Origin of the sequence: Salmonella sp. NW884 (genome assembly GCF_051700745.1) — a bacterium.
In the GTDB taxonomy this organism is placed as follows: domain Bacteria; phylum Pseudomonadota; class Gammaproteobacteria; order Enterobacterales; family Enterobacteriaceae; genus Salmonella; species Salmonella enterica.
On the sequence record NZ_JAMMDE010000010.1, the window covers coordinates 1 to 57,671 of the forward strand.

The 57,671-nt window shown below is 52.9% G+C and carries 52 protein-coding genes, 3 tRNA genes and 2 pseudogenes (1 of these 57 running past the window's edge); 37 read left to right on the plus strand and 20 right to left on the minus strand.

From position 1 onward, the window contains the following. Position 1: 1 nt before the first annotated feature. A tRNA-Val gene (locus NA197_RS18595) sits at positions 2-77 on the minus strand. 258 nt (positions 78-335) lie between these two features. On the opposite strand from NA197_RS18595, the gene gltX reads away from it, so the two are divergent. Beyond that, the gene (gene gltX / locus NA197_RS18600) at positions 336-1,751 is read left to right on the plus strand and encodes a glutamate--tRNA ligase (protein ID WP_000695623.1); all 1,416 of its coding nucleotides are present in this window, start codon (positions 336-338) and stop codon (positions 1,749-1,751) included. A 53-nt stretch (positions 1,752-1,804) separates the two neighbouring features. On the opposite strand, the gene NA197_RS18605 is transcribed toward gltX, so the two are convergent. Then, positions 1,805-2,197, minus strand: coding sequence for a MerR family transcriptional regulator (locus tag NA197_RS18605; RefSeq protein ID WP_000826515.1), 393 nt, complete (start codon positions 2,195-2,197; stop codon positions 1,805-1,807). A gap of 1 nt (position 2,198) precedes the next feature. Then, positions 2,199-2,561: a MerR family transcriptional regulator gene (locus NA197_RS18610; protein ID WP_000472034.1), complete on the minus strand. Its 363-nt coding sequence runs from the start codon at positions 2,559-2,561 to the stop codon at positions 2,199-2,201. A 221-nt stretch (positions 2,562-2,782) separates the two neighbouring features. On the opposite strand from NA197_RS18610, the gene NA197_RS18615 reads away from it, so the two are divergent. After that, a tRNA-Ala gene (locus NA197_RS18615) sits at positions 2,783-2,858 on the plus strand. 190 nt (positions 2,859-3,048) lie between these two features. Further along, a complete protein-coding gene (locus NA197_RS18620; protein ID WP_064043585.1) occupies positions 3,049-5,238 on the plus strand; it encodes an EAL domain-containing protein in 2,190 nt (729 codons plus the stop codon). 52 nt (positions 5,239-5,290) lie between these two features. Here NA197_RS18620 and nupC read toward each other — a convergent pair whose 3' ends face one another. Then, complete coding sequence (gene nupC, locus NA197_RS18625) at positions 5,291-6,493, minus strand: nucleoside permease NupC (RefSeq protein WP_000376343.1); 1,203 nt, start codon at positions 6,491-6,493, stop codon at positions 5,291-5,293. A gap of 305 nt (positions 6,494-6,798) precedes the next feature. On the opposite strand from nupC, the gene NA197_RS18630 reads away from it, so the two are divergent. Both NA197_RS18630 and NA197_RS18635 read left to right on the plus strand, forming a co-directional pair. Beyond that, positions 6,799-6,843 (plus strand): hypothetical protein, encoded by a 45-nt coding sequence (locus NA197_RS18630; protein WP_418338175.1) that lies wholly within the window; start codon positions 6,799-6,801, stop codon positions 6,841-6,843. Then, positions 6,836-8,077 carry an Nramp family divalent metal transporter gene (locus NA197_RS18635; protein ID WP_000131735.1) on the plus strand — a complete coding sequence of 414 codons (1,242 nt, stop codon included), beginning with the start codon at positions 6,836-6,838 and terminating at the stop codon, positions 8,075-8,077. Before NA197_RS18630 ends, NA197_RS18635 begins: the two co-directional genes overlap by 8 nt. Positions 8,078-8,137: 60 nt before the next feature. On the opposite strand, the gene ypeC is transcribed toward NA197_RS18635, so the two are convergent. Both ypeC and mgrA read right to left on the minus strand, forming a co-directional pair. Beyond that, complete coding sequence (gene ypeC / locus NA197_RS18640; protein ID WP_000490091.1) at positions 8,138-8,464, minus strand: DUF2502 domain-containing protein YpeC; 327 nt, start codon at positions 8,462-8,464, stop codon at positions 8,138-8,140. A 113-nt stretch (positions 8,465-8,577) separates the two neighbouring features. Continuing rightward, complete coding sequence (mgrA, locus tag NA197_RS18645; RefSeq protein ID WP_064043587.1) at positions 8,578-9,576, minus strand: L-glyceraldehyde 3-phosphate reductase; 999 nt, start codon at positions 9,574-9,576, stop codon at positions 8,578-8,580. Positions 9,577-9,755: 179 nt separating this feature from the next. Between mgrA and NA197_RS18650 the strand changes: the two genes are divergently transcribed. Continuing rightward, complete coding sequence (locus NA197_RS18650; RefSeq protein ID WP_064043588.1) at positions 9,756-11,408, plus strand: alpha-keto acid decarboxylase family protein; 1,653 nt, start codon at positions 9,756-9,758, stop codon at positions 11,406-11,408. A gap of 19 nt (positions 11,409-11,427) precedes the next feature. Here the strand turns inward: NA197_RS18650 and NA197_RS18655 are convergent, their stop codons facing one another. Then, positions 11,428-12,663 carry an ion channel protein gene (locus NA197_RS18655; RefSeq protein ID WP_000468922.1) on the minus strand — a complete coding sequence of 412 codons (1,236 nt, stop codon included), beginning with the start codon at positions 12,661-12,663 and terminating at the stop codon, positions 11,428-11,430. A 203-nt stretch (positions 12,664-12,866) separates the two neighbouring features. Here NA197_RS18655 and glk point away from each other — a divergent pair, with 203 nt between their 5' ends. Together glk and alaC are read left to right on the plus strand one after the other, a co-directional pair. Then, positions 12,867-13,832, plus strand: coding sequence for a glucokinase (glk, locus tag NA197_RS18660; protein ID WP_000170380.1), 966 nt, complete (start codon positions 12,867-12,869; stop codon positions 13,830-13,832). A 718-nt stretch (positions 13,833-14,550) separates the two neighbouring features. After that, positions 14,551-15,789, plus strand: coding sequence for an alanine transaminase (gene alaC / locus NA197_RS18665; protein ID WP_000763118.1), 1,239 nt, complete (start codon positions 14,551-14,553; stop codon positions 15,787-15,789). A gap of 49 nt (positions 15,790-15,838) precedes the next feature. On the opposite strand, the gene ypdK is transcribed toward alaC, so the two are convergent. Continuing rightward, complete coding sequence (gene ypdK, locus NA197_RS18670) at positions 15,839-15,910, minus strand: membrane protein YpdK (RefSeq protein ID WP_010723117.1); 72 nt, start codon at positions 15,908-15,910, stop codon at positions 15,839-15,841. 402 nt (positions 15,911-16,312) lie between these two features. Next, positions 16,313-17,233: a kdo(2)-lipid IV(A) palmitoleoyltransferase gene (lpxP, locus tag NA197_RS18675; protein ID WP_000484431.1), complete on the minus strand. Its 921-nt coding sequence runs from the start codon at positions 17,231-17,233 to the stop codon at positions 16,313-16,315. 521 nt (positions 17,234-17,754) lie between these two features. Here lpxP and NA197_RS18680 point away from each other — a divergent pair. Continuing rightward, positions 17,755-17,997 carry a YfdY family protein gene (locus tag NA197_RS18680; protein WP_000639889.1) on the plus strand — a complete coding sequence of 81 codons (243 nt, stop codon included), beginning with the start codon at positions 17,755-17,757 and terminating at the stop codon, positions 17,995-17,997. 275 nt (positions 17,998-18,272) lie between these two features. Here the strand turns inward: NA197_RS18680 and pgtP are convergent, their stop codons facing one another. After that, on the minus strand, positions 18,273-19,664 hold the full coding sequence (gene pgtP / locus NA197_RS18685) for a phosphoglycerate transporter PgtP (protein ID WP_000955735.1): 1,392 nt from the start codon (positions 19,662-19,664) through the stop codon (positions 18,273-18,275). 435 nt (positions 19,665-20,099) lie between these two features. Here pgtP and pgtC point away from each other — a divergent pair, with 435 nt between their 5' ends. The 4 genes from pgtC (at position 20,100) to pgtE (ending at position 25,739) form a co-directional block, all read left to right on the plus strand. Then, positions 20,100-21,293 (plus strand): phosphoglycerate transport regulator PgtC, encoded by a 1,194-nt coding sequence (gene pgtC / locus NA197_RS18690; RefSeq protein ID WP_074181637.1) that lies wholly within the window; start codon positions 20,100-20,102, stop codon positions 21,291-21,293. Then, positions 21,290-23,296, plus strand: coding sequence for a two-component system sensor histidine kinase PgtB (gene pgtB, locus NA197_RS18695; RefSeq protein ID WP_023233532.1), 2,007 nt, complete (start codon positions 21,290-21,292; stop codon positions 23,294-23,296). Before pgtC ends, pgtB begins: the two co-directional genes overlap by 4 nt. Next, on the plus strand, positions 23,286-24,533 hold the full coding sequence (gene pgtA, locus NA197_RS18700) for a two-component system response regulator PgtA (RefSeq protein ID WP_000930842.1): 1,248 nt from the start codon (positions 23,286-23,288) through the stop codon (positions 24,531-24,533). The genes pgtB and pgtA overlap by 11 nt, the downstream gene beginning before the upstream one ends. Before the next feature lie 267 nt (positions 24,534-24,800). Continuing rightward, entirely contained in the window at positions 24,801-25,739 is a 939-nt protein-coding gene (gene pgtE, locus NA197_RS18705) for an omptin family outer membrane protease PgtE (RefSeq protein ID WP_000716011.1), read from the plus strand. Between the two features lie 156 nt (positions 25,740-25,895). On the opposite strand, the gene NA197_RS18710 is transcribed toward pgtE, so the two are convergent. Both NA197_RS18710 and NA197_RS18715 read right to left on the minus strand, forming a co-directional pair. After that, a tRNA-Arg gene (locus NA197_RS18710) sits at positions 25,896-25,970 on the minus strand. A 75-nt stretch (positions 25,971-26,045) separates the two neighbouring features. Next, entirely contained in the window at positions 26,046-26,987 is a 942-nt protein-coding gene (locus NA197_RS18715; RefSeq protein ID WP_064043513.1) for a formate/nitrite transporter family protein, read from the minus strand. A gap of 288 nt (positions 26,988-27,275) precedes the next feature. On the opposite strand from NA197_RS18715, the gene mlaA reads away from it, so the two are divergent. Next, positions 27,276-28,031, plus strand: coding sequence for a phospholipid-binding lipoprotein MlaA (mlaA, locus tag NA197_RS18720; RefSeq protein ID WP_000776787.1), 756 nt, complete (start codon positions 27,276-27,278; stop codon positions 28,029-28,031). 60 nt (positions 28,032-28,091) lie between these two features. Here mlaA and fadL read toward each other — a convergent pair whose 3' ends face one another. Then, entirely contained in the window at positions 28,092-29,399 is a 1,308-nt protein-coding gene (fadL, locus tag NA197_RS18725) for a long-chain fatty acid transporter FadL (protein WP_001518618.1), read from the minus strand. A 370-nt stretch (positions 29,400-29,769) separates the two neighbouring features. Between fadL and NA197_RS18730 the strand changes: the two genes are divergently transcribed. The 4 genes from NA197_RS18730 to sixA all read left to right on the plus strand — a co-directional run bounded on the left by NA197_RS18730 (position 29,770) and on the right by sixA (position 34,383). Continuing rightward, entirely contained in the window at positions 29,770-30,054 is a 285-nt protein-coding gene (locus tag NA197_RS18730; protein WP_000030904.1) for a YfcZ/YiiS family protein, read from the plus strand. A gap of 177 nt (positions 30,055-30,231) precedes the next feature. Then, positions 30,232-31,542 (plus strand): acetyl-CoA C-acyltransferase FadI, encoded by a 1,311-nt coding sequence (gene fadI / locus NA197_RS18735; RefSeq protein WP_001248121.1) that lies wholly within the window; start codon positions 30,232-30,234, stop codon positions 31,540-31,542. Then, positions 31,542-33,689: a fatty acid oxidation complex subunit alpha FadJ gene (gene fadJ / locus NA197_RS18740; protein WP_064043512.1), complete on the plus strand. Its 2,148-nt coding sequence runs from the start codon at positions 31,542-31,544 to the stop codon at positions 33,687-33,689. The genes fadI and fadJ overlap by 1 nt, the downstream gene beginning before the upstream one ends. A gap of 208 nt (positions 33,690-33,897) precedes the next feature. After that, the gene (sixA, locus tag NA197_RS18745) at positions 33,898-34,383 is read left to right on the plus strand and encodes a phosphohistidine phosphatase SixA (RefSeq protein ID WP_023226604.1); all 486 of its coding nucleotides are present in this window, start codon (positions 33,898-33,900) and stop codon (positions 34,381-34,383) included. A gap of 99 nt (positions 34,384-34,482) precedes the next feature. Here the strand turns inward: sixA and smrB are convergent, their stop codons facing one another. Beyond that, complete coding sequence (gene smrB / locus NA197_RS18750; RefSeq protein WP_000730794.1) at positions 34,483-35,034, minus strand: endonuclease SmrB; 552 nt, start codon at positions 35,032-35,034, stop codon at positions 34,483-34,485. A 165-nt stretch (positions 35,035-35,199) separates the two neighbouring features. Between smrB and prmB the strand changes: the two genes are divergently transcribed. The 6 genes from prmB to NA197_RS18780 are packed head-to-tail and all read left to right on the plus strand — an operon-like array spanning position 35,200 to position 39,746. Beyond that, positions 35,200-36,132 (plus strand): 50S ribosomal protein L3 N(5)-glutamine methyltransferase, encoded by a 933-nt coding sequence (gene prmB, locus NA197_RS18755; RefSeq protein ID WP_001542329.1) that lies wholly within the window; start codon positions 35,200-35,202, stop codon positions 36,130-36,132. Between the two features lie 35 nt (positions 36,133-36,167). After that, positions 36,168-37,253, plus strand: a complete 1,086-nt coding sequence (gene aroC, locus NA197_RS18760; protein WP_064042912.1) for a chorismate synthase — start codon at positions 36,168-36,170, stop codon at positions 37,251-37,253. Positions 37,254-37,256: 3 nt separating this feature from the next. Continuing rightward, positions 37,257-38,081 (plus strand): penicillin-insensitive murein endopeptidase, encoded by an 825-nt coding sequence (gene mepA, locus NA197_RS18765; RefSeq protein ID WP_064042911.1) that lies wholly within the window; start codon positions 37,257-37,259, stop codon positions 38,079-38,081. Next, positions 38,081-38,890 (plus strand): sulfite exporter TauE/SafE family protein, encoded by an 810-nt coding sequence (locus NA197_RS18770; RefSeq protein WP_000368599.1) that lies wholly within the window; start codon positions 38,081-38,083, stop codon positions 38,888-38,890. Before mepA ends, NA197_RS18770 begins: the two co-directional genes overlap by 1 nt. After that, positions 38,890-39,438 (plus strand): elongation factor P hydroxylase, encoded by a 549-nt coding sequence (locus NA197_RS18775; RefSeq protein WP_001066345.1) that lies wholly within the window; start codon positions 38,890-38,892, stop codon positions 39,436-39,438. The genes NA197_RS18770 and NA197_RS18775 overlap by 1 nt, the downstream gene beginning before the upstream one ends. A gap of 32 nt (positions 39,439-39,470) precedes the next feature. Beyond that, positions 39,471-39,746 (plus strand): YfcL family protein, encoded by a 276-nt coding sequence (locus tag NA197_RS18780; RefSeq protein WP_000559749.1) that lies wholly within the window; start codon positions 39,471-39,473, stop codon positions 39,744-39,746. A gap of 51 nt (positions 39,747-39,797) precedes the next feature. Here the strand turns inward: NA197_RS18780 and mnmC are convergent, their stop codons facing one another. Beyond that, on the minus strand, positions 39,798-41,798 hold the full coding sequence (gene mnmC, locus NA197_RS18785; RefSeq protein ID WP_064042910.1) for a bifunctional tRNA (5-methylaminomethyl-2-thiouridine)(34)-methyltransferase MnmD/FAD-dependent 5-carboxymethylaminomethyl-2-thiouridine(34) oxidoreductase MnmC: 2,001 nt from the start codon (positions 41,796-41,798) through the stop codon (positions 39,798-39,800). 159 nt (positions 41,799-41,957) lie between these two features. Between mnmC and fabB the strand changes: the two genes are divergently transcribed. Further along, positions 41,958-43,172: a beta-ketoacyl-ACP synthase I gene (fabB, locus tag NA197_RS18790; RefSeq protein WP_000817159.1), complete on the plus strand. Its 1,215-nt coding sequence runs from the start codon at positions 41,958-41,960 to the stop codon at positions 43,170-43,172. Positions 43,173-43,269: 97 nt separating this feature from the next. After that, the gene (locus NA197_RS18795) at positions 43,270-43,926 is read left to right on the plus strand and encodes a CPBP family intramembrane glutamic endopeptidase (protein ID WP_001142914.1); all 657 of its coding nucleotides are present in this window, start codon (positions 43,270-43,272) and stop codon (positions 43,924-43,926) included. Between the two features lie 66 nt (positions 43,927-43,992). Here NA197_RS18795 and NA197_RS18800 read toward each other — a convergent pair whose 3' ends face one another. From NA197_RS18800 to NA197_RS18810, 3 genes and pseudogenes are all read right to left on the minus strand, one after another. After that, the gene (locus NA197_RS18800; protein WP_064042909.1) at positions 43,993-44,511 is read right to left on the minus strand and encodes a YbjP/YqhG family protein; all 519 of its coding nucleotides are present in this window, start codon (positions 44,509-44,511) and stop codon (positions 43,993-43,995) included. After that, a pseudogene (locus tag NA197_RS18805) lies at positions 44,511-44,828 on the minus strand (hypothetical protein); the annotation flags it as partial. The gene NA197_RS18800 and the pseudogene NA197_RS18805, both read right to left, overlap by 1 nt. Further along, a pseudogene (locus NA197_RS18810) lies at positions 44,774-44,905 on the minus strand (helix-turn-helix domain-containing protein); the annotation flags it as partial. The pseudogenes NA197_RS18805 and NA197_RS18810, both read right to left, overlap by 55 nt. A 172-nt stretch (positions 44,906-45,077) precedes the next feature. Between NA197_RS18810 and NA197_RS18815 the strand changes: the two are divergent. Then, positions 45,078-45,452, plus strand: coding sequence for a hypothetical protein (locus NA197_RS18815; RefSeq protein WP_001051266.1), 375 nt, complete (start codon positions 45,078-45,080; stop codon positions 45,450-45,452). 179 nt (positions 45,453-45,631) lie between these two features. Further along, a complete protein-coding gene (locus NA197_RS18820; protein WP_000127726.1) occupies positions 45,632-46,810 on the plus strand; it encodes an MFS transporter in 1,179 nt (392 codons plus the stop codon). On the opposite strand, the gene flk is transcribed toward NA197_RS18820, so the two are convergent. After that, positions 46,807-47,808, minus strand: coding sequence for a flagella biosynthesis regulator Flk (flk, locus tag NA197_RS18825; protein ID WP_000553395.1), 1,002 nt, complete (start codon positions 47,806-47,808; stop codon positions 46,807-46,809). The two genes, NA197_RS18820 and flk, sit on opposite strands and share 4 nt — an antisense overlap. 103 nt (positions 47,809-47,911) lie before the next feature. Between flk and pdxB the strand changes: the two genes are divergently transcribed. The 9 genes from pdxB (at position 47,912) to purF (ending at position 57,068) form a co-directional block, all read left to right on the plus strand. Next, positions 47,912-49,048 (plus strand): 4-phosphoerythronate dehydrogenase PdxB, encoded by a 1,137-nt coding sequence (gene pdxB / locus NA197_RS18830; RefSeq protein WP_000699176.1) that lies wholly within the window; start codon positions 47,912-47,914, stop codon positions 49,046-49,048. A gap of 67 nt (positions 49,049-49,115) precedes the next feature. Then, positions 49,116-50,129, plus strand: a complete 1,014-nt coding sequence (locus NA197_RS18835; RefSeq protein WP_001289141.1) for an aspartate-semialdehyde dehydrogenase — start codon at positions 49,116-49,118, stop codon at positions 50,127-50,129. Beyond that, on the plus strand, positions 50,129-50,941 hold the full coding sequence (gene truA / locus NA197_RS18840) for a tRNA pseudouridine(38-40) synthase TruA (RefSeq protein ID WP_000016631.1): 813 nt from the start codon (positions 50,129-50,131) through the stop codon (positions 50,939-50,941). Before NA197_RS18835 ends, truA begins: the two co-directional genes overlap by 1 nt. A gap of 48 nt (positions 50,942-50,989) precedes the next feature. Then, positions 50,990-51,649 (plus strand): DedA family protein, encoded by a 660-nt coding sequence (locus NA197_RS18845; protein ID WP_000364318.1) that lies wholly within the window; start codon positions 50,990-50,992, stop codon positions 51,647-51,649. Between the two features lie 149 nt (positions 51,650-51,798). Continuing rightward, positions 51,799-52,716 (plus strand): acetyl-CoA carboxylase, carboxyltransferase subunit beta, encoded by a 918-nt coding sequence (gene accD, locus NA197_RS18850; RefSeq protein WP_064042908.1) that lies wholly within the window; start codon positions 51,799-51,801, stop codon positions 52,714-52,716. Positions 52,717-52,780: 64 nt separating this feature from the next. Next, positions 52,781-54,049, plus strand: a complete 1,269-nt coding sequence (folC, locus tag NA197_RS18855; protein ID WP_064042907.1) for a bifunctional tetrahydrofolate synthase/dihydrofolate synthase — start codon at positions 52,781-52,783, stop codon at positions 54,047-54,049. Then, entirely contained in the window at positions 54,039-54,713 is a 675-nt protein-coding gene (dedD, locus tag NA197_RS18860) for a cell division protein DedD (protein ID WP_000157031.1), read from the plus strand. Before folC ends, dedD begins: the two co-directional genes overlap by 11 nt. 311 nt (positions 54,714-55,024) lie before the next feature. Further along, positions 55,025-55,513 (plus strand): colicin V production protein, encoded by a 489-nt coding sequence (gene cvpA, locus NA197_RS18865; RefSeq protein ID WP_000262102.1) that lies wholly within the window; start codon positions 55,025-55,027, stop codon positions 55,511-55,513. 37 nt (positions 55,514-55,550) lie between these two features. Next, positions 55,551-57,068, plus strand: a complete 1,518-nt coding sequence (purF, locus tag NA197_RS18870) for an amidophosphoribosyltransferase (RefSeq protein WP_000334205.1) — start codon at positions 55,551-55,553, stop codon at positions 57,066-57,068. A gap of 35 nt (positions 57,069-57,103) precedes the next feature. Here the strand turns inward: purF and NA197_RS18875 are convergent, their stop codons facing one another. Further along, positions 57,104-57,671, minus strand: partial view of a sigma-54 interaction domain-containing protein gene (locus tag NA197_RS18875; RefSeq protein ID WP_000168929.1) — the end only. The gene runs 860 nt beyond the window's last position; the window shows 568 of its 1,428 coding nt (coding positions 861-1,428); its start codon lies off the right edge, out of view; its stop codon occupies positions 57,104-57,106.

Here is a 57,671-nt window from a genome sequence, read left to right on the forward strand (position 1 = left end):
GTGGTGGGTGATGACGGGATCGAACCGCCGACCCCCTCCTTGTAAGGGAGGTGCTCTCCCAGCTGAGCTAATCACCCCCGCTGTGTGGAGTCGCATTATAGGGAGAGTTGAAAATGAGTCAACGCATTTTCTAAAGTTTTTGTTTGTTCGTCGTAAAATTAAACAAAACGATCGTGAATTACCCCGCACTGCATGATTTCTATACGGAAATAGCAAAGCGCAGCGTTCTGACCGGATCAACATTGAGGAATCAAGCCACAGTGATAGAATACAAGGCTATTCATCTTTCCAGGATTTGCCGGTTGTCGGCATCTTTATAAACGTAAGGCCATTTCATGAAAATCAAAACTCGCTTCGCGCCTAGCCCGACAGGTTATCTGCACGTCGGCGGCGCGCGTACTGCTCTTTATTCCTGGCTTTTCGCACGTCACCACGGCGGTGAATTCGTGCTGCGTATTGAAGACACCGATCTTGAGCGTTCCACGCCGGAAGCCATTGAAGCCATCATGGATGGTATGAACTGGCTGAACCTGGAATGGGACGAAGGCCCATATTTCCAGACCAAACGTTTTGATCGCTATAACGCGGTGATTGACGAGATGCTGGAGGCGGGAACAGCCTATAAATGCTACTGCTCTAAAGAGCGTCTGGAGCAACTGCGTGAAGATCAGATGGCGAAAGGCGAGAAGCCGCGTTATGACGGGCGTTGCCGTCACAGTCACGAACATCATGCCGACGATGAGCCATGCGTGGTGCGCTTTGCCAACCCGCAGGACGGTTCCGTTATTTTTGATGATCAGATCCGTGGCCCGATCGAATTCAGCAATCAGGAGCTGGACGATCTGATCATTCGTCGTACCGACGGTTCCCCAACCTACAACTTCTGTGTGGTGGTGGACGACTGGGATATGGAAATTACCCATGTGATTCGTGGCGAAGACCATATCAACAATACTCCGCGCCAGATTAACATTCTGAAAGCGTTAAACGCGCCGGTGCCGATGTACGCGCATGTGTCGATGATTAACGGCGACGACGGTAAAAAGCTGTCTAAACGCCACGGTGCGGTGAGCGTGATGCAGTATCGCGATGACGGTTATCTGCCGGAAGCGTTGCTGAACTATCTGGTGCGTCTGGGCTGGTCCAGCGGCGATCAGGAAATCTTCACCCGTGAAGAGATGATTAAACTGTTCTCCCTCGGTGCGGTGAGCAAGTCTGCGAGCGCGTTCAACACCGATAAACTGCTGTGGCTGAACCACCACTATATCAATACGCTGGCGCCGGAATATGTGGCGACGCATTTGCAGTGGCATATCGAGCAGGAAAATATCGACACCCGTAACGGCCCGCAGCTTGCTGAACTGGTGAAGTTGCTGGGTGAGCGCTGCAAAACTCTGAAAGAGATGGCGCAGAGCTGCCGCTACTTCTATGAAGACTTCAGTGAGTTTGACGCCGATGCGGCGAAAAAACACCTCCGCCCGGTGGCGCGTCAGCCGCTGGAAGTGGTGCGCGACAAGCTGTCGGCGATTACGGACTGGTCAGCAGAAAACGTCCACCACGCGATTCAGGCAACGGCGGATGAGCTGGAAGTGGGGATGGGTAAAGTAGGGATGCCGCTGCGTGTGGCTGTGACCGGTGCCGGGCAGTCGCCTGCGCTGGATGTCACCGTACATGCGATTGGTAAAACCCGCAGCATTGAGCGTATCAACAAAGCGCTGGGCTTTATCGCCGAGCGTGAAAGTCAGCAGTAACGCCAGCTGAAACAGAATAAACGGCAGGGCAGACGCCTGCCGTTTATTCTTTGTTAGTCCGCCTCATTGATACCTAAACGCGTCAGAAATCCGCGAATACCTTCCCGCGATAAAAACAGCGCCAGTTTTTCCTGTTCCTGAGCAGACATATTTTCAACGGCATCAATAATTTGTCGATAAGCGTGACTGTGCGTCGCGTTCGCATATTCTGCGAAAGCCTCTTCCGCCTGATAAAACGCAGGCAGTTTGCGAAAAGCCGGAATATTGAGAATAAACTCCCGCACGCTGGCATCAATATGGATGAGTCTTGCGCGTCCGCCTTTGACGCCGGGAAATTTTTCGGTTTTCCAGTGTTGTTCTCTGATCCAGCGATTGACGGTTTGTCTGGCCACGCCGAGGCATTCAGCCAGCTCTTCAGTGGTCATTTTACTGCGTAATCTTTTCATATTATTTGCTATCGCGTATCCCTAAGCGTTGTAACAAACCGGTAATCCCTTCACGCACGAGGAGAGAGGTAAACTGTTTCTGCTCGGATGAGGTCATCTCTTTGGCGAGCGTCATGAGCAGCGCTTCAAGCGATGCGTTGCTGGCAGGCGTGAATGTGTCTGCGTGATGGTCAACTGAACGTTCAGCGCTGCGGATATATTCACGAACCTGTTCGTTTACATGAACCAGACGGGCTTTACCGCCCTGGACGCCAGGTTTGGGCGATGTTGCCCAGCCTTCTTTCCGTACCCATTTATTGATGGTTTGTCGGCTGTAACCGGTGAGATTAGCGAGTTCTTCTGGCGTCATCCGTTCCTTGAACATAACGATTCCCTGAATAGTCGTGGGGTTAATTAGTGGTTCATTTTATAGCACCATTTTAGTCGAAACCGTGACGTGTTTAACTACTGAATGCGAGTTGTGCCGCAATGTCCTTTATTTGAATGCTTTTTCAGCGATTGAATTCGGCAAGTTCATTTTGCCGTTGACACATGCCGAGGGAATTCATATGATGCCGCCCGTCAACTCGACAAGCTTTACGTTATGGGGCTATAGCTCAGCTGGGAGAGCGCTTGCATGGCATGCAAGAGGTCAGCGGTTCGATCCCGCTTAGCTCCACCAACATTCAAACCCTCGCTGGAAAGCGGGGGTTTTTGCTTTTTGTCACAAAATTCATGGCGTCTGATCTGCTCTTCAGGTGCGTTTGTTTGCCTCTGCTTTTGCGGTCAATATGAGCTTTTGTTAGATTGCTTCATAATGCGAATATACTTATTATTCATGCGCCTTATATAATGATGTGAGCATTAAAGCAATGCCGGATAAGTGTAACGTATTAAAAAATATAAAAATATTCTTACTGGCCTTCTGCCTGACCGTTCCGGCTATTCTGCTATCTCGTCTCATTTCTCCCCGCGCCACAATTGATTCCAGCTATATCTTTCTGGCCTGGCTACCGCTCTGCGTCATGTTTGCCGTGCTGTTCTTATTTGGCCGCCGTGGCGTCGCGCCGATGGTAGGCGGAATGATGTTGACTAATGAATGGAATTTTCATTTACCTCTGCCACAGGCGATGGTGCTGCTATTTTGCCAGACGTTTCCCGTGTTGCTGGTTTGCGCTATCGTACGCTGGCAGCTGGGCGCGCGCTGGCGCTACGGAATACCCAACCAAGGCATCTGGCTACGCGTTTTCTGGTTAGGGTTAATGACGCCGTTTGGCATAAAAATCAGTATGCATCTGGCGGGGCACTACCTGGCTTTCCCGGTGACTATCTCTACCTTCTTTGGCACTGGTACCGCTATTTTCTCGATTGTCGATTTATTGAGTCTGATTTCTGCCGCGCTTATTTTTACCCTCTTTTTCTATTATCCGCTGCGGATGATAGTCAGCCCGCACTATATGCGTATTTTCTGGCGGAGGGATGTCGCTCCTTATCTCGCCAAAGAAAAACGCCTGTTTACGCTTCTCTGGTTTGCCACTCTGGCGACGCTATTAGCGGTGCTGTGTACGCCTTTCGAGACAAAGTATATTGCTGGCTATCTGGTGCCAGTTCTGTTCATTGGATTTACCATCGGCGTGGGGAAAATCAGCTATCCGCTGTTGAATTTTAGTTGGGCTCTCACTGCGCTATTCCTGCTTAGCTATAACCGCAATTTTCTGCAGGGCGTGGGTTCAGAATATTCGCTGGCATTTATCCTTTCAGTTCTCATTTCTTTTAGTATTTGTTTGTTGTACATGGCGCGGATTAATCAGCGTAGCGAATGGTTGAATCGACAGTGGCACTCGCAGGCATTGACCGATCCGTTGACGCAACTGCCTAACCTGCGCGCGCTGGAGCAGTTTCTTTTACAGGATGCCGGGCAAAGCGTGTGTTATCTACGCATGGAAAACCTGGAATTTCTGAGCCGTCATTACGGTATGCAGATGCGCGTGCATTGCGAACGCGAGGTGTTTCGCGTGTTGCAGCCGCTGCTGCTGGAAAAGGAGAAAATTTTCCATCTGCCGGGCAGTGAATTATTGCTGGTACTGACGGGACCGGAGACGGAAGCCCGCCTGCAATATATGCTCAATGTGCTTAATAACCGCAAAATTTACTGGAACAATACCGGTTTGGACATGGAATACGGCGCATCGTGGGGAACATTCGATGGTCGCCAGGAAACCTTGCAACCGCTGTTGGGGCAATTAAGCTGGCTGGCGGAGCAATCCTGCTCGCATCGTCGGGTGCTTGCACTGACCCAGAGTATTGAAGCCGCTTCCGGGCAGACGACGGAACGGGTGCTGCGGTTGCAGAAAATCCGTCAGGCGCTGGAGCGCGGCGCGCTGGTTTTGTATGCGCAACCCATTCGCGACGCGCAGGGAAAAGGGTATGACGAGATTCTGACGCGGCTTCGGTGCGACGACGGTATCATGATGCCCAATCAGTTCATTCCGCTTATCGCCCAGTTTAACCTGAGCGTACGGTTTGATATGCAGGTGATGGAAGCGCTGCTGCAATGGCTGTCCGCGCATCCTTCAGCGGAGCAGGGGGCGCGTTTCTCGGTTAATTTGATGCCGCTGACGCTGCTGCAAAAAGAGACGGCGTCGCGCATTATGCAGCTTTTTAAACGCTATGGCGTCCCGCCTGCTTCGGTCATCATCGAAATTACTGAAGAACAGGCCTTCTCTCATTCCGAAATCAGTATGCACAATATCAACCAGCTGCGTAAGTTTGGCCTAAAAATCGCCATTGATGATTTCGGTACCGGTTATGCAAACTATGAACGGCTAAAACGCCTCAAGGCGGACATCATTAAAATCGACGGTTGTTTCGTAAAAGATATTCTGACGGACTCCCTGGATGCGATGATCGTGAAATCCATCACTGATTTAGCGAAAGCGAAATCGTTGAGCGTCGTGGCTGAGTTTGTTGAAACGCCTGCGCAGCGCGATCTGCTATTGCAGCTTGGCGTACACAGTTTGCAGGGATATCTGATTGGCCGCCCGCGCCCGTTAGGCAAATAAGCGGCATAAAAAAACCGGGGATAGCTCCCCGGTTTCTGCATTAAACCCAGACTTACAGTACCAGCGCCGCGATAGAGGCGGACAGTACGCTCACCAGCGTAGAACCGTAAACCAGTTTCAGACCAAAACGGGAAACCACGTTGCCTTGCTCTTCGTTCAGGCCTTTAATCGCGCCCGCAATAATACCGATGGAAGAGAAGTTCGCGAAGGACACCAGGAAGACGGAGATAATGCCTTCAGCGCGTGGAGAGAGGGTAGAGGCGATTTTCTGCAGATCCATCATCGCCACGAATTCGTTGGAAACCAGTTTGGTCGCCATGATACTTCCTACCTGCAGCGCTTCACTGGACGGTACGCCCATTACCCATGCGACCGGGTAGAAGATGTAACCCAGAATGCCCTGGAAGGAGATGCTGTAGCCGAACCAACCGGTAACCGTTGCGAACAGCGCGTTCAGCGCCGCGATCAGCGCGATGAAACCGATCAGCATCGCCGCGACGATAATCGCCACTTTAAAACCTGCCAGAATGTACTCGCCCAGCATTTCGAAGAAACTTTGGCCTTCATGCAGGTTCGACATCTGAATATTTTCTTCGCTGGCATCAACGGTATAGGGGTTGATCAGCGATAGAACGATAAAGGTGCTGAACATGTTCAGAACTAGCGCTGCGACCACATATTTAGGGTCCAGCATGGTCATATACGCGCCCACAATAGACATGGAAACGGTCGACATCGCCGTTGCAGCCATGGTGTACATGCGGTTACGGGACATTTTGCCGAGGATATCTTTATAAGCGATAAAGTTCTCAGACTGGCCGAGGATCAGCGAGCTGACGGCGTTAAAAGATTCCAGTTTGCCCATGCCGTTTACTTTGGACAGCAGGAAACCAATAGCGCGGATGACCACTGGCAGAACACGGATATGCTGGAGAATACCGATCAACGCGGAAATAAAGACAATCGGGCACAATACTTTCAGGAAGAAGAACGCCAAACCTTGATCGTTCATACTGCCGAAGACGAAGTTTGTCCCTTCGTTGGCAAATCCGAGCAGTTTTTCAAACATCTCGGAGAAACCTTTTACGAAGCCAAGGCCAACATCAGAGTTCAGGAAGAACCAGGCCAGTAGCACTTCGATAACAAGTAACTGAATGACATAACGAATGCGAATTTTTTTACGGTCACTGCTAACCAGCAGTGCGAGTACCGCAACAACGGCAAGCGCCAGGACAAAATGAAGGACGCGGTCCATATTTGCTCCAAATATGAGGCAGGTTTAATTTTCGTGCACATTCTATGCAACAGCCGTAAAGAAAACGAGATCCAACACACACTATAATAAGGACCTGTGACGAGATTCAAAATTAGTGATCTGTAATACACTTTTACTGTACTGAATATGAAAATGAAAAGTTATATCAGTGTGCTAATCTTGTAATGTTAAGCCAAACTGTTCTGATACAGGTCGTCATCGTATCGGTCTATCGTTTCACACTATCAAAGTAATCACCCGTACCCATTGAAATGCACTTGATAATCATTATCAATAAACATAGCATGAAACATAGCAAAGGCTATGTTTTTGAGGCAAAAGATGACTGACAATCGCGTAGAGAATAGCAGCGGACGGGCGGCGCGCAAGCTAAGGCTCGCATTAATGGGACCTGCGTTCATTGCCGCGATTGGTTATATCGATCCTGGTAACTTCGCGACCAATATTCAGGCCGGCGCCAGCTTTGGCTACCAGCTACTCTGGGTGGTGGTCTGGGCGAACCTGATGGCGATGCTGATTCAAATCCTCTCGGCAAAACTCGGAATCGCCACGGGCAAGAACCTGGCGGAGCAAATTCGCGACCATTATCCGCGCCCGGTAGTCTGGTTTTACTGGGTACAGGCGGAAATCATCGCGATGGCCACCGATTTAGCTGAATTTATCGGCGCGGCAATAGGTTTTAAGCTGATCCTGGGCGTCTCTTTATTACAGGGCGCGGTATTGACCGGTATCGCGACGTTTCTGATTTTAATGTTACAGCGCCGCGGTCAAAAACCGCTTGAAAAAGTCATCGGCGGTTTACTGCTTTTTGTCGCCGCTGCTTACATTGTGGAGCTGTTTTTCTCTCAGCCTGATATGGCGCAGCTCGGAAAAGGAATGGTTATCCCGGCGCTACCGAACCCGGAAGCCGTATTCTTAGCCGCCGGCGTGCTTGGCGCGACGATTATGCCGCACGTGATTTATCTGCACTCGTCATTAACACAGCATCTGCACGGCGGAACGCGGCAACAACGGTACTCAGCAACGAAATGGGATGTCGCTATTGCTATGACGATTGCCGGTTTTGTCAATCTGGCAATGATGGCGACCGCCGCTGCGGCGTTTCATTTTAGCGGCCATACCGGCATAGCCGATCTCGATCAGGCATACCTGACGCTGGAACCGTTACTAAGCCATGCGGCGGCAACGGTGTTTGGTCTTAGTCTGGTAGCGGCAGGGCTTTCCTCCACTGTGGTAGGGACTCTGGCGGGGCAGGTGGTGATGCAAGGGTTTGTCCGTTTTCACATTCCGCTGTGGGTACGGCGCACCATTACCATGCTGCCCTCATTTATTGTGATTTTGATGGGGCTTGACCCTACCCGAATTCTGGTGATGAGCCAGGTGCTGCTGAGTTTTGGTATTGCGCTGGCGCTGGTGCCGCTTCTGATTTTCACCAGTAACGCTACGCTAATGGGCGAGCTGGTGAACACCCGGCGGGTAAAACAGGTTGGCTGGATAATTGTCGTGCTGGTCGTCGCCCTGAATATCTGGTTGCTGGTTGGAACGGTGATGGGGTTGTCATAAAGACAGAAAGATAGCAGGCCCGATGCGTGGGCGTCATCGGGCTGTTATTCAGCAGGAGGCTTAGTGATGATGTTTGTGACCCCGGCCTCGCCCGCGATGATCGTCGCGATCGCGCCAGCCTTCCCGATAACCGCGTTCATACGCTTTACGCTTATCCCAGCCGCGATGATAGCCGTTGTCATGGCGCCACCAGCGATTTTTACGCCATTCATAATGGTTGTGCCAGTAATCCCGGTCGCGCCAGCGACCACCGTCCCAGTAGTTACCGTAATCATCGCGATCGCCAATCTGTAATTTTATTGAGGGCAACAGGGTGATTTCGCCCGCATTCGCGGCAAGCGGTGTAAAAGCCAGCAAGGCTGCCGCCAGAATCAGTGACCTGAACATACTTTCTCTCCTTCACGATCGAGCCGTCGCCGGCCTGTTAATGCAATATTACAAAGCAGTAAAGATTTGTTTCATCGCCTTAACTCTTAAATCATGAAGGAGAGCATTTTTTGCTAAAACTGGCCCTCCAGAATAGCGTCAATTTCTGCACATTCCGCCGCTGAAAAACGGCGATTGGCCAGCATTCCCACGGCGTCTTCGATTTGCGACGGTTTGCTGGCGCCAATCAGTACCGAGGTAACGTTATCGTTACGCAGCACCCAGGCGAGCGCCATCTGAGACAATTTTTGACCCCGTCGCGCAGCCAGTTCATTCAACCGGCGAACTTTTTCCAGTTTGTCGGCGGTAATCTGTTCTGGTTTAAGGAAACGGCTTCCGCTCGCCGCGCGGGAATCTTCCGGAATACCATTCAAATAACGGTCAGTGAGCTGCCCGCCCGCCAGCGGCGAGAAGGCAATACTACCGACGCCTTTTTCCTGCAACAGCGCCAGCAGCCCGTCCTCTACCCAACGCTCAAAAAGCGAATATTTAGGCTGATGAATCAGGCAAGGCGTGCCGAGATCCTCCAGAATATCGATAGCCTGTCTGGCCAGATCGGCAGGATAGTTAGAGATCCCCACGTACAACGCTTTGCCCTGGCGCACAAGGTGATCTAACGCTTTCATCGTCTCTTTAAGCGGCGTTTCGGGATCGGGACGATGGTGATAAAAGATATCGACATACTCCAGCCCCATACGTTTCAGGCTTTGATCGAGGCTGGCGATAAGGTATTTCCGTGAACCCCAGTCGCCATAAGGGCCATCCCACATGGTGTAGCCCGCTTTGGTGGAGATGATCAATTCATCACGCCACGGTAAAAAATCTTCCTGCAGAATGCGGCCAAAATTGCATTCTGCGGAGCCCGGCGGCGGCCCATAATTATTGGCGAGATCAAAGTGGGTAATGCCCAGATCGAACGCGCGTTGCAGCAGCGCCCGGCTATTTTCTACCTGTGTCGCATCGCCGAAGTTGTGCCATAACCCCAGCGAAATGGCGGGAAGTTTGACGCCGCTGCGCCCGCAGCGACGATACTCCATTGTGTGATAACGATTCTCATCGGGCTGATAAATCATGACCTTTCCCCCTGTGGCGTGAATAAATAGTGTATACGGTTACACTCGCCAGGCGGTATCCGGCTTTTACTGTTTGCCGCTGTAAACATTGTTTTCCAGGCTTTCATCCCCGCCGTGCTGGACAGCCATCGGCATTCCTTAATACTCAACATAATGTCAACGTCAGAAGGAAAGCTGTCATGCAAAACCCCTATACCGTGGCCGACTATTTGCTGGACAGACTGGCAGGATGCGGCATTGGCCATCTTTTTGGCGTACCGGGCGATTATAACTTGCAGTTTCTTGACCATGTGATTGACCACCCGACCTTGCGTTGGGTGGGATGCGCCAATGAGCTGAACGCCGCTTATGCCGCGGACGGTTATGCGCGCATGTCGGGCGCTGGAGCGCTACTCACCACCTTTGGCGTGGGAGAACTTAGCGCTATTAACGGTATCGCGGGCAGTTACGCGGAATATGTCCCGGTCTTGCATATCGTCGGCGCGCCCTGTAGCGCTGCGCAGCAGCGTGGCGAATTGATGCACCATACCCTCGGTGACGGCGATTTTCGTCATTTTTATCGCATGAGTCAGGCGATATCTGCCGCCAGCGCAATATTGGATGAGCAGAATGCCTGTTTCGAGATTGACCGCGTATTGGGTGAAATGCTTGCCGCACGCAGGCCTGGATACATCATGTTGCCCGCCGACGTGGCGAAAAAAACGGCCATCCCGCCTACGGAGGCGCTGACGTTGCCCGTGCATGAAGCGCAAAGCGGCGTGGAGACGGCTTTTCGTTACCACGCCCGTCAGTGCCTGATGAACAGTCGGCGTATTGCGCTATTGGCCGACTTTCTTGCCGGGCGTTTTGGTTTACGGCCACTGTTGCAGCGTTGGATGGCGGAAACGCCCATTGCTCATGCGACACTACTGATGGGGAAGGGGCTTTTTGATGAACAGCACCCGAACTTCGTTGGCACCTATAGCGCAGGCGCCAGCAGCAAAGAAGTACGTCAGGCCATAGAGGACGCCGATAGGGTTATCTGCGTCGGCACCCGTTTTGTCGATACCCTTACGGCCGGATTTACCCAACAATTGCCGGCGGAACGTACGCTGGAGATTCAGCCTTACGCGTCGCGCATCGGCGAAACCTGGTTCAACCTCCCGATGGCGCAGGCGGTGTCTACGCTGCGCGAACTGTGCCTTGAATGCGCTTTTGCGCCGCCGCCGACGCGTTCCGCCGGACAGCCAGTGCGGATTGATAAGGGAGAACTGACCCAGGAAAGCTTCTGGCAAACTTTACAGCAGTATCTCAAACCCGGCGATATTGTCCTTGTCGACCAGGGGACCGCCGCCTTTGGCGCTGCCGCGCTGTCGCTTCCTGACGGCGCGGAAGTTGTGGTTCAGCCGCTGTGGGGGTCTATCGGCTATTCCTTGCCCGCCGCGTTTGGCGCGCAAACTGCCTGCCCCGATCGGCGGGTGATTCTGATTATCGGCGATGGCGCGGCGCAGCTCACGATTCAGGAGATGGGCTCGATGTTACGCGACGGGCAGGCGCCGGTCATCCTGCTGCTCAACAATGACGGCTATACCGTAGAGCGCGCCATTCACGGCGCGGCCCAGCGGTATAACGACATCGCGAGCTGGAACTGGACGCAGATACCACCGGCGCTAAACGCGGCGCAACAAGCGGAGTGCTGGCGGGTGACGCAGGCTATCCAACTGGCGGAGGTCCTCGAACGGCTGGCGCGCCCACAACGTCTGTCATTTATTGAAGTGATGTTGCCAAAAGCCGATCTGCCGGAATTACTGCGTACCGTGACCCGGGCGCTGGAAGCCCGCAACGGGGGATAATGGCCCCCGCTGCGCCGGATTAGGGTTCGTGACGGTTGGCGGCCAGCAACGGTTTTCCCGCCAGCAATAGCCAGGCGGGGAGCATCACAATGCAGAGCAGCGGCAGCAGATTGGTATCCGGTACGACGACTGCCGCCATAAACAGACTGAGCCAGCCGTCGCGCGTCACTACCAGCACTAAGCCAAGAATCGCGCAGGAGACGGTAATCGCCGCGGGTACGGCCTCAACATGGGCATGGAGCATGAGCCCCAGCGCCGCGCCGATAAACACAGCCGGAAAAATGCGCCCGCCGCGAAAGCCGCTCGCCGCCGCGATGACCAGCGCGGCGAGTTTGACGACGGTTAAGGTAAAATAATCTCCCGCGCCCAACGTTTGGCTAAACGCCATTTGTTGCATTTCGTCAAGGCCTTTAAACAGGGTAAGCGGCCCGCCAATGACGCCCAGAATACCCAGTATAAAACCGCCAATGCCGAGAATCAGGACCGGATTTTTCAGTCGGTGCAGCAACTCATGCAGACGCGGAAGGCACCAGACGGCGACCATCCCGGCGGCAATAGCGATCGCCGCGACGATCGCTCCGCTGGCAATGTCCACCAGCCGCATCTGCGTGTAATGGGCGATGGGTAACGAAAAATGCGGATGAAAGAACAGGCTGGTGGTGAGTGACCCCGCCGCTGCCGCCATTAACGGCGCAAACAGGCGATCCCACATGGGAATATCGTTAGAGCCGCTAAGCGTTTGCGAAAAAATCAGCGCCGCAGCGACGGGCGTGCCGAACAGCGCGCCGATGGTGCCCGCTGAGGCCAGAATCGTCCAGTCTAACGCCGTGATACGCGGAAACAGGCGGGAGCCGAAAGCCGCCGCCAGCGCGATATTTATTGTCATTATCGGATGCTCTGGCCCCAAACTTACCCCACCAGCAAGGCCGATGATTAAGGCGAGAAGCAGCCCGGGCAGCGCAGATGGCGAGACCGGCATACTGATTAACGGTTCGATGGCCGGATCGGGGCCAGCGTGTCCGGGACTGTAACGGATAATCAAACCCACCACGATCCCGGTTAGCGTGAGCATGCCCACTATCCAGAACGGCGAATCATAAGCGATGCCGATGCTGGTGGGCAGTCGTTGCCAAAGAAATTGCTGAAAAACCGACGCGACTTTCATCGCAGCGATTAAAACCAGGCTTGACGCTACGCCAATAATCAGCGCGGGGAGCGACAGCAGCAGCATCGTTCGGGCACGCGGGTGGAACATAATCTCTTCCTTACACGGGGTCGTATACCTATTTTGCACAGCCTGCCCGACGGCATTGCTGCAATTGGTGCTGAAACAAGAAAGTAATTCTGTGATGAAGATCTATATTTATAGGCAGTCAGCCTGATGGCCGTTGTTGTTATGCCCCCATGAATTTACAGTGTGACAAAGACTTATTTTGACTTTAGCGGAGCAGTAGAAGAATGACAAAGTATGCTTTAGTAGGAGATGTAGGTGGCACGAATGCGCGTCTTGCCCTGTGTGATATCGCCAGTGGAGAAATCTCGCAGGCCAAAACGTATTCCGGCCTGGATTACCCCAGTCTTGAGGCCGTGGTGCGCGTTTATCTCGATGAGCATAGCGTCAGCGTGGAAGATGGTTGTATCGCCATAGCCTGCCCGATTACTGGCGACTGGGTGGCGATGACTAACCATACCTGGGCTTTTTCTATTGCGGAAATGAAAAAAAATCTCGGCTTTAGCCATCTGGAAATCATCAACGATTTCACCGCCGTGTCGATGGCGATCCCGATGCTGAAAAAAGAGCATTTAATTCAGTTCGGCGGCGGCGAACCGGTAGACGGCAAACCTATTGCGGTGTATGGCGCGGGAACCGGCTTGGGCGTGGCGCATCTGGTGCATGTGGATAAGCGTTGGATTAGCCTTCCGGGCGAAGGCGGGCATGTCGATTTTGCGCCTAATAGCGAAGAAGAAGCTATGATTCTGGAAATATTGCGCGCCGAAATTGGCCACGTTTCCGCCGAGCGCGTGCTGTCTGGCCCGGGGCTGGTGAATCTTTACCGGGCGATTGTTAAGTCCGATAACCGTCTGCCGGAAAATCTGCGCCCGAAAGATATTACCGAGCGCGCCCTGGCGGATAGCTGTATCGATTGTCGCCGCGCGTTGTCGCTCTTTTGCGTCATCATGGGGCGATTTGGCGGCGATCTGGCGTTAACCATGGGGACATTTGGCGGCGTTTATATCGCTGGCGGCATTGTCCCGCGCTTCCTGGAATTCTTTAAAGCGTCTGGCTTCCGTGGGGGCTTTGAAGATAAAGGCCGCTTTAAAGATTATGTACACGGTATTCCGGTCTATCTGATTGTCCATGATAATCCCGGCTTGTTAGGCTCCGGCGCGCATCTGCGCCAGACATTAGGCCATATTCTATAAGTCAGACGGCGGCATAAACGCCTTATCCGGACTACAATAGTGTGTCATCTGTAGGCCTGATGAGCGCAGCGTCATCAGGCAATTAAACATTCTCTTGTCAGTCTCAAACCGCGTGTCTCACGCGGTTTTTTCATTGCCTTTCCTGTGCATGAATGCTTCAACTGACTGAATTATTTCACTTTACTTTTGCTGAGCGAAAGGTCAAACACCAGCGCGTTGAGTCATCACGTCATGGCGGTTAGTCAGGCGAAAACAGGGATTTATTTTACTATACGTATCCGGTTCGCTGCCTTATTTACGGTTTCATCGCGGCAGCTTGTCGGAAAGGATCCTTATTTTCGGGGAAATATCCCTGAAAATACCGCAATATGACATGATTGAATACCATTATCATTAGTAAGGATTTTGGTTAAAGAGGAAAAACCACAAAATCAAAAGGGGATTATTTGAGATAAGGTTTATTGACAGGAAATTATCGTCGGCTGTAACACATTACGTAAATTCAATGATATCAATTTGTTAATAATATGATTTGTTTGATGCTATAACTGACACGCTTAAAAAGTAAGTTTTTACGCTTGTTCCTCTTTTTTGTCGCTAAAAATATTTTCATTAGCCTCTCGACAGGAAGAAAATTTTCAGGCTATTTTCTAAAGGAGCCACCATCGTGGCAGCGTCGCTCGGACGGTCCGGGCGCTAACGTTAATCTGAGGATATTATGGCTGACTTCCGCCCTGAACGTCGCTTTACGCGTATCGATCGCCTTCCGCCCTATGTTTTTAACATCACCGCTGAACTCAAAATGGCTGCGCGTCGGCGCGGTGAAGATATTATTGATTTCAGTATGGGTAATCCTGATGGCGCAACCCCTCCCCACATTGTCGAAAAACTTTGCACCGTCGCGCAGCGTCCGGATACGCACGGTTATTCCACGTCTCGCGGCATACCGCGTTTACGCCGCGCGATTTCTCACTGGTATCAGGAACGTTATGATGTCGATATCGATCCGGAAACCGAAGCGATTGTGACCATCGGTTCCAAAGAGGGACTGGCGCATTTAATGCTGGCGACGCTGGATCATGGCGATACGGTTCTGGTGCCGAACCCCAGTTACCCGATTCATATCTATGGCGCCGTTATCGCCGGGGCGCAGGTGCGTTCGGTTCCATTGGTCGAGGGGGTGGATTTCTTCAACGAGCTGGAGCGCGCTATTCGCGAAAGTTATCCGAAACCGAAAATGATGATTTTGGGTTTTCCATCTAACCCTACGGCCCAGTGCGTCGAACTGGAATTTTTTGAAAAAGTGGTTGCTTTGGCTAAACGTTATGATGTGCTGGTGGTGCACGATCTGGCGTATGCCGATATCGTGTACGACGGCTGGAAAGCGCCATCCATTATGCAGGTGCCCGGCGCGCGCGACGTGGCGGTTGAATTTTTCACGCTGTCGAAAAGCTATAATATGGCGGGCTGGCGTATTGGGTTTATGGTGGGTAATAAAACCCTGGTCAGCGCGCTGGCGCGCATTAAAAGTTATCACGATTATGGCACCTTTACCCCGCTTCAGGTGGCGGCTATCGCCGCTCTGGAAGGCGATCAGCAGTGCGTGCGCGATATTGCCGAGCAGTATAAACGTCGTCGCGATGTGCTGGTGAAGGGACTGCATGAGGCGGGCTGGATGGTTGAAATGCCGAAAGCCTCAATGTACGTCTGGGCGAAAATCCCGGAGCAATATGCGGCGATGGGGTCACTTGAGTTTGCCAAGAAGCTGCTGAATGAGGCGAAGGTTTGCGTTTCTCCAGGGATAGGCTTTGGTGACTATGGCGACACCCATGTACGCTTTGCATTAATAGAGAATCGCGATCGCATTCGCCAGGCCGTCAGGGGGATTAAAGCGATGTTCCGCGCCGATGGCGTGCTGCCGTCACATCCGAAACCCGTTGAAGCGAGCACGGAGTAGAAAAGCAAACAGGAGCCCTATGGCTCCTGTTTTTCTTTGCATTGTACTTTTAAATCATCAGGGCGAAAGTACCGGCCCAAACGATGACCATAAATGAAATGCCCATAAAGAAATATTTCACGTTTCATCTCTCCGCGTACCTGTCGTACGCCTAAATGAACTTACACTTACCTGATTATAGAGAGTTGATGCCGGACAATACGAAATTGAGAATTATTCGTGTTTCGACCGCCTGCATCACCTCAGAATTCTGCGCGTCATCGCTCCAGACGGCGCTAATGTACGCCTAAAAATGAGGTGAAACAAGAGGCATTTTCTTATTTACTTTTAGTAACTTACAAGTGTCGTGAATCGGCGACAGTTTAATTTCTGACAGTGATGAATCGCTATTGAGCGACGCCGCCGACACAGTAAAAAATCGCCTGTAAACAGGAGACTTATCGCTAAAAGCAGGAATGAGTAATTTACGATATGAATATTATGGCAATGCGAAATGCCAAAATAAAAGGCCTTGCGGCCTTTTTCAGATGTAGAGTGACGCTTCCCCCAACGGGCGAGTCTTGAAACGGCGATGGATCCAGAGATATTGCTCCGGGGCGCGCATGATCTCTTTCTCAATAATTTTATTCATATAGGCAGCGGCTTGATTTTCATCTGCCGGGTAACCTTCCATTTCAGGGGTAATATACAGACGATAACCCGAGTTATCGGATTTCCTTACCATTGTAACGGTCAACATGGCGGCGCCAGACAGCCTGGACAGTACATAGGTGCCGTTGGTGGTGGCGACGTTTTCAACCGCGAAAAATGGCGCAAAGGAGCTGCCTTTAGGGCCGTAGTCCTGGTCGGGAGCAAACCAAACGGCTTCCCCTTTTTTTAGCGCGCCCACAATGCCGCGCAGATTGTTTCTGCCGATCATCGCTTTATTTGAGCGCATACGACCGCGCGTCTGCACCCACTCCATGAGCGGGTTGTTATGCGGACGATAGGTCGCCATCATCGGCTGGCAGAGACCCATTACCCGGCCTCCCAATTCCAGCGACATAAAATGCACGCCAACGACCATTACGCCGCGATTTTGCGCCTGCGCACGGGTAAGGTTGTCCAGCCCGTCCACATCAAACCATTTACGAACCCGGCTATCAGGCCAGAACCAGGCCATGCCTGTTTCAAGCAGCGCCATGCCAAGAGAGTGGAAATTCTCGGCGATCAGTTTTTCCCTTTCTTCCCGGGAGAGGGTCGGAAAACAGAGTTCAATATTTTTCTGGGCGATCGACTCACGTCGCTTCAGGAAAGGGCGCGCCAGCTTACCGGTGCGGGTGCCCAGAAAACGCAAAACCGGGTAGGGAAGCTGCACCAGTAACCAGAGGACGCCAACGCCAAACCACGTCAGCCAGTAGCGCGGGTGCAAAAACGCGCGTGAAAATTTGCTTTGAGGAAACATAAAATACCTTCTGTAGATACGAAAATAATGTATCGCAGAAGAGTCATTATCCGCAGCGGTACACTCTGAAATACGCATCATCCTTCAAGTTGCGTTCGCTTATCCGAAGCACTTACTTGAGTAAGCTCATCAGGGTAACTTGAATGATTTACATATAGTTAGGCCATCATGTACGACAATGGTTCCCGTAAGGAGTGTAAAACTAAGTCAGTACTAAACCACGAGGGCATGAACGCCAGGCAGGCTAATGTACCACCAGTTATTTACTCGCGCCCAGAAATTCTTTATCAAGAAGCGTAAATATTTCTCCCGTAGCAAAAATAAGCTAATCATTATTTTTAATGCATTGTTTTTACAGTGATAATTTTATTTCAGACGAAGGTTATTGAAAAATGATTAGAAAAATAAAATGTGAGATAAATGTTATGGAAATGACGTGCTGATAAGGTTTATCTTAAAGGAGAAGTGAGAGGGACCGTAAGGCTATATGGAAGCCTTGCCATAGACAGGAGGTATTATAGATGATCTATTTATGGACATTTCTTGCAATAAGTATACTTGCCGTGAGTGGCTATATCGGTCAGGTGATGGGGGCTTTTTCTGCGGTTTCTTCTTTTACGGGAATGGTTATCCTTGCCGCGCTGATTTATTTACTCAATGTATGGCTGCAGGATGGCGATGACATCGTTAGCGGATTATTGCTTTTTCTCGCACCGGCATGTGGGTTAATTATTCGCTTTATGGTGGGATACGGTAAGCGTTAGTCAGTACATACCCTTCATACTTCAAGTGGCTCATGTGTTGGCTACGGATTACTCGGCCCATTCATGGGCCTCGCCCTGACGGGCCGTCGCACGCGACTTTCAAATCTGCTCCCGGCAGATTTGTCGCTCACCCCAGTCACATCGTTATCTATGCTCCCGGGGACTCACTCCCTTGCCGCTTTTAAGCAACTCGAATTATTTTTGGTATACACGATGTCAGCGAATAGATAGCGCCGACAATGTCGGCGCTTCTGTTCCCCGGGAAGGCTAATCGTTTATTGCGCGTCCGCAAGCTGCAGTGAGTCCTGATTATGTAACGCATTCTGGCGCTGGCGTTCCAGTTCCAGCGCGCCGCGATGGGAGAGGTAACAGAATAGAATGCAGCACACGATGCCGCCCATCAGAAGATAAAATCCGCCGTACCAGCCCAGTTTATCCACCATGACACCAAACAGGCTGGTGCCCAATGAGGCGCCGAAAATATAGCTCATGAACCCACGTAAACCGACGGCGGAACCTACGGCAAAGCTGGGGACTATCTCCATTGTCTGTACGGACGCGAGGAACTGCGGGACGTAAATCAGACAACCTACAATGGCGGCGAAAATCGTTACCATCAGCAAAGATTCACTTTTCCAGTATCCGATCAGACAGACAAAAATCAGCGCCATGCAAATCATGGCTAACGGCATTCTGCGGCCCTTAAACAGTTTATCTGACAGCCAGCCTGCCAGTAGCGTGGAGGGAATCGCCGCCCACTCGAAAAAGAGAAACGCGACGCTCATCTGTTCTTTTGAAAAGTGTTTTACTGTCAACAGATAGATAGGCAACCAGCTAATCATGCCAAACCGCACCATATAGACGAAGACATCGACCAGCGAAATATACCAGGCATTTTTATTGCGCAGCACATAAGTACAGAAGATTTGCCATGCGCTCATATTTTCCGGCGCTTTTGCCGTATTCTTCGTTTTCAGTACGACTTTTTCTTCCGGCATCATCTGTTCCAGGGAGGGAAGACCTTCTTCGCGCGGCGAACCTTTTCCCAAGACCAGAACAATTAAGGCAAAAATGACGGCGACGCAGGCCGGAACGATATAACTGGCGCTTTGCCAGTGTTCGCTGCCCAATATCGCAAAAGCCGCACCGACGATAGGCGCGACGATCCCGCCGCCAACGTTATGCGAGATATTCCAGAAGGCGCCTACGCGTCCGCGCTCCCGACGAGGGAACCAGTTTGCAATAGTAATAAACGAGGGGCCGACGCCCATGCCCTGAAAAAGGCCATTGAAGACCACCAGAGCGGCAAATATCCAGAATGCGCTACTGAATCCCAGCCCAACGTTAACAATCGCGCAGAGTACCAGACCGCACGCCATGAAGACTTTTGGGCTGGCTTTATCCGCCAGACTGCTCATTACGCCTTTACTGATTCCGTAAGCAATAAGCATACAGCTACTCAGCAGGCCGATTTGCGTAGCGCTGAGATCCAATTGCTCTTTTAAATAAGGCGTCGATAATGTGAAATTGTTTCTGACTATATAGTAAGCGAGATATCCCAGAAATACGCTTAACAGTGCCTGTATACGATATCGACCATACGTAGCCTGGACTTTTTCCGGTGGGACTTTATGCGCCGATTTCCCTGTTTTTAATATTGTTAACATGGAGTCACCTGTATTTTATAGTGAGATGAACATCAGGAGGTTTTGTCGGTAGAGTGAAAGGAGTGACAATAAAAATCAAGTCGAAGAAATGTGTCAAAATTGACTCAATTGGGTGAATTTAAAGGTTATTTTTGACCCATCCTGAAGGGTGTGGTGAAACTTTAATTATTGGCATGGCCGTTTTATCGTTAGCATGTGCGGATATTAACAAATTTGCTGCCAGTGATCTGATACGCTTTATTGATGTTTTCGGGCGACGGACCCGTTATTATTCAAATAACGTTGTTCTGGATGCCAACAGAAATAAAAGGGTAAGTTTTGTCTCAATATTTTCTTTATGTGATATCGATATTTATGAACGGGATCACAAATCGACTTTTCTCATGCTGTAGTCGTTTCGCCAGAGTGGGCGCTTTTACGCTATGGCTGGCGGCAATGTTCGGTTCTTGCCAGGCGTACAGCCGCGAGCTGGTGATGGCAACGACCTTTTCACCCAGCGCGACCGCCTGGATTATCCAGCGCTGGCAGACGGAGCCGGGTTCCGTCATGATTCGTACGCTCAACCGTACCAGCGGTTCTTTAGAGCAATTACTTGATACGGCGAATGCGGAAAATGTCGATCTGATCCTGACGTCATCCCCCATGCTGTTGCAACACCTTCAGGAGCACCAAAAGCTGGCGCTATTGGATAGCGCGCCTGCCGCCAGCCAGAAGCTGGTGCCGCGTTCTATCCGCTCAACTTCAGTGGCGGTAGCGGTATCCGGATTTGGGCTATTGATCAATCGTTCAGCGCTCGCTGCGCGCCATCTTCCGCCGCCTGCCGACTGGCAGGATATGGGCCTGCCCAGTTACCAGGGCGCTCTATTAATGAGCAGTCCGTCACGCTCAGACACCAATCATTTGATGGTGGAGTCGCTGTTGCAGCAAAAAGGCTGGACGGCAGGATGGGCGACGCTGCTGGCAATCTCGGGTAATCTGGTCACGATTTCCTCTCGCAGTTTCGGCGTAGCGGATAAAATCAAAAGCGGGCTTGGCGTTGCCGGGCCGGTCATTGATAACTATGCTAATTTGCTACTCAACGATCCTAATCTTACTTTTACCTATTTTCCGTATTCTGCGGTGTCGCCCACTTACGTCGCGGTGTTGAAAAACAGCCGTCATGCAGATGAAGCGCGTGCTTTTATTCATTACTTATTAAGTCCGAAAGGGCAAAGGATACTGGCTGACGCGAATACCGGTAAGTATCCCGTCGCACCGCTTAGCGCCGATAATCCTCGCGCCGCGCAACAACAGCGTTTGATGGCCCAGCCGCCGTTGAACTATCACCTGATCCTGAAGCGTCAGCAACTGGTACAACGCATGTTTGATACCGCGATCAGTTTTCGTCTTGCGCAGCTTAAAGATGCATGGCGAGCGTTGCACAGCGCAGAAACGCGGCTTAAACGCCCCTTACCTGAAATCAGAGCCTTATTGACCAGCGTCCCGGTGGATGCGGCAAGCAGCGAAGATGAAACCTGGCTGGCGCAGTTTGATAATAAAAGCTTTGCCGAACAAAAAATGATGGAGTGGCAGATCTGGTTTCTGAACAATCAGCGGCTGGCGATTCACAAACTGGAAGAGCTGAAATGAAGGGGAGATTATTGCAACGGCTTCGTCAGCTCAGTATCAGCAACAGTTTACGGGGCGCATTTTTAACTGGCGCATTACTGACGCTGATTGTCAGTATGGTCAGCCTTTATTCCTGGCATGAGCAAAGTTCGCAGGTTCGCTATTCGCTTGATGAATATTTTCCTCGCATCCACTCCGCTTTTTTAATTGAGGGGAACCTGAATCTGGCCGTGGATCAACTCAATGAATTTTTGCTGGCGCCGAACACGACGGTACGTTTGCAGTTACGTACGCAGATTATTCAGCATCTGGATAAAATTGAGCGTCTCAGTCAGGGGCTTCAGCTTGCTGAGCGCCGGCAACTGGCCGTCATTTTACAGGATAGCCGGACCTTGCTGGCGGAGCTGGACAACGCCCTCTACAACATGTTTTTGGTGCGGGAGAAAGTCAGTGAGCTTTCCGCTCGCATCGACTGGCTCCATGATGATTTCACCACGGAGCTAAATTCGCTGGTACAGGATTTTACCTGGCAGCAAGGGACGCTGCTCGATCAAATTGAGGCGAATCAGGGCGACGCGGCGCAGTACTTGCAACGTTCGCGCGAGGTGCAGAACGAGCAGCAACAGGTATATACCCTGGCGCGAATTGAAAATCAGATTGTTGACGACCTGCGCGACAGATTGAATGAGCTCAAGTCCGGCAATAATGACGGGATGCTGGTAGAGACCCATATTCGCTATCTGGAAAACCTAAAAAAAACGGCGGATGAGAATATTCGTGCGCTGGATGACTGGCCCAGTACGATCACGCTGCGGCAAACCATCGACGAACTATTGGAAATCGGGATGGTAAAAAATAAGATGCCCGATACCATGCGCGATTATGTTGCGGCGCAAAAAGCCTTACTGGACGCCAGCCGCGCCAGAGAGGCTACGCTAGGGCGCTTTCGCACGCTGCTTGAGGCGCAGTTAGGTAGTAGTCACCAGCAAATGCAGACGTTCAATCAACGCCTGGAACAGATTGTCCGCGTTAGCGGCGGGCTTATTTTAGTGGCGACGCTCCTGGCGTTGCTACTGGCCTGGGGACTCAACCACTATTTTATCCGTTCCCGACTGGTAAAGCGTTTTACCGCGCTTAATCAGGCTGTGGTACAGATAGGGCTGGGGAGAACCGACTCGACTATCCCGGTTTACGGGCGCGATGAGCTAGGACGGATAGCCCGTTTGCTACGCCATACGCTGGGCCAGCTCAATATGCAACGCAGGCAGCTTGAACAAGAGGTCGCCGAGCGCAAAGAGATAGAAGCCGACCTGCGCGCCATGCAGGATGAGTTGATTCAGACGGCGAAACTGGCGGTAGTCGGCCAGACCATGACCACGCTGGCGCATGAAATTAACCAGCCGCTGAATGCGCTTTCAATGTATTTATTTACGGCGGGACGCGCGATTGAACAAGGTCAGAGCGGACAGGCGAGAAATACTCTCACCAAAGCGGAAGGGCTCATTAACCGGATTGACGCCATCATCCGTTCGCTGCGGCAGTTTACCCGCCGGGCGGAGCTGGAAACGCCATTGTATCCCGTTGATCTGCGCCAAACTTTCGTGGCGGCATGGGAGTTATTGGCCATGCGCCACCAATCCCGGCAGGGAGCGCTTTCACTGCCAACCGACACCGTATGGGTTAGCGGCGATGAAGTGCGTATTCAGCAGGTTCTGGTGAATGTGCTGGCGAATGCGCTTGACGCCTGTTCGCATGATGCGGCGATCGCGGTGACGTGGCAGACGCAGGGAGAGGCGCTGGAGGTTTATATTGCAGATAACGGCCCTGGCTGGCCTGTGGCGCTGTTGCCCTCTTTACTCAAGCCGTTTACTACCAGTAAAGCTGTCGGGTTGGGTATTGGGCTGTCGATTAGCGTGTCGCTGATGGCGCAAATGAAGGGCGACCTGCGTCTGGCGTCGACGCCGACGCGTAACGCTTGCGTGGTGCTGCAATTCTCGGTAACGGATGTCGATGATGTTGAATGATGAATGTTCTATTTTGCTGATTGATGATGACGTTGATGTACTTGACGCCTATACCCAAATGCTTGAGCAGGCAGGCTACCGCGTGCGTGGCTTTACCCATCCTTTCGAGGCCAAAGAGTGGGTAAAAGCGGATTGGGAGGGGATCGTTTTGAGCGATGTGTGTATGCCGGGGTGTTCCGGTATCGATCTTATGACGCTGTTTCATCAGGATGACGATCAACTGCCAATCTTATTGATTACCGGACATGGCGATGTACCGATGGCGGTTGATGCGGTGAAAAAGGGCGCCTGGGATTTTCTGCAAAAACCCGTCGATCCGGGCAAGCTGTTGATATTAATTGAAGACGCGCTACGCCAGCGCCGGTCGGTCATTGCACGGCGGCAATATTGCCAGCAGACGTTACAGGTTGAACTGATTGGGCGCAGCGAGTGGATGAATCAGTTTCGACAACGGTTACAACAACTGGCGGAAACGGACATTGCCGTATGGTTTTACGGTGAGCATGGCACTGGACGTATGACTGGCGCCCGTTATCTCCATCAACTGGGGCGTAACGCGAAAGGGCCGTTTGTACGCTATGAACTCACGCCGGAGAATGCCGGGCAGTTGGAGACATTCATCGACCAGGCGCAAGGAGGTACGCTGGTGTTGAGTCATCCCGAATATCTGACACGCGAACAGCAGCACCATCTGGCGCGTTTACAAAGCCTGGAGCATCGGCCTTTTCGTTTGGTGGGCGTTGGTAGCGCTTCGCTGGTGGAGCAGGCGGCAGCTAACCAGATTGCGGCCGAGCTTTACTACTGTTTCGCCATGACCCAAATCGCCTGCCAGTCTCTTTCTCAGCGACCGGATGATATCGAGCCGTTATTTCGCCATTATCTTCGAAAAGCCTGCCTGCGGCTCAATCATCCAGTGCCGGAAATAGCGGGGGAATTACTGAAAGGAATAATGCGACGCGCCTGGCCAAGCAATGTGCGCGAACTGGCTAATGCGGCAGAGCTTTTTGCTGTTGGCGTGCTGCCGCTGGCGGAAACGGTCAACCCGCAGTTGCTTCTTCAGGAGCCGAGCCCGCTTGACCGGCGCGTTGAAGAGTATGAGCGACAAATTATTACCGAAGCATTAAATATTCATCAGGGACGAATTAATGAAGTGGCAGAGTACCTGCAAATTCCCCGTAAAAAACTTTATCTGCGCATGAAAAAATATGGTCTAAGTAAAGAGCATTATAAATTCTGATATTACAGTTACTTTCAATCTGGCTGACAACATCAGCAGCGATGTCGTTAGCCAGATAACGCCGTATCACCGTAATGGTAAATCATTCCATCATGATTATAGATTGCTTATTATTCACCTGAGCATCAAATTCTATTTCTTAACTTCAATATAAGGTAAAAATACGTCAAGTTCTCTGGCGTAATAAATGTACTCTTGTCCGACGATTTGACAAGATGAAAACTTCATCACCTCTCCAGATTACATCTGAATATGAGGACAAGAGAAATGAAAAAACATGCTATTGCAGTAATGATGATCGCCGTATTTTCTGAGTCGGTTTATGCGGAGTCTACCTTATTTATTCCGGACGTCTCTCCTGATAGCGTCACGACATCCCTTTCTGTGGGTGTGTTAAATGGTAAATCCAGGGAGCTGGTTTATGATACCGACACCGGGCGGAAGCTGAGTCAACTGGACTGGAAAATAAAAAATGTCGCCACGTTGCAGGGGGATTTATCATGGGAACCCTATTCGTTCATGACGCTGGACGCCCGCGGCTGGACGTCTTTGGCGTCGGGATCGGGTCATATGGTTGACCATGACTGGATGAGCAGTGAGCAGCCTGGCTGGACCGATCGTTCAATTCATCCGGACACCAGCGCCAACTATGCTAATGAATACGATTTGAATGTGAAAGGTTGGTTATTGCAGGGCGATAACTACAAGGCGGGCGTAACAGCGGGCTATCAGGAAACCCGTTTTAGCTGGACGGCAAGAGGCGGGTCTTATATTTATGATAATGGTCGGTATATTGGTAACTTTCCTCATGGCGTGCGCGGCATAGGTTATAGCCAGCGTTTCGAAATGCCCTATATCGGGCTGGCGGGTGATTATCGTATTAATGACTTTGAGTGTAATGTACTGTTTAAATACAGCGACTGGGTAAATGCGCATGATAATGACGAACACTACATGCGCAAACTTACCTTCCGTGAAAAAACGGAAAATTCACGATATTATGGCGCTTCTATTGACGCCGGATATTATATTACCAGTAATGCAAAAATCTTTGCTGAGTTCGCTTACAGTAAATATGAAGAAGGTAAGGGCGGTACGCAAATCATAGATAAAACCAGCGGTGATACGGCGTATTTTGGTGGCGATGCCGCAGGTATAGCTAATAATAACTATACGGTTACCGCGGGGTTGCAGTATCGCTTCTAGACCACATCAGCATGTCATCGGTCATAACCGGCCGATGACGACTTTTTGCTGAACGTATGGCATGTCCGGTGATATTGCATAGGGGCAATAAAAGCAACATGAAAGGGGAACCGCTCGAAAGACTATGCAGCAAGAAGAGAATGTCTTGGGTATCAATGGTGTCCCCTGCAGGAATCGAACCTGCAACTAGCCCTTAGGAGGGGCTCGTTATATCCATTTAACTAAGGGGACAACGCGGCGCCAGTATAGCGTTTTTTATTCGCCGGAGTAAGTGTAGCGCCGCCTGACTGGTTAAACCGTCGCCACTCAGCGCTGTTTTTCCGCTTTTTTCCGCTCCCGTTCCAGGCGCTCGCCGCGTAGCCTCGCTTCTTCCTTACGCTTATTGCTCATATCGTTGCGGATCTGCGCGTGGCTCATCAATGCGAAAATAAAGGTGCCGCCGCAGATATTTCCGGCAAGTGTGGGAAGGGCGAAGGGCCAGAGAAAGTCGCTCCAGGGCAGCGTGCCGTTGAAAACCAAATACAAAATTTCAACGGAACCGACGATAATATGGGTGGTATCGCCCAGCGCGATAAGCCAGGTCATCAAAATAATGACCACAATTTTTGCCCCGCCTGCAGCAGGAAACATCCATACCATTGTGGCGATGATCCAGCCAGAGATAATCGCGTTGGCAAACATCTCCGTTGGGCTATTTTTCATGACCTCCATACCAATTTTGACAAAGGCGTCGCGGGTCTCTTCATCAAATATAGGCATATATTCAAATGCCCACGCCGCAACCCCGGTGCCAATAAGGTTGCCCAATAAGACTACGCCCCATAAGCGCATCAGCAGGCCAACGTTACTCAGAGTGGGATTTTGCATTACCGGCAATACGGCGGTAACGGTATTTTCAGTAAATAATTGCTGGCGGGCCATGATGACAATGATAAAACCAAAGGTATAGCCGAGATTTTCCAGTAAAAAGCCGCCGGGAACGCCTTCAAGCTGCACGTGGAAAATCCCTTTCGCCAGGAGTGATGCCCCCATAGAAAGTCCTGCGGCAATGGCTGACCAGAGCAAAGCCATCGCATCGCGTTCCATCTCTTTTTCACCATCCTGGCGAATATGTTCATGAATCGCCATGGCGCGGGAAGGAAGACGATCTTCATCCACTTCAATCTCTTTACCGCTTTGTTTTTCTTCGCTTTCAACTTCCAGGTCACTGCTTTGCCGGTTAATTTTATCGTCGTTAAGGCTATCCATGATGATCCTTGCTGATTAACACATATTAATAAAGCGTAGCGGTTTTTCATTTACCCAGGCCGGGGCATTCTCCGAAAAAATAAAAATGATCACGCTCGTTTTTATCTGTTTCGTTAGAATAGGGCCGTCACGTTGTTGCGTTACCAGGCTATGCTCAGAGCAATGAGATCGCGCATATAGACATCGTTTGACGTGCTGTTAAAATCGCTCACACCTAAACAGGCGGATACGGTAGCGTTCCGTCATGGATGGCAATCAGCGATAGCCATAATTCACAGGGAGACATCTATGAAGCTTCGCCTGTCGGCGCTGGCGCTGGGAACCACACTGCTGGTCGGGTGTGCGAGTTCCGGTACAGAACAGCAGGGGCGTTCAGACCCATTTGAAGGGTTTAACCGCACCATGTACAACTTCAACTTTAATGTGCTGGACCCGTATGTTGTTCGGCCGGTCGCGGTCGCCTGGCGTGATTATGTTCCACAGCCTGCGCGTAACGGTTTAAGTAATTTCACCGGTAACCTCGAAGAACCGGCGATCATGGTGAACTATTTCCTGCAGGGCGATCCTTATCAGGGTATGGTGCATTTCACCCGTTTCTTCCTGAACACCTTATTAGGGATGGGCGGCTTTATTGACGTCGCGGGAATGGCGAATCCTAAGCTGCAGCGCGTTGAACCGCATCGCTTTGGCAGTACGCTGGGCCATTATGGCGTGGGGTATGGGCCTTATATGCAACTTCCGTTCTACGGCAGCTTTACGCTGCGTGAAGATGGCGGGGATATGGCGGATACCTTGTATCCGGTGCTCTCGTGGTTGACCTGGCCAATGTCCATAGGAAAATGGACTATCGAAGGGATAGAAACCCGCGCGCAGTTGCTGGACTCCGATGGTTTGCTGCGCCAGTCTTCCGATCCTTATATTATGGTGCGCGAGGCGTACTTCCAGCGTCATGACTTTATCGCCAATGGCGGAAAACTCAAGCCGCAGGAAAACCCGAACGCACAGGCGATTCAGGACGAACTCAAAGAGATCGACTCGGAATAAACGGCAGTAAATAAAAAGGTGAGCGCAATGCTCACCTTTTTGATCCGTTTCAGAAAGAGATTAGAACGCGTAGTTAAAGTTAGTACCGAACAGCCAGGCTTTCCCTTCAGATTCAAACTGATAAGGGCCTTCATTAATTTTCACGCTCTGACCATGCATATAAGAGACGCCAACGTCGACAGACGCATCTTTGTTAAAGGCGTAAGTCGTACCGGCGCTCAGCCAGAAACGGTCCTGGTCCGGAATAGAGATAGAACGGTTTTGCGCTGGTACCGGGCTGTCATCGAAGGCGATACCGGTACGGAACGTCCAGTTGTCATCGTAGTAATAGGTGGTACCCAACGCAATGCGATAAGCGTCTTTAAAGCCTTCATGCTTCTCAAAGAGCGTATCGCCGGCGGTCGATTTTGCCTTCAATTCCTGGAACTGGCTCCAGCTGGTATAGGCCAGGCTATAGTGGATGGCCCACTGTGGCGCCACACGGTTATAACCGGACACTTCCCACATTTCCGGCAGATTCAGCGTCAGGTAGCCTGACTGCGTCGCGCCGCCGGTTGCCGTTGGGATAGGCAGGTTAAATCGGTTTATAGCGATGGGAAGATCGCTACTGTAGTTGCCTTTAAAGTCAATTTTGACTTCCGAGCGGTAGGTCAGCGCGTAGCGGTTATTTTTATCCAGTTCATAAAGGATACCGGCATTCCAGCCAAAGCCCCACTGATTACCGTTCAGGTGGGCAATCTTGGTGTCGCTGGGAATCTGACCCGCGACCGGCGCCAGCGCCGGATTCTGTGCCGCGACCAACTGGCCTAAATCGCCCGCAAAACGTTCGATTTTCGCGCGCGCGTATACCGCATCAAAGCCGAGGCCGAAGCTCCAGGCCTCATTTAAGCGATAAGCGCCGCTTAAATTCAGGTTCATGGTTTCAAGATCGGTCGTACCGCCAACCGAGCCGCCGGCGTATGTGTCGTTAAACTCTGTCGCCAGACCATAGTTAGAGGTAATAGAAGCCCCCCAGCCAAACTGATCGTTAATCGGGGCGACAAAATGGACGTTCGGCACCCAGGCCGTCGGCGCGATGTTATCCGCATCTAACGTCCGACGAGATGGCGATGTCCCGCTAATATTAACATCAGGATCAATATAAACCGCGCCCGCTGAAAACGTCGGGCGGTCAAACATAGTAATTAACGCCGGGTTGCGGCTAACGTTACCCGCATCATCTGCGATTGCGCCTTCACCCGAATAGGCCCGGCCAAGGCCAGAGGAAGAAAATTCGTTTAACTGAAAGCCTGCAGACCAGGCCTGGGTGGAGATGATTGCCACTGCGACTGCGAGAGCAGACTTTGTAAACAGGGTTTTCTGGCTCATGACCATAACCTCATTGATTATTTTTATACAAACTATGTTACATGCTGTAACAGGAGCGCGAAGTGTAGGGTCTGCGGTACGACTTAGAAATCAGACCAGTGGCGAGAGTATAGGTCTGACCAGCTAGAATGTTGCAAGTATGTTTATAAGTTTTTTCAATTGTGATCTTAGAAACGAGATCTGGCTGGCAAAATCGGCGGGCTTAACGGTCACCCGATCGCGCGATTTTTGTTTTAGATCATTTTTAAGTGTGATTTCGGTCACTTAACGCGTTTCCCACCATTAACGACTGGAGAGGCGAATGCCGGGAGCGTAAAATATCCCCATCGTTTATCTGGCACCCTGGGTGCAAATACAGAGGAAATCTACAATGAGTAAATGCAGTGCTGATGAAACCCCGGTTTGCTGCTGTATGGACGTTGGAACCATCATGGACAACTCCGATTGCACCGCGTCATACAGCCGCGTATTCGCTACCCGCGCAGAGGCTGAAGAGACGCTGGCGGCGTTAACCGAAAAAGCGCGTAGCGTGGAGTCTGAACCTTGCCAAATTACGCCAACCTTTACCGAGGAATCCGAAGGCGTTCGTCTGGATATTGATTTTGTTTTCGCCTGCGAAGCAGAAACGCTGATCTTCCAGCTCGGCCTGCGTTAATCCGTTCATTCACGACGCCTCCGTCATCATCTGGCGGAGGCGTTTTCTTTTTTTGTCGCTTCCCTTCACTGTGCCTTAGCTCCCACTTTCTTTTCTCTCTGCTTGGCTAAATGTAAAAAATTGGTTAAGACTGTGATCAGGTCAGACCACTAATTTATTTTTTTACAGGGGAGTACTATGCGTCAGGCTTTACCGTTGGTCACCCGTCAGGGCGATCGCATTGCTATTGTCAGTGGGTTACGAACCCCCTTCGCTCGTCAGGCCACTGCATTTCATGGTATTCCCGCTGTTGATCTCGGCAAGATGGTGGTAGGCGAGCTGCTGGCGCGCAGTGAAATTCCAGCCGATGCCATTGAGCAACTGGTTTTTGGTCAGGTAGTACAAATGCCGGAAGCCCCCAATATTGCGCGCGAAATTGTGCTGGGTACGGGAATGAATGTTCATACCGATGCCTATAGCGTAAGCCGCGCCTGCGCCACCAGTTTTCAGGCAGTAGCGAATGTGGCGGAAAGCCTGATGGCCGGCACGATACGCGCGGGTATCGCTGGCGGCGCAGATTCGTCGTCGGTACTGCCAATAGGCGTGAGTAAAGCCCTGGCGCGGGTACTGGTTGATGTCAATAAAGCCCGGACGACCCGCCAACGGCTGACGCTTTTTTCTCGTCTGCGCTTACGCGACCTGTTGCCCGTTCCTCCCGCCGTTGCTGAGTATTCCACCGGTCTGCGCATGGGCGATACCGCCGAACAGATGGCGAAAACGTATGGTATTACGCGTGAACAGCAGGACGCGCTGGCGCATCGTTCACATCAGCGCGCCGCGCAGGCATGGGCGGAGGGCAAACTGGCGGAAGAAGTGATGACGACCTATGTGCCGCCGTATAAAAACCCCTTTGCAGAAGACAACAACATTCGCGGCGCCTCCACGCTGGCGGACTACGCTAAACTGCGTCCCGCTTTTGACCGAAAACATGGCTCCGTAACCGCCGCCAACAGTACACCGCTGACCGACGGCGCTGCCGCCGTTATTCTGATGACCGAATCCCGCGCTAAAGAGCTGGGGCTGCACCCGCTTGGTTATCTGCGCAGCTACGCCTTTACCGCTATTGATGTCTGGCAGGACATGCTATTGGGGCCGGCCTGGTCAACGCCGCTGGCGCTGGAGCGGGCCGGGTTGACGATGGCCGATCTGACGCTTTTTGACATGCATGAAGCGTTTGCCGCTCAGACTCTGGCGAACTTACAACTGCTGGGCAGCGAACGATTTGCCCGTGAGGTGCTTGGTCGTGCGCAGGCGACAGGGGAGGTGGATGACGCTAAATTCAACGTGCTCGGCGGCTCAATCGCCTACGGGCATCCTTTTGCCGCAACGGGCGCGCGGATGATAACCCAAACGTTGCATGAATTACGGCGTCGGGGCGGAGGTTTTGGCCTGGTCACGGCCTGCGCGGCTGGCGGTCTTGGCGCGGCGATGGTTCTGGAGGCGGAATAATGACTACCACATCAGCTTTTATGCTTAACGTGCGTCTGGATAATGTCGCGGTTGTCGCTATTGATGTCCCTGGAGAAAAGGTGAACACCCTGAAAGCGGAGTTTGCCGCGCAGGTACGCGCCATCCTGAAGCAGATCCGGGAAAATAAAGCGTTGCAGGGCGTTGTTTTTATCTCAGCCAAAGCAGATAACTTTATTGCTGGCGCTGATATCAACATGATAGGTCACTGCCAAAACGCGCAGGAAGCGGAAACGCTGGCGCGTCAGGGGCAACAACTGATGGCGGAGATCCAGGCGTTGCCTGTTCCGGTTATCGCTGCCATTCACGGCGCCTGCCTGGGAGGCGGTCTTGAAATGGCGCTGGCCTGCCATCGGCGTATCTGTACCGACGACGTTAAAACCGTTCTCGGACTGCCGGAGGTACAGTTAGGGCTTTTACCGGGATCGGGCGGAACGCAGCGACTTCCACGGCTGGTGGGGGTCAGTACCGCGCTGGATATGATCCTGACAGGTAAACAGCTTCGCGCCAGACAGGCGCTTAAAGCCGGGCTGGTTGATGATGTGGTGCCGCAAACTATTTTACTGGAAGCGGCTGTCGAGCTGGCTAAAAAAGAACGCCTGGCGCAGCGGACATTACCGGTCCGTGAACGTATCCTGGCGGGGCCGCTGGGGCGCGCGCTGTTATTTCGCCTGGTGCGTAAAAAGACAGCGCAAAAAACGCAGGGTAATTATCCGGCGACGGAGCGGATCATTGATGTGATTGAAACCGGACTGTCGCAGGGCAGCAGTAGCGGCTATGACGCGGAAGCGCGCGCTTTCGGCGAGCTGGCGATGACGCCTCAATCGCAGGCGCTGCGCGCTGTTTTTTTTGCCAGTACCGAGGTGAAAAAAGATCCCGGTAGCGATGCACCGCCCGGCCCGCTGAACAGCGTGGGCATCTTAGGCGGCGGGTTAATGGGCGGCGGTATCGCCTGGGTTACGGCCTGTAAAGGCGGCTTGCCAGTACGAATTAAGGATATAAATACTCAGGGGATCAATCATGCTCTGAAATACAGCTGGGATCTGCTTGAAACAAAAGTACGCCGCCGCCATATCAAAGCCAGCGAACGCGATAAACAGTTGGCGTTGATATCAGGTTCTACCGATTACCGTGGTTTCAGTCATCGTGATCTGGTCATTGAAGCGGTGTTTGAAGATCTGCCGTTAAAACAACAGATGGTGGCGGAAGTGGAGCAAAATTGCGCTGCTCACACCATTTTTGCCTCCAATACTTCTTCCCTGCCGATTGGCGATATTGCGGCGAATGCGGCCAGACCGGAACAGGTGATTGGATTGCACTTTTTTAGCCCGGTCGAAAAAATGCCGCTGGTTGAGGTCATTCCTCACGCGTCTACTTCCGCGCAGACCATCGCCACTACCGTTAAGCTGGCGAAAAAACAGGGTAAAACCCCGATAGTCGTCAGTGATAAAGCCGGGTTTTATGTTAACCGAATTCTTGCGCCATATATCAATGAGGCGATTCGGATGCTGACTGAAGGCGAACGCGTCGAACATATTGACGCCGCCCTGGTAAAATTTGGTTTTCCGGTGGGGCCAATCCAACTTTTGGATGAGGTAGGAATCGACACGGGCACTAAAATTATTCCTGTGCTTGAGGCGGCGTATGGAGAACGTTTTAGCGCGCCTGCAAATGTTGTCGCTTCAATTTTGAATGACGATCGCAAAGGTAGAAAAAATGGTCGCGGTTTCTATCTTTATGGCGAAAAAGGGCGTAAAAGCAAAAAACAGGTTGACCCTGCTATTTATAAGCTTATTGGCGTGCAAGGGCAGAGTCGACTGTCTGCGCAGCAGGTGGCAGAGCGCTGTGTCATGTTAATGCTTAACGAAGCGGCGCGCTGTTTCGACGAAAAAGTGATTCGCAGCGCGCGCGATGGCGATATTGGCGCCGTGTTTGGTATCGGTTTTCCGCCGTTTCTCGGTGGCCCGTTCCGCTATATGGATGCTCTCGGGCCGGGTGAAATGGTGGCGACATTACAGCGCCTGGCCGCACTTTACGGTCCTCGTTACGCGCCTTGTGAACAATTAGTGCGCATGGCGGAGCGCAGGGAGCATTTCTGGACGAATGGGGAAACTGACCAGGGAAATTGAGGTCAAAGAGAATATGAATCCGCACTGAATGCCTCCTTAGTGGCGAAATAATAATCAAGGATTGACTATACTTACGCCATTGAGGTAAAAAACAGCGTTTCATTCGGTGAATGGATAAGGCACAATGCCGGCCACCGCATTTTTGCCGCAGCCAATAGGGGCATGTGGTAAGCGTGTTGGTGAAACTGGTTAACAAAAGCGGTGCAATATGCAAGTTTTTATCATGCGTCACGGCGACGCAGCCCTCGATGCCGCCAGTGATTCGGTTCGTCCCTTGACCTCTTGTGGGTGTGACGAGTCTCGCCTGATGGCGAACTGGCTGAAAGGTCAAAAAGTGGATATCGAACGTGTTCTGGTGAGTCCGTTTCTTCGGGCCGAACAGACGTTAGATGTGGTCGGCGATTGTATGAATCTGCCGGCTCAGGTGGATGTCCTGCCGGAGCTAACGCCCTGTGGCGATGTCGGTCTGGTCAGCGCTTACCTTCAGGCGCTGGCCAATGAAGAGGTCGGATCGGTGCTGGTGATCTCTCACTTACCTCTGGTCGGATACCTGGTATCTGAGCTTTGTCCGGGCGAAACGCCGCCGATGTTCACGACGTCCGCAATTGCCAACGTTACGCTTGATGAAAGCGGCAAGGGGACATTCAACTGGCAAATGAGTCCCTGCAATCTGAAAATGGCGAAAGCGATTTAATCTTTGCTGCCTGATGGCGCTTCGCTTATCAGGCCTACGACAGCGCTGGCTGTTCGTAGGCTGGATAAGGCGCTTGCGCCGCCATCCGGCAATTCCGCATCAGGGTAATTCGGGCGGTTGCCACTCTTCCACTTCAATCAACACCAGCAGCGCGGCGTCGCCGCCGTACTCTTTCGGCGCCTGGTGAAAGGCCATCACATGCGGATGCTGCGCCAGCCATAACGGCGTTTGCTGTTTCAGAATATGTTTACCGTGTCCATGCATGACGCAGGCGCAAAAAATATGTTCCCGACGGCAGGCGGCAATCAGCGCCCCCAGTTCCTGCTTGGCCTGAAGCTGCGTTAAGCCGTGTAAATCCAGAAACAGTTCTGGCGAATAGTCGCCGCGGCGCATTTTTTTTAGCTCGAAATGGCTGACATCTTCACGGACATACTTTACCGGCCCTTCCGTATTGAGCAGCGGCTGGAACTCATCAGAAAAATAGTGGCTGGCGTCCGCCTGTTCCTGAATTAACCTTCGGGTAGGGACTTCCGTGATTTTCTTGCGCAGCGGCCGATGGACGATAGTATCCTGTTTAATCTTTCGGGTGCCGACCATCAGCTGACGGAACAGCGCCTGGTCCTCCTCGCTGAGCGATGTTTTCTTTTTCATTCGTGGGTCTCGTCTGATCTTTTGCCTTAGTTTACCCGACCCGGAGGATATCCGAACGGTCAAAACGGATTTTTCGTATTCTCCCGCCGCGTCAATGCTGATTTATCCCTGTCTTCGTGGCAAACTAGCCGCCGAATTTAATGCGAGCATGCCCTGGAGGAATACGTGGATAAAATTTTCGTCGATGAAGCAGTAAGTGAACTGCATACCATTCAGGACATGTTGCGCTGGGCGGTAAGCCGCTTTAGCGCGGCGAATATCTGGTATGGACACGGTACCGATAACCCGTGGGATGAAGCGGTACAACTGGTGTTGCCGTCTCTTTATCTGCCGCTGGATATTCCGGAGGATATGCGGACCGCGCGGCTGACGTCCAGCGAAAAACACCGCATTGTCGAGCGAGTGATTCGTCGCATTAACGAGCGTATCCCGGTCGCCTACCTGACCAATAAAGCCTGGTTCTGCGGCCACGAATTTTATGTCGATGAGCGCGTGCTGGTGCCGCGTTCGCCCATTGGCGAGCTGATTAATAACCACTTCGCCGGCCTTATTAGCCAACAGCCGAAATATATTCTGGATATGTGTACCGGCAGCGGCTGCATCGCCATCGCCTGTGCTTATGCTTTCCCGGACGCAGAGGTTGATGCGGTCGATATTTCGCCGGATGCGCTGGCTGTCGCCGAGCATAACATTGAAGAACACGGTCTTATCCATCACGTGACGCCAATCCGTTCCGATCTGTTCCGCGATCTGCCGAAAGTTCAGTACGATCTGATTGTCACTAACCCGCCTTATGTCGATGCGGAGGATATGTCCGATCTGCCGAACGAATATCGCCACGAACCTGAGCTGGGGCTGGCGTCCGGCACTGACGGCCTCAAATTGACTCGTCGTATCCTGGGAAATGCGCCGGATTATCTGTCCGATGATGGCGTTCTGATTTGTGAAGTCGGAAACAGCATGGTACATCTGATGGAGCAGTATCCGGATGTGCCGTTCACCTGGCTGGAGTTTGACAACGGCGGCGATGGCGTCTTTATGTTGACCAAAGCGCAGTTGCTCGCGGCCCGTGAACATTTCAACATTTATAAAGATTAAAACACGCAAACGACAACAACGATAACGGAGCCGTGATGGCAGGAAACACAATTGGACAACTCTTTCGCGTAACCACTTTCGGCGAATCACACGGGCTGGCGCTTGGGTGTATCGTCGATGGCGTGCCGCCCGGCATCCCGTTAACGGAGGCCGATCTGCAGCACGATCTCGACAGACGCCGCCCCGGCACCTCGCGCTATACTACCCAGCGCCGCGAACCGGATCAGGTAAAAATTCTCTCCGGCGTGTTTGATGGCGTGACGACCGGCACCAGCATTGGCCTGCTGATTGAAAACACCGATCAGCGCTCGCAGGACTACAGCGCGATTAAAGATGTTTTTCGTCCGGGACACGCGGATTACACCTATGAGCAGAAATACGGCCTTCGCGATTACCGTGGCGGTGGACGTTCTTCCGCGCGTGAAACCGCGATGCGCGTAGCGGCAGGGGCGATTGCCAAGAAATACCTGGCGGAAAAGTTCGGCATCGAAATCCGCGGCTGCCTGACCCAGATGGGCGACATTCCGCTGGAGATTAAAGACTGGCGTCAGGTTGAGCTTAATCCGTTCTTTTGCCCCGATGCGGACAAACTTGACGCGCTGGACGAACTGATGCGCGCGCTGAAAAAAGAGGGTGACTCCATCGGCGCGAAAGTGACGGTGATGGCGAGCGGCGTGCCGGTAGGGCTTGGCGAACCGGTATTTGACCGACTGGATGCGGACATCGCCCATGCGCTGATGAGCATCAATGCGGTGAAAGGCGTGGAGATCGGCGAAGGATTTAACGTAGTGGCGCTGCGCGGCAGCCAGAATCGCGATGAAATCACGGCGCAGGGTTTTCAGAGCAACCACGCTGGCGGCATCCTCGGTGGCATCAGTAGCGGGCAACACATTGTGGCGCATATGGCGCTGAAACCTACCTCCAGCATTACCGTGCCGGGACGTACGATCAACCGGGCGGGTGAAGAAGTCGAAATGATCACCAAAGGGCGCCACGATCCGTGTGTGGGGATTCGCGCAGTGCCGATCGCAGAAGCCATGCTGGCGATCGTGCTGATGGATCACCTGCTGCGCCATCGGGCACAGAATGCGGATGTAAAGACAGAGATTCCACGCTGGTAAGAAATGAAAAAAACCGCGATTGCGCTGCTGGCATGGTTTGTCAGTAGCTCCAGCCTGGCGGCGACGCCGTGGCAGAAAATAACTCATCCTGTCCCCGGCGCCGCCCAGTCTATTGGTAGCTTTGCCAACGGATGCATCATTGGCGCCGACACGTTGCCGATACAGTCCGATAATTATCAGGTGATGCGCACCGATCAGCGTCGTTATTTCGGCCACCCGGATCTGGTTATGTTTATCCAGCGGTTGAGTCATCAGGCGCAGCAACGGGGGCTCGGAACCGTCCTGATAGGCGACATGGGGATGCCTGCCGGAGGCCGCTTTAATGGCGGACACGCCAGTCATCAGACCGGGCTTGATGTGGATATTTTCTTGCAGTTGCCGAAAACGCGCTGGAGCCAGGCGCAGCTATTGCGCCCGCAGGCGTTAGATCTGGTGTCCCGCGACGGTAAACATGTCGTGCCGTCGCGCTGGTCGTCGGATATCGCCAGTCTGATCAAACTGGCGGCACAAGACAATGACGTCACCCGTATTTTCGTCAATCCGGCTATTAAACAACAGCTTTGCCTCGATGCCGGAAACGATCGTGACTGGCTACGTAAAGTACGCCCCTGGTTCCAGCATCGCGCGCATATGCACGTGCGTTTACGCTGCCCTGCCGACAGCCTGGAGTGCGAAGATCAACCTTTACCCCCGCCGGGCGATGGATGCGGCGCTGAACTGCAAAGCTGGTTCGAACCGCCAAAACCTGGCACCACAAAGCCTGAGAAGAAGACACCGCCGCCGCTGCCGCCTTCCTGCCAGGCGCTACTGGATGAGCATGTACTCTGATGGACAATTTTTATGATCTGTTTATGGTCTCCCCGCTACTGCTGGTAGTGCTGTTTTTTGTCGCCGTACTGGCAGGATTTATCGATTCTATCGCCGGGGGCGGAGGGCTGCTCACTATCCCTGCGCTGATGGCCGCCGGGATGTCGCCGGCAAACGCGCTGGCGACCAATAAATTACAGGCGTGCGGCGGCTCCCTCTCGTCTTCGCTCTATTTTATTCGCCGTAAAGTGGTAAACCTGGCCGAGCAAAAGCTCAATATTCTGATGACGTTCATTGGCTCGATGAGCGGCGCGCTGCTGGTGCAGCACGTGCAGGCGGATATTTTGCGCCAGATCTTGCCTATCCTGGTGATTTTCATCGGCCTCTATTTTTTATTGATGCCGAAGCTGGGCGAGGAAGATCGCCAGCGCCGCCTGTATGGATTACCGTTCGCGCTGATAGCCGGGGGATGCGTCGGGTTTTACGACGGCTTTTTCGGGCCTGCCGCCGGGTCGTTTTACGCTCTGGCGTTTGTCACCTTATGTGGCTATAACCTGGCGAAATCCACGGCACATGCCAAAGTGCTTAACGCTACTTCCAACGTTGGCGGCCTGCTGTTATTTATCATCGGCGGCAAAGTGATCTGGGCGACGGGCTTCGTGATGCTGGTTGGTCAGTTTTTAGGGGCGCGAATGGGGTCGCGTCTGGTGTTGAGCAAAGGCCAAAAGCTTATCAGACCGATGATCGTTATTGTCTCGGCGGTAATGAGCGCCAGGTTACTTTATGATAGCCACGGACAGGAGATCCTCCACTGGTTGGGGATGAATTAATGAACAATACGCACCATTACGAACAGTTAATTGAGATTTTTAACGGCTGCTTTGCCGAAGAATTTAATACCCGTCTGATTAAAGGCGACGACGAACCGATCTATCTTCCTGCTGACGCGCAGGTACCGTACCACCGCATCGTCTTTGCGCATGGGTTTTACGCCAGCGCGCTGCATGAGATTTCTCACTGGTGTATCGCCGGTAAGGCGCGCCGCGAACTGGTTGACTTTGGTTACTGGTACTGCCCGGATGGACGCGACGCGCAGACCCAAAGTCAATTTGAAGACGTCGAGGTGAAGCCACAGGCTTTCGACTGGTTGTTTTGCGTGGCGGCGGGGTATCCCTTTAACGTCAGTTGCGACAATCTGGAAGGCGATATTGAGCCGGATCGCGTGGCGTTTCAGCGCCGGGTTCATGCGCAGGTAATGGCGTATCTGGAGCAGGGCATTCCTGAACGTCCGGCCCGCTTCATCAAAGCGCTACAGAATTACTATCACACGCCCGAACTTAAGGCGGAACAGTTCCCGTGGCCGGAAGCGCTTAATTAAAGCCAGCGCCACGTTTACAATGAGGAAAGAAGATGATCGCGGAGTTTGAATCACGCATTCTGGCATTAATTGACGATATGGTAGAGCACGCCAGCGACGATGAGCTTTTTGCCAGTGGATACCTGCGTGGCCACCTGACGTTAGCCATTGCCGAGCTGGAGAGCGGTGATGACCACTCCGTTGAGGCGGTCTATGCCAACGTTAGCCAAAGTCTGGAGAAAGCGATCGGCGCCGGCGAACTGTCGCCGCGCGATCAGGCGTTAGTCAAAGCGATGTGGGACAATTTGTTCGACAAGGCAAAACAATAACGCCGTGGGCCGGAAGGCGACGCTTGCCGCCTTCCGCTATTGACTGACCCATTACTTCACCGCTTTTCCCTTCAATAACTTTCTCACCCATAACCGATTCGGATTTAACGCCGCCAGCGTACCGGCATCCAGTGGAATCGGCTCGTTACTCATCTGCGCCGCCAGAATTTCTGCGCATAATGGCGCTGAGCACAAACCACGCGATCCCAGTGCGCCAAGCACAAATAAACCCGGATACACAGGCGCAGGCGCCGCCGACGTTTTGTTATCGGCTAAATCGGCGTAATGCGTCAGCGTGGCGTGGTAATCCGGGACATTGCCCACCATCGGCAGATGGTCGCGGGTGGCGCAACGCACGCCGCAACGGGCGCTGTTGCCGCTAACGTCAACCTCTGTGGCCCATTTCGCATCCGGAAAACAGTCAAGCAGACGCTGTCGGTTCTGACGCTGATCTTCTTCGCGCCAGACGGTGCTTTCATCGCCCCGGTGATAGCTGGCGCCAATACAGTGCTGCTGATTATGCGGATTTTGCGGCGTCAGATAGCCGTCGTAGCATAACACCTGACGCAACGCCGAGAGAGCGGGGGTGGTGGGAATATGACTGACCTGCCCCCCGACGGCATACACCGGCAGCGGCTGGGTCTGATCAAAACGGTTAATCTGATGGCCGTTCGCCAGGACGACGGTCTCATGGCTGGCGGTTTCACCTGACGTAAAGCGCAGTTGCCAGCGAGACTCCTGCGCAACGAGCGACGTGAGCGTATGGCGAAAGCGCGTTTGTAAACCCTGTTCGGTCGCCAGTGCGATGACTGCGCGAGTTAATTGTTCCGGGCACAGCCAGCCGCCTGCCGGATAGGTAATTCCTCCGCAGCGTGTCGTCACGCCAACCGCCTGTTCCGCCTCTTCGGCATTGAGCGCCGAGGCCAGTCCGGCGGGCAGCGCCAGGGACAGCATCTGGGTAATTTTCTGCTGGCTTTTCTCATCCCATCCGAGCTGTGTCACGCCGCACCAGGCATGATCAAAAGAGACGGGCAGGGCATCATACAGGCGACGGGCAAAGGTGAATGCGGTCGGGAAAAAGCGATTAATGGCGGCGTCATGTTTGCTAAGGAGCGGATAAAGCGCGCCCTGTCGATTACCGGAAGCGCCCTGGGCGGGCTGATCATCTGCGCAATAGAGCGTCACCTGCCAGCCGCGACGCAGTAACGCCAGTGATAACAGCGCGCTGGCGATGCCGCCGCCAATGATCGCCGTTTCACGTTTTTCGCTTCCGCTGCGGTAAAACCAGGGCGCGGAAAGGGTCGGCATGAGGTGTTGTTCCATCACTCCACAAAGCATCTCGCGTTTACGTCCGAAGCCTTTGCGTTTTTGCATGGTAAAACCGGCTTCCTGTAATCCCCGACGGACGAAACCCGCCGAGGTAAACGTCGCCAGCGTTGCGCCGGGCCGCGCCAGCCGCGCCATCGCGTTAAACAGGTTTGGCGTCCACATATCCGGATTTTTCGCCGGGGCAAAACCGTCGAGGAACCAGGCGTCGACTGTTTGATTCAGCGTGGCGTCCAGTTGGTCGGTCAGCTCATTAATATCGCCAAACCACAAATCCAGCGTCACCCGGCCCCGATCCAGCAATAGGCGGTGGCACCCCGGGAGCGGCAGCGGCCATTGCGCCTGCAGCTGCTCTGCCCAGGGCGCGAGCTCCGGCCAGTGTTGGTGCGCCAGCGCCAGATCGTCGCGCGTTAACGGGAATTTCTCAAAACTGATGAAATGTAACCTTTGTAGCGTCGCCTGTGGGTGCGCAGAACGAAAGCTGTCAAACGCCTGCCACAGCGTCAGGAAGTTAAGTCCGGTGCCAAAACCGCTTTCCGCGACTATAAATAATGGATGTGAATGTACGGGAAATCGCTCCGCAAGACGATTGCCGCCAAGAAAAACGTAGCGTGTCTCTTCGAGTCCATTGTCATTAGAAAAATAGACATCATCAAAATCTCGGGAAACAGGTGTACCCTCAGCGTTAAATTCGAGTGTGGCGGGTTGTATGGCGTATTGTTTCACGTAAGTTACTCGTCTGACGGGCGGTATCGCGATCTTAACGATGTGTGCCTGACGGCGCAAATTTCCGTACTAAATGGCTGATCGGACTTGTTCGGCGTACAAGTGTACGCTATTGTGCCAATCGAAACTTAAAAATAGTGCGAATTACAGAGGTATTGAATGAAACGTGCAGTGATTACTGGCCTGGGCATCGTTTCCAGCATCGGTAATAACCAGCAGGAAGTCCTGGCATCTCTGCGTGAAGGACGTTCAGGGATCACTTTCTCTCAGGAGCTGAAGGACGCCGGCATGCGTAGCCAGGTATGGGGCAACGTAAAACTGGATACCACTGGCCTCATTGACCGCAAAGTCGTGCGCTTTATGAGCGACGCCTCCATCTATGCTTATCTGTCTATGGAGCAGGCAGTGGCCGACGCCGGTCTGGCGCCGGAAGTCTATCAGAATAACCCGCGTGTCGGCCTGATTGCAGGTTCCGGCGGCGGCTCCCCGAAATTCCAGGTCTTTGGCGCAGACGCCATGCGTAGCCCGCGTGGTCTGAAAGCCGTGGGCCCGTATGTGGTGACGAAAGCAATGGCATCCGGCGTTTCCGCTTGCCTCGCTACGCCGTTTAAAATTTATGGCGTGAACTACTCCATTAGTTCCGCTTGCGCGACCTCCGCACACTGTATCGGCAATGCGGTTGAACAGATCCAACTGGGCAAACAGGACATCGTTTTTGCTGGCGGCGGCGAAGAGCTGTGCTGGGAAATGGCCTGTGAGTTCGATGCGATGGGGGCACTGTCCACCAAATATAACGATACGCCTGAAAAAGCGTCCCGTACCTATGATGCGCACCGTGATGGGTTTGTCATCGCGGGCGGTGGCGGTATGGTTGTTGTCGAAGAGCTGGAACACGCTCTGGCGCGCGGCGCGCATATCTATGCGGAAATCGTCGGTTACGGCGCAACATCCGACGGCGCAGACATGGTTGCTCCGTCTGGTGAAGGCGCAGTACGTTGCATGCAGATGGCGATGCACGGCGTAGACACGCCGATCGACTACCTGAACTCTCACGGTACGTCCACGCCGGTAGGCGACGTGAAAGAACTCGGTGCAATCCGTGAAGTGTTTGGCGATAACAGCCCGGCTATCTCCGCGACCAAAGCGATGACCGGCCACTCGCTGGGTGCGGCTGGCGTGCAGGAAGCTATCTACTCTCTGCTGATGCTGGAGCATGGTTTTATCGCGCCGAGTATCAACATCGAAGAGCTGGATGAGCAGGCTGCGGGTCTGGACATCGTGACCGAAACGACCGAGCGTGAACTGACTACCGTAATGTCTAACAGCTTCGGTTTTGGCGGCACCAACGCCACGCTGGTGATGCGTAAGTTGTAAGCCTGACTATTACGTTGTAGTATCAATAATGAAACAGGTCGCTAATGCGACCTGTTTCATTATTCAGGGAACAACAAATTATATGGATATTCTATAAATGCCAACTAATACATTAGATAAAATTAGGCATAGTTTGAGTTGTGTGGCTGTTTTATTTGGTTTGCTTGGCATTTTTGTTTTTGCCTCATTTTCGCCTTCCTATGCCTGGCTTTATTTGGGAGGTCTGGCTGCGCCTTTTATATATAGTATTGTTTTTGTCTATGCGATTGCCGCCTGGAGTATTTATTCAAAGTATTATCCGTTTTTATCATTGGGCCGCTTATCATTTGTGGAATGTTTTTTTCCGGCGCTGGCCCTGGTGTGCCTTACCGTTCTCTACAATGCTTTTAGTGGCCCGGAACCCTGGATGGCCGAGTTATCAAGGCAATTTTTTCTTCATAAATTTCTTAACACGCTGGCGATGTGCTTTCTGGCTCCTGTGGCGGAGGAAATTATATTCAGAGGGTTTTTATTAAACAGCAGTATCGGTTGGGGTCGGTACTCAAGAGTTTCCGGTATTATTATTACCTCACTCGCTTTTGCAATTATGCATACACAATATCTCTTTGCGGTGACTTTTGTTTATCTGTTTGTTTTTTCATCGATATTATGCGTTGTTCGAATGAGAAGCCGTGGGTTAATGATACCGATAATACTTCATATTTTAAATAATGCCTGGGTTATTTTCGGCTTACTGTTTTCAGCGACGGAATAAGCGCCTGATGCAATAGGCGCTTTAACCTCTCCGGTACGAACAAGAGACCGATGGCGGTTTCCTTTTTTAATGCTTCTTATATTCCGGCGCGACTTTCGCTGACCAGGCCTCAGCCTGGGTGATGGCGCCTGCGTCATAAATCGGCTGTTCATAACCCTTACCAGCATCCCGAACGCGGTAAATTTTCCAGCGTCCCTCTTCCCAACGGGTATAAACTTCCAGGTGGATGGGCGTTGACTCTGTAGCCAACAGAACATCCACTTTTTCTCCGCCGAGGAAAGGGTGTGCCTTCCCAACCCGTAACTGTGGAATCCACTCTGGCGCATAGTCCTGCGCATACATAAAATAATCTGCCCCCACAATCTCCTGTTCATAAAGGGACTGTATTAGCGCCAGGCGATGAATAACCTCTTTAGCAACGTAACGTTGCATTAAGGCGGTGGTGTCGTCAGGGGGATTCACATCGTTCGTGAACGTCGTCATCCATGAGGTATAGAACTGCTTCACGGCCTGCGTACTGTCGTGATGAGGCGTGGAGCAACTACAAAGCAACAGGATAAGCGCGACAAGGGAGAACGTTTTCATTAATTCTTCCTGTAGATGGTATATGAGGGCCTGGCTGCCCGGTAGCCCGGGCCGGCCCACATATCGCGTTGTTTAAAATCCGAATACCACTCTGCGCCATCGTATATCGCCATGTGACCGCTCGGGTTTCCGCCAGCGTAAGGTTGAATAATGATGACGTCACCCTCGCGCGGCATTTCATAGGTACCAATAGCGGTGAATCCGGCGCTTCTTAACATTGGGCCATAATCTTTCGCATGATATGTATGCCCCAGCGTGATACCGCCCGCCTGAATTGCCTTTCGGGTAAATTCCGCACACCGGCCTGACGAGAAAGATCTCTGAGCGTAATACCTCTTTTTTCAAGTGCACTTTTAATATCTGCACGATGCCAGTCTTGGCTTTTTGGTTCCATTCTGTAATCCTAAGAAGATGTGTTATCGGCACCGATATTTTTAAGGTAAAAATTAGCGCGAGAAAAAGAAAGTTACTTTCTTTTTCACTCTGAGAATAGTGCCAGAAAGAAAGCAAAATTTCGCGAAAAAGAAGAAATATTTTTATTTCATCAGGGGAAAGGAAAGAAACCGATGGCAAAGGAATGGTTCACGGTTAAGGAATGTCTTGGCTTACCGGGGTTTCCGGGAAGCGAGCCTGCGGTTCGCGAACGTTTGTATAAGTACAGCGAAGGGAAAGAGGGTGTCAGGCGTAAGCGTGTTAAATCAAAGGCCGAGGAGTTTCATATATCTGTTTTCCCTCTTTATGTTCATCGTTATCTGGACGACAGCGGAGAGGAACCTACGCCGGAACCCATTTCCTTACAGGAAGCGGAGCCTGAAGATATCTGGGAGATGATGTTCAGGTTACTGACGCCAGAACAGCGCAAGCAGGTGACCGGACGGTTTAAGGTGAGAGGGATGAAAGCGGTCTTTCCCTTTCTGTTTGATGACACGCCGCCACGTTGATACCCTGGCTGCAATTTCAAGGTTGACAAGTTTCGCGTCTCACAGGCAGACTTCACTCTCTACATTATCCTTCCGATAATGCGTAAGCGTTTAACGTTATCCAACGCACCTTAATCCTGACGTTCAGGTAGAGGGGGGCGTGGCCTTTCCCCGCCTTACTCTGCATTCTGGAGTAATGCATGACAGCAGTTAGCCAAAAAACAACGACCCCGTCTGCGAATTTTTCGCTGTTCCGCATCGCCTTTGCGGTTTTCCTGACCTATATGACGGTCGGGCTGCCGTTACCCGTCATCCCGCTTTTTGTCCATCACGAACTGGGCTATAGCAATACGATGGTTGGGATCGCCGTGGGCATTCAGTTTTTTGCGACGGTACTGACGCGCGGCTATGCCGGACGGCTGGCGGATCAATATGGCGCTAAACGATCGGCGTTACAGGGGATGTTTGCCTGCGGGCTGGCGGGCGCCGCCTGGCTCCTGGCCGCGCTGCTGCCGGTTTCCGCGCCGGTAAAATTCGCGCTGCTTATTGTCGGGCGTTTGATCCTCGGATTTGGCGAAAGCCAGCTGCTGACCGGAACCCTGACCTGGGGACTGGGGCTGGTTGGCCCAACGCGTTCCGGTAAGGTGATGTCGTGGAACGGAATGGCGATTTACGGCGCGCTGGCGGCCGGTGCGCCGTTGGGCTTGCTGATCCATAGCCACTTTGGCTTCGCGGCGCTGGCGGGGACGACGATGGTTTTACCGCTGCTGGCCTGGGCATTCAACGGCACCGTGCGTAAAGTGCCTGCGTATACGGGGGAGCGACCTTCACTGTGGAGCGTGATCGGGCTTATCTGGAAACCGGGTCTGGGTCTGGCATTGCAGGGCGTGGGTTTTGCCGTCATCGGTACGTTTATTTCACTTTATTTTGTCAGCAATGGCTGGACGATGGCGGGATTCACCCTGACCGCGTTTGGCGGTGCGTTTGTACTGATGCGCATATTGTTCGGTTGGATGCCGGACCGCTTTGGCGGCGTGAAGGTCGCCGTTGTCTCATTGCTGGTTGAGACGGCAGGACTGCTGCTCTTGTGGCTGGCGCCGACGGCCTGGATAGCGCTGGTAGGCGCGGCGCTCACCGGGGCAGGGTGTTCATTGATTTTCCCGGCGCTGGGCGTGGAGGTTGTGAAACGCGTACCTTCTCAGGTACGCGGTACGGCGCTCGGCGGTTACGCCGCGTTTCAGGATATCTCCTACGGCGTTACCGGCCCGCTGGCGGGCGTGCTGGCCACGTCATGCGGCTATCCTTCCGTATTCCTCGCGGGAGCGATCTCCGCGGTGGTTGGCATCCTGGTGACGATATTATCGTTCCGGCGTGGTTAAGAAACCAGCCAGAAAAGCGCCAGTACAATTATTAGCGCGATAAACAACAGGCCTGGCCGCGCAGACAGATTTTTTACGGTTTCAATCATCGGCGCGAACGGGCGGTAGATGGGTTGAATAGAGAGCGGTTCCAGCTCATCCGCCTCCCGCTCTACGCGACGCAGGAAAATATGGTTAAGTAAATCCTGCACCTGGGCGGTGGTCAGCACCGTTTGCGGCTGAATTTGATAAGTGTGTTGGGCATACTCTTTGATCGCTGTGAGTTCGTCCGGTTCCAGCGGTTGTTTTAACGCAGCTTGCAGCGTATGTAGCGTAGGCGCGTGTTGTAGTGACAGCGTCTGCCGCGCCTGTAGCCATGTCGCCAGATGGGTAAACTGCTTTGCCGGAATGAGCTCGCCGCTTTTCACGCCGGAGAGTTCCAGCATTGATTGCCAGATAAGTTTGTTTGACTCGCCGGTCGCGGCTGCCAGCTTCGTCACCAACTGATTCAACGTATTATGTTCAGCAGGCAATAATGGCCGATCCGTTGCCGGACGTTGCTGCGGCTGCGGAATGGAAAGCTGCCCCTGTTGCAGGAGCGTCAGCACGTTTTTGAGTTGATCGGGCGTAAGCTGGCTAAGCGCGGTTTGACCGTATTGCTGACGGATAAAATCGCTGACGGCCTGACGATTATTCCCGACGCCAAGCAGCTCTGTTAGCTGTGAAAGTACCTGACGATTGGCGTGATTTTGCTGCGCTACGCCCAGACGCTGGGTAAGATTCTGTTCAGCGGCGGGGAAGTGGCGCGACAGTAGCGGCGCGTCATTTTTTATCCCCAGATCGTGTTTCATTCCGGCCCATACTTCCGCGCTTTGCTGCTGGGTCAGTGAAATCAGGCGCGTGATCAGCCTTTCCAGTACCGTACGCTGTTGCATGGAAAGCGGCTGCTCGCTCGCAGCGGAAAGAGGATTACGCCCTTCGCCTGGAGGCTGTGCAGGGGCGCCGGAGATGGGATGCATAATTAATTATCCTTTAACCATAAATCTGAGCAATATATGCCTGGCGGCCAGATTATGGCACACTTGTCCGGTTAACTCTCGTTCTCAAACAGGTACGACAGTCGTGAAAATTCTCGTTGATGAAAATATGCCTTACGCCCGCGAATTATTTAGCCGCCTGGGTGAGGTAAAGGCAGTGCCGGGTCGCCCGATCCCCGTTGAAGAATTGAACCATGCCGATGCGTTAATGGTGCGTTCGGTCACGAAAGTGAATGAATCGCTGCTGAGCGGCACGCCGATTAACTTCGTTGGTACTGCTACGGCAGGCACCGATCATGTGGATGAGGCATGGCTGAAGCAGGCGGGCATCGGTTTTTCAGCCGCGCCCGGCTGTAATGCTATCGCCGTGGTGGAGTATGTGTTTTCCGCGCTGTTGATGCTGGCCGAACGTGACGGCTTTTCGTTACGCGATCGCACTATAGGGATTGTCGGCGTGGGTAACGTCGGAAGCCGGCTACAGACCAGGCTTGAAGCGTTGGGTATCCGCACGTTGCTGTGCGATCCGCCACGCGCCGCACGCGGGGACGAGGGTGATTTTCGTACGCTGGATGAGCTGGTGCAGGAAGCGGATGTCCTGACTTTCCATACGCCGCTCTATAAAGACGGACCGTACAAAACGCTGCATCTGGCCGATGAGACGCTGATCCGTCGACTGAAACCCGGCGCCATTCTCATTAACGCCTGCCGCGGTCCGGTGGTGGATAACGCCGCGTTGCTGGCGCGACTTAATGCCGGGCAGCCGCTGAGCGTGGTGCTTGATGTGTGGGAGGGCGAACCGGATCTTAACGTCGCGCTACTGGAAGCCGTGGATATCGGCACGTCGCATATTGCCGGCTATACGCTGGAAGGCAAAGCGCGCGGCACCACCCAGGTCTTTGAGGCGTATAGCGCGTTTATTGGCCGCGAGCAGCATGTCGCGCTGGAGACATTACTGCCTGCGCCTGAGTTTGGTCGTATTACGCTTCATGGCCCGCTGGATCAACCGACGCTGAAAAGACTGGCGCATTTGGTGTATGATGTGCGCCGCGACGATGCGCCGCTGCGTAAAGTCGCTGGAATTCCGGGTGAATTTGATAAATTGCGTAAAAATTATCTTGAGCGCCGTGAATGGTCGTCTTTATACGTGATGTGTGACGACGAAACGGCAGCCGCCTTGCTGTGTAAGCTAGGTTTTAACGCTGTTCATCACCCGGCACATTAATGTCTTCTTAATGCTCCCTGTCGAATAATGCGACAGGGACGCTTATGTATTTCTGGAGTAAATCACCATGTCTGAAGGCTGGAACATTGCCATTCTGGGCGCAACGGGCGCCGTAGGCGAAGCCCTGCTTGAAACACTGGCTGAACGCCAGTTCCCGGTCGGTGAAATTTATGCGTTGGCGCGTCATGAAAGCGCGGGCGAGCACCTCCGTTTTGGTGGCAAGTCGGTCATTGTCCAGGATGCGGCGGACTTTGACTGGACGCAGGCGCAGTTGGCGTTTTTCGTTGCCGGCGCAGAGGCATCGGCTGCCTGGATAGACGACGCGACTAATGCAGGTTGCCTGGTGATAGATTCCAGCGGTCTGTTCGCGCTGGAGCCTGATGTGCCGCTGGTCGTGCCGGAAGTTAACCCGTATGTACTGGCGGATTACCGTAACCGTAACGTGATTGCGGTCGCCGATAGTCTGACCAGTCAACTGCTGGCGGCGCTCAAGCCGTTAATCGATCAGGGGGGACTGTCGCGCATCGCCGTCACCAGTATGTTATCAGCGTCCGCACAGGGGAAAAAAGCGGTCGATGCGCTGGCCGGACAGAGTGCGAAGCTGCTTAACGGCATACCGATTGATGAAGATGATTTCTTTGGCCGCCAGTTAGCGTTCAATATGCTGCCGCTGCTGCCGGATCGTGAAGGCAGCGTGCGCCAGGAACGTCGTATCGTCGATGAAGTGCGTAAAATTTTACAGGACGATGGCGTGATGATCTCCGCCAGTGTCGTGCAGTCGCCGGTGTTCTATGGCCATGCGCAGATGGTGAGCTTTGAAGCGCTCCGTCCGCTGGCGGCGGAAGAGGCGCGCGAGGCGTTTTCCCGCGGTGAAGATATCGTACTGTCAGAAGAGACGGATTACCCGACGCAGGTGGGCGACGCTTCCGGCAATCCACAGCTTTCTATTGGCTGTGTGCATAATGATTACGGTATGCCGGAACAAATTCAGTTCTGGTCAGTGGCGGACAACGTGCGTTTCGGCGGCGCGCTGATGGCCGTTAAAATTGCGGAGAAGCTGGTGCAGGAGTATCTGTACTGATGTCCGGACAGCAATCATCGCCGGTCTATAAAATTGCGCTGGGTATTGAGTACGACGGCAGCAAGTATTATGGCTGGCAGCGTCAGAATGAAGTGCGCAGCGTGCAGGAAAAGCTGGAAAAAGCGCTCTCGCAGGTGGCAAATGAACCTATTAACGTGTTCTGCGCCGGGCGTACCGATGCCGGCGTTCACGGCACCGGGCAGGTTGTCCATTTCGAAACGACCGCATTGCGCAAAGATGCGGCATGGACGCTGGGGGTAAATGCGAATTTGCCTGGTGACATTGCCGTGCGCTGGGTGAAAACTGTACCGGATGATTTTCACGCGCGATTTAGCGCTACGGCTCGCCGTTATCGCTATATCATCTACAATCATCGACTGCGTCCTGCGGTATTAGCAAAAGGCGTGACGCATTACTATGAGCCGCTGGATGCAGAGCGGATGCATCGCGCGGCGCAGTGTCTGCTTGGCGAAAATGATTTTACCTCGTTTCGCGCGGTGCAGTGCCAGTCGCGCACGCCGTGGCGTAATGTGATGCACATCAACGTTACCCGCCACGGCCCTTATGTGGTGGTCGATATCAAAGCGAATGCCTTTGTTCATCATATGGTCAGGAATATTGTCGGCAGCCTGCTGGAAGTAGGCGCTCACAACCAGCCGGAGAGCTGGATCGCAGAGCTGTTAGCGGCCAGGGACAGAACGCTGGCGGCGGCAACGGCGAAGGCGGAGGGGCTATATTTGGTTGCGGTGGATTACCCTGACCGGTTTGACCTTCCAAAACCGCCAATGGGCCCGCTATTTCTGGCGGACTAATCCGAATCGTACACCCGAAACGTGTCGGGTAGAAAGGCAAAGACAAATATGGACCTGATCTACTTTATTATTGATTTTATTCTGCACATCGATGTGCATCTGGCGGAGCTGGTCGCGGAGTACGGCGTCTGGGTGTACGCTATTTTGTTTTTGATTCTGTTTTGTGAAACCGGCCTGGTCGTCACGCCGTTCCTGCCGGGCGACTCGCTGCTGTTTGTCGCCGGGGCGCTGGCTTCGCTGGAAACCAACGATCTCAATGTGCATGTCATGGTGGCGTTAATGCTGATCGCCGCAATTGTCGGCGATGCGGTAAATTACACGATTGGTCGACTGTTCGGCGAAAAACTGTTCAGTAATCCGAATTCGAAAATTTTCCGCCGCAGTTATCTGGATAAAACCCACCAGTTTTATGAAAAACACGGCGGTAAAACTATCATTCTCGCTCGCTTCGTGCCGATCGTCAGAACCTTTGCGCCGTTTGTGGCAGGGATGGGGCACATGTCCTATCGGCATTTTGCCGCTTATAACGTCATCGGCGCGCTGCTGTGGGTGCTGCTCTTTACCTACGCCGGTTATTTCTTCGGTACGATACCGTTGATTCAGGATAACCTTAAGCTGCTGATTGTGGGGATTATCGTGGTTTCGATATTACCTGGCGTCATTGAGATTGTCCGGCATAAGCGCGCTGCGTCGCGTGCCGCAAAATAGAAAGTAACTCAGCGGTTCGACCACTTTTTTATCCAAAGTTTCGGGCTGTTATGTTTTAATGTGCAACATTCATGGTCTGTTGGGGGCAAAAATGGCATTATGCGCCCCTTATAATAAAGCTGACTAAGGTTCAGGCAGAAAGGTCACCAATGAGCTGGATTGAACGAATTAAAAGCAACATTACTCCCACCCGCAAGGCTAGCATTCCTGAAGGGGTGTGGACCAAGTGTGATAGCTGCGGTCAGGTTTTATACCGCGCTGAGCTGGAACGTAATCTTGAGGTCTGTCCTAAGTGTGACCATCATATGCGCATGTCGGCGCGCAATCGCCTGCATAGCCTGTTAGATGAAGGTTCCCTTGTGGAGTTGGGTAGCGAGCTGGAGCCAAAAGACGTGCTCAAGTTCCGCGACTCCAAAAAATATAAAGACAGACTGGCGTCCGCGCAGAAAGAAACCGGCGAGAAAGACGCGCTGGTGGTCATGAAAGGGACGCTTCACGGTATGCCGGTTGTCGCCGCCGCGTTTGAATTCGCGTTCATGGGCGGCTCAATGGGGTCTGTCGTTGGCGCACGCTTCGTTCGCGCCGTTGAACAGGCGCTGGAAGACAACTGTCCGTTAGTGTGTTTCTCTGCTTCCGGCGGCGCGCGTATGCAAGAAGCGTTGATGTCGCTGATGCAGATGGCGAAAACCTCTGCTGCGCTGGCGAAAATGCAGGAACGTGGTCTACCCTACATTTCGGTATTGACCGATCCGACAATGGGCGGCGTTTCCGCCAGTTTTGCGATGCTGGGCGATCTCAACATCGCCGAGCCAAAAGCCCTGATTGGCTTCGCCGGCCCGCGTGTTATCGAACAAACCGTTCGTGAGAAGCTCCCGCCGGGATTCCAGCGCAGTGAGTTCCTGATCGAAAAAGGCGCTATTGATATGATCGTCCGCCGCCCGGAAATGCGCCTGAAGCTGGCGAGCATTCTGGCGAAGCTGATGAATCTGCCCGCGCCGAACCCGGACGCCCCGCGTGAAGGCGTGGTGGTGCCTCCGGCGCCGGATCAGGAGTCTGAGGCCCGATAACTGAAAAGGGCAGGGCCGCAGGCTCTGCCCTTTTGCTTTTCACCGTAAAGAAGCAGCGGAATCAATGAAAAACAAATCTATACCTCAAGCTGCGTCGCCCCTGGCCTCGTGGCTTTCTTATCTGGAAAACCTGCACAGCAAGAGTATCGATTTAGGCCTTGAGCGCGTAAGCCAGGTGGCAGCGCGTCTGGACATCCTCAAGCCTGCGCCGTTCGTTTTTACCGTTGCGGGAACCAACGGCAAAGGTACGACCTGTCGAACGCTGGAGTCGGTGTTAATCGCGGCGGGATACCGTGTGGGCGTCTATAGTTCACCTCATCTGGTACGTTACACCGAGCGCGTGCGCGTGCAGGGGAAAGAATTAGCGGAATCCGCGCATACCGCGTCCTTTGCGGAAATAGAAGCGGCGCGCGGCGATATTTCATTGACCTATTTTGAATATGGCACGTTGTCGGCATTGTGGCTGTTTAAACAGGCTAACCTTGACGTGGTGATTCTGGAGGTCGGGTTGGGCGGGCGCCTGGACGCCACGAACATTGTGGATGCCGATGTAGCGGTAATTACCAGCATCGCGCTTGACCATACTGACTGGCTGGGGCCGGATCGCGAAAGTATCGGCCGCGAGAAGGCCGGGATTTTTCGCGCGGAAAAACCCGCTATCGTCGGCGAACCGGAAATGCCGGCAACCATCGCGGATGTCGCGCAGGAGACCGGCGCGCTGTTGCGGCGTCGCGGCGTTGACTGGCGTTATGAGGTGACAGCGACCCACTGGGCGTTTACCGATGGCGACGGCACGCTTGCCGGACTGCCGTTGCCGCAGGTTCCCCAGCCGAATGCCGCCACCGCCCTGGCCGCGCTGCGCGCCAGCAGGTTGAACATTGACGAGCAGGCGATTCGCGACGGTATTGCGCAGGCTACCTTGCCGGGACGTTTTCAAATCGTGAGTGAGTCGCCGCGCGTTATCTTTGATGTCGCCCATAATCCTCACGCGGCGGAATACCTGACGGGTCGTCTGAAAATGTTGCCGAAACGCGGGCGCGTGCTTGCGGTGATTGGTATGCTGCATGATAAAGATATCGCCGGCACGTTAGCCTGGTTGAAAAGCGTGGTTGACGACTGGTATTGTGCTCCGTTAGAGGGGCCGCGCGGCGCGACGGCGGAACAACTTCTGGAACATCTGGGGAAAGGGAATGTCTATGATAGCGTCGCGCAGGCATGGCAGGCCGCTATCGACGCGGCGCAGCTAGAAGATACCGTGCTGGTGTGCGGATCATTCCACACCGTCGCACATGTTATGGAAGTGATAGACGCGGGGAGAATCGGTGGCGAGTAAGTTTCAGAATCGTTTAGTCGGCACGATTGTGTTAGTCGCGCTGGGGGTTATTGTGCTTCCCGGTCTGCTGGACGGACAGAAAAAGCATTATCAGGATGAATTTGCTGCGATTCCACTGGTACCGAAGCCTGGCGACCGTGATGAGCCGGATATGATGCCGGCCGCAACGCAGGCGCTGCCGACACAGCCGCCGGAAGGGGCGGCTGAAGAGGTGCGGGCGGGAGATGCGGCAGCGCCATCGCTGGACCCGTCGCGCATGGCGTCTAACAATGTTGAGCTTGATCCGATACCGGCGGAGACGCCTAAACCGAAGCCGGTTGAAAAGCCGAAGCCGCAGCCTAAACCGCAACAGCCGGTTGTCGCCGCTTCCACGCCGACGCCCGCGCCGCAACCAGTCGCCGACGATAAACCTGCGCCGACCGGCAAAGCCTATGTCGTACAGTTGGGCGCGCTGAAAAATGCGGATAAAGTCAACGAGATAGTCGGCAAGCTTCGTTCCGCCGGGTTCCGGGTTTATACTTCCCCCTCAACGCCGGTACAGGGTAAAATAACCCGTATTCTCGTTGGGCCGGATGCGTCGAAAGATAAGATGAAAGGATCGCTTGGCGAGCTCAAGCAGATTTCCGGGTTAAGCGGCGTGGTGATGGGATATAGCCCGAACTAAGGCGCGTTTTGCCTGAGCACGCAGCGTTAAGGCCTACGGTGTTCACCTGGTAAATAGCCGAAGTTCTGTAGGCAGGATAAGGCGTTTACGTCGCCATCCGGCAGAAGGAATAAACCTGGTATCCTGCGCTTATCAGGCCGATGGCAGCTCTTCTGGTCGTGCCCGAAGAGATAAAAAGTGTGATGGCGTTGAATATTTTTTCAGCGCCATTTTTATTTACGCGTGGGAAGGAAATCCCTACGCAAACGTTTTCTTTTTCTGTTAGAATGCGCCCCGAACAGGACGACAGGGCGTAAAATCGTGGGACATCTATGGTCTGGATTGATTACGCCATTATCGCGGTGATTGCTTTTTCCTGTCTGGTTAGCCTGATCCGCGGCTTTGTTCGTGAAGCGTTATCGCTGGTGACGTGGGGTTGTGCTTTCTTTGTCGCCAGTCACTACTACACTTACCTGTCTGTCTGGTTTACGGGCTTTGAAGACGAACTGGTTCGTAATGGGATTGCTATCGCGGTACTGTTTATCGCGACGCTTATCGTCGGCGCTATCGTGAATTTTGTGATAGGTCAGCTAGTAGAAAAGACCGGCCTGTCGGGAACTGACCGGGTGTTGGGGATCTGTTTCGGCGCACTGCGAGGCGCGCTGATTGTCGCCGCCATTCTGTTCTTCCTTGATACCTTTACCGGCTTGTCGAAAAGCGAAGACTGGAGCAAATCGCAGCTCATCCCGCAGTTCAGCTTCATCATCAGATGGTTCTTTGACTATCTGCAAAGCTCGTCGAGTTTCTTGCCCAGGACGTAACAGGTTCTGAGATGTGGCTTAACGAGGAAAATGACGTATGTGCGGTATTGTCGGTATCGCCGGTGTTATGCCGGTCAACCAGTCGATTTATGACGCGTTAACAGTGCTCCAGCATCGTGGTCAGGATGCTGCCGGTATCATCACCATTGATGCGAATAACTGCTTCCGCTTGCGTAAGGCAAACGGGCTGGTGAACGATATTTTTGAAGCTCGCCACATGCAGCGTTTGCAGGGCAACATGGGGATTGGCCATGTACGCTACCCTACCGCAGGCAGCTCCAGCGCTTCGGAAGCGCAACCTTTTTACGTTAACTCGCCGTATGGCATCACGTTGGCCCATAATGGCAACCTGACTAACGCGCACGAGCTACGTAAAAAGCTGTTTGAAGAAAAGCGCCGTCATATCAACACCACCTCCGATTCCGAAATTCTGCTCAATATTTTCGCCAGCGAGCTCGACAACTTCCGTCACTATCCGCTGGAAGCCGACAATATTTTTGCCGCGATTGCCGCGACTAACCGTCAAATCCGCGGCGCCTATGCCTGCGTGGCGATGATTATCGGCCACGGCATGGTGGCTTTTCGCGATCCGCACGGCATTCGCCCGTTAGTGCTGGGCAAGCGTGACGTTGGCGATGGTCGTACGGAGTATATGGTCGCTTCTGAAAGCGTGGCGCTGGATACGCTGGGCTTTGAGTTTCTGCGCGATGTCGCGCCGGGCGAAGCTATCTATATTACCGAAAAGGGGCAACTGTTCACGCGCCAGTGCGCGGATAACCCGGTCAGTAATCCCTGCCTGTTCGAGTACGTTTATTTTGCTCGCCCGGACTCCTTTATCGACAAAATCTCCGTCTACAGCGCTCGTGTGAATATGGGCACCAAACTTGGCGAAAAAATCGCTCGTGAATGGGAAGATCTGGACATCGACGTCGTGATCCCTATCCCGGAAACCTCCTGCGATATCGCACTGGAAATTGCCCGTATTCTCGGCAAGCCGTACCGCCAGGGATTTGTCAAAAATCGTTACGTGGGACGTACCTTTATCATGCCGGGCCAACAGCTACGCCGTAAATCCGTGCGCCGTAAGCTCAATGCTAATCGCGCGGAATTCCGCGATAAGAACGTCCTGCTGGTGGATGATTCCATCGTGCGTGGCACCACATCAGAGCAGATCATCGAGATGGCCCGGGAAGCCGGCGCGAAGAAGGTTTATCTGGCGTCCGCCGCGCCGGAAATTCGTTTCCCCAACGTCTATGGCATTGATATGCCGACCGCCAATGAGCTGATCGCGCATGGTCGCGAGGTGGATGAGATTCGGCAGATTATCGGCGCAGACGGGCTTATCTTCCAGGATCTGAACGATCTGATCGAAGCCGTACGCGCGGAAAACCCGGATATCCAGCAGTTTGAATGTTCGGTATTTAACGGGGTATATGTCACCAAAGACGTAGACCAGCAATACCTCGACTTCCTGGATTCATTACGTAATGACGACGCCAAAGCGGTGCTGTTCCAGAACGAAATGGAAAACCTGGAAATGCATAACGAAGGCTAATGGCTTTGCCAGCGGCGCGATGCCGCTGGCCGATGTCAATTACGTACCACGCCGAAGCGAATAGCGTATTTTTGTACTTTGTACTGTAACGTGGTGCGCGATACGTTAAGGCTGCGGGCCGCGGCGGCAATATTCCCCTGATGCGTATCCAGCGCGGTTTCTATTAAATGCCTTTCGTAGTTGGCAACCCGTACCTCCAGCGACCCTTCATACTGCGGATCGGGTGACGAGGGAAGGGGATTTTCCGGCGCGGTTTCCGGTACGCCTAAATTTAACTCGTCCTGTTCAAAAATGATGTGTTTCAGCAGCCCGTCTTTTTCCTGCATGATCATACTGCGTACAATCGCGTTTTCCAGCATCCTGACATTACCCGGCCAGGCGTGATTGAGCAGATCAGCACGTGCCGTCTCGCTTAATCCGTGAATATCCTGCGGCACATCATTACGGTATTTATCAATAAAATAATTCGCCAGTAAGGGAATATCTTCCGGGCGGGCGCGCAGTGGCGGTAACGTCAACATTCCGACGCTCAACCGATAAAAAAGATCCGCCCGCAGGCGTTCTTGTTGAATTAATTTGACGGGCGCTTCGTTCATGGCGGCA

Excerpts from the sequence above, each read along its gene's own strand:
- gltX (WP_000695623.1), top strand. The coding sequence starts at position 336 with ATGAAAATCAAAACTCGCTTCGCGCCTAGCCCGACAGGTTATCTGCAC.
- NA197_RS18605 (WP_000826515.1), bottom strand. The coding sequence starts at position 2,197 with ATGAAAAGATTACGCAGTAAAATGACCACTGAAGAGCTGGCTGAATGC.
- NA197_RS18610 (WP_000472034.1), bottom strand. The coding sequence starts at position 2,561 with ATGTTCAAGGAACGGATGACGCCAGAAGAACTCGCTAATCTCACCGGT.
- NA197_RS18620 (WP_064043585.1), top strand. The coding sequence starts at position 3,049 with ATGCCGGATAAGTGTAACGTATTAAAAAATATAAAAATATTCTTACTG.
- nupC (WP_000376343.1), bottom strand. The coding sequence starts at position 6,493 with ATGGACCGCGTCCTTCATTTTGTCCTGGCGCTTGCCGTTGTTGCGGTA.
- NA197_RS18635 (WP_000131735.1), top strand. The coding sequence starts at position 6,836 with ATGACTGACAATCGCGTAGAGAATAGCAGCGGACGGGCGGCGCGCAAG.
- ypeC (WP_000490091.1), bottom strand. The coding sequence starts at position 8,464 with ATGTTCAGGTCACTGATTCTGGCGGCAGCCTTGCTGGCTTTTACACCG.
- mgrA (WP_064043587.1), bottom strand. The coding sequence starts at position 9,576 with ATGATTTATCAGCCCGATGAGAATCGTTATCACACAATGGAGTATCGT.
- NA197_RS18650 (WP_064043588.1), top strand. The coding sequence starts at position 9,756 with ATGCAAAACCCCTATACCGTGGCCGACTATTTGCTGGACAGACTGGCA.
- NA197_RS18655 (WP_000468922.1), bottom strand. The coding sequence starts at position 12,663 with ATGTTCCACCCGCGTGCCCGAACGATGCTGCTGCTGTCGCTCCCCGCG.
- glk (WP_000170380.1), top strand. The coding sequence starts at position 12,867 with ATGACAAAGTATGCTTTAGTAGGAGATGTAGGTGGCACGAATGCGCGT.
- alaC (WP_000763118.1), top strand. The coding sequence starts at position 14,551 with ATGGCTGACTTCCGCCCTGAACGTCGCTTTACGCGTATCGATCGCCTT.
- lpxP (WP_000484431.1), bottom strand. The coding sequence starts at position 17,233 with ATGTTTCCTCAAAGCAAATTTTCACGCGCGTTTTTGCACCCGCGCTAC.
- NA197_RS18680 (WP_000639889.1), top strand. The coding sequence starts at position 17,755 with ATGATCTATTTATGGACATTTCTTGCAATAAGTATACTTGCCGTGAGT.
- pgtP (WP_000955735.1), bottom strand. The coding sequence starts at position 19,664 with ATGTTAACAATATTAAAAACAGGGAAATCGGCGCATAAAGTCCCACCG.
- pgtC (WP_074181637.1), top strand. The coding sequence starts at position 20,100 with ATGTTCGGTTCTTGCCAGGCGTACAGCCGCGAGCTGGTGATGGCAACG.
- pgtB (WP_023233532.1), top strand. The coding sequence starts at position 21,290 with ATGAAGGGGAGATTATTGCAACGGCTTCGTCAGCTCAGTATCAGCAAC.
- pgtA (WP_000930842.1), top strand. The coding sequence starts at position 23,286 with ATGTTGAATGATGAATGTTCTATTTTGCTGATTGATGATGACGTTGAT.
- pgtE (WP_000716011.1), top strand. The coding sequence starts at position 24,801 with ATGAAAAAACATGCTATTGCAGTAATGATGATCGCCGTATTTTCTGAG.
- NA197_RS18715 (WP_064043513.1), bottom strand. The coding sequence starts at position 26,987 with ATGGATAGCCTTAACGACGATAAAATTAACCGGCAAAGCAGTGACCTG.
- mlaA (WP_000776787.1), top strand. The coding sequence starts at position 27,276 with ATGAAGCTTCGCCTGTCGGCGCTGGCGCTGGGAACCACACTGCTGGTC.
- fadL (WP_001518618.1), bottom strand. The coding sequence starts at position 29,399 with ATGAGCCAGAAAACCCTGTTTACAAAGTCTGCTCTCGCAGTCGCAGTG.
- NA197_RS18730 (WP_000030904.1), top strand. The coding sequence starts at position 29,770 with ATGAGTAAATGCAGTGCTGATGAAACCCCGGTTTGCTGCTGTATGGAC.
- fadI (WP_001248121.1), top strand. The coding sequence starts at position 30,232 with ATGCGTCAGGCTTTACCGTTGGTCACCCGTCAGGGCGATCGCATTGCT.
- fadJ (WP_064043512.1), top strand. The coding sequence starts at position 31,542 with ATGACTACCACATCAGCTTTTATGCTTAACGTGCGTCTGGATAATGTC.
- sixA (WP_023226604.1), top strand. The coding sequence starts at position 33,898 with ATGCAAGTTTTTATCATGCGTCACGGCGACGCAGCCCTCGATGCCGCC.
- smrB (WP_000730794.1), bottom strand. The coding sequence starts at position 35,034 with ATGAAAAAGAAAACATCGCTCAGCGAGGAGGACCAGGCGCTGTTCCGT.
- aroC (WP_064042912.1), top strand. The coding sequence starts at position 36,168 with ATGGCAGGAAACACAATTGGACAACTCTTTCGCGTAACCACTTTCGGC.
- mepA (WP_064042911.1), top strand. The coding sequence starts at position 37,257 with ATGAAAAAAACCGCGATTGCGCTGCTGGCATGGTTTGTCAGTAGCTCC.
- NA197_RS18770 (WP_000368599.1), top strand. The coding sequence starts at position 38,081 with ATGGACAATTTTTATGATCTGTTTATGGTCTCCCCGCTACTGCTGGTA.
- NA197_RS18775 (WP_001066345.1), top strand. The coding sequence starts at position 38,890 with ATGAACAATACGCACCATTACGAACAGTTAATTGAGATTTTTAACGGC.
- NA197_RS18780 (WP_000559749.1), top strand. The coding sequence starts at position 39,471 with ATGATCGCGGAGTTTGAATCACGCATTCTGGCATTAATTGACGATATG.
- fabB (WP_000817159.1), top strand. The coding sequence starts at position 41,958 with ATGAAACGTGCAGTGATTACTGGCCTGGGCATCGTTTCCAGCATCGGT.
- NA197_RS18795 (WP_001142914.1), top strand. The coding sequence starts at position 43,270 with ATGCCAACTAATACATTAGATAAAATTAGGCATAGTTTGAGTTGTGTG.
- NA197_RS18800 (WP_064042909.1), bottom strand. The coding sequence starts at position 44,511 with ATGAAAACGTTCTCCCTTGTCGCGCTTATCCTGTTGCTTTGTAGTTGC.
- NA197_RS18815 (WP_001051266.1), top strand. The coding sequence starts at position 45,078 with ATGGCAAAGGAATGGTTCACGGTTAAGGAATGTCTTGGCTTACCGGGG.
- NA197_RS18820 (WP_000127726.1), top strand. The coding sequence starts at position 45,632 with ATGACAGCAGTTAGCCAAAAAACAACGACCCCGTCTGCGAATTTTTCG.
- flk (WP_000553395.1), bottom strand. The coding sequence starts at position 47,808 with ATGCATCCCATCTCCGGCGCCCCTGCACAGCCTCCAGGCGAAGGGCGT.
- NA197_RS18835 (WP_001289141.1), top strand. The coding sequence starts at position 49,116 with ATGTCTGAAGGCTGGAACATTGCCATTCTGGGCGCAACGGGCGCCGTA.
- truA (WP_000016631.1), top strand. The coding sequence starts at position 50,129 with ATGTCCGGACAGCAATCATCGCCGGTCTATAAAATTGCGCTGGGTATT.
- NA197_RS18845 (WP_000364318.1), top strand. The coding sequence starts at position 50,990 with ATGGACCTGATCTACTTTATTATTGATTTTATTCTGCACATCGATGTG.
- accD (WP_064042908.1), top strand. The coding sequence starts at position 51,799 with ATGAGCTGGATTGAACGAATTAAAAGCAACATTACTCCCACCCGCAAG.
- folC (WP_064042907.1), top strand. The coding sequence starts at position 52,781 with ATGAAAAACAAATCTATACCTCAAGCTGCGTCGCCCCTGGCCTCGTGG.
- cvpA (WP_000262102.1), top strand. The coding sequence starts at position 55,025 with ATGGTCTGGATTGATTACGCCATTATCGCGGTGATTGCTTTTTCCTGT.
- purF (WP_000334205.1), top strand. The coding sequence starts at position 55,551 with ATGTGCGGTATTGTCGGTATCGCCGGTGTTATGCCGGTCAACCAGTCG.